The 57,671-nt window shown below is 41.8% G+C and carries 54 protein-coding genes (1 of these 54 running past the window's edge); 24 read left to right on the forward strand and 30 right to left on the reverse strand.

Annotation, left to right across the window (positions count from 1 at the left end):
- Positions 1–158 precede the first annotated feature (158 nt).
- From H6G05_RS15740 to H6G05_RS15770, 7 genes are all read right to left on the reverse strand, one after another.
- Positions 159–998 carry an SWIM zinc finger family protein gene (locus H6G05_RS15740; RefSeq protein WP_190579185.1) on the reverse strand — a complete coding sequence of 280 codons (840 nt, stop codon included), beginning with the start codon at positions 996–998 and terminating at the stop codon, positions 159–161.
- A gap of 60 nt (positions 999–1,058) precedes the next feature.
- Positions 1,059–1,910 (reverse strand): hypothetical protein, encoded by an 852-nt coding sequence (locus H6G05_RS25055; RefSeq protein ID WP_199310587.1) that lies wholly within the window; start codon positions 1,908–1,910, stop codon positions 1,059–1,061.
- Positions 1,911–1,912: 2 nt separating this feature from the next.
- The gene (locus tag H6G05_RS15750) at positions 1,913–3,214 is read right to left on the reverse strand and encodes a DUF3696 domain-containing protein (RefSeq protein WP_190579187.1); all 1,302 of its coding nucleotides are present in this window, start codon (positions 3,212–3,214) and stop codon (positions 1,913–1,915) included.
- Positions 3,211–4,338, reverse strand: coding sequence for a DUF262 domain-containing protein (locus H6G05_RS15755; protein WP_190579189.1), 1,128 nt, complete (start codon positions 4,336–4,338; stop codon positions 3,211–3,213). The genes H6G05_RS15750 and H6G05_RS15755 overlap by 4 nt, the downstream gene beginning before the upstream one ends.
- 64 nt (positions 4,339–4,402) lie before the next feature.
- Positions 4,403–7,759 (reverse strand): DEAD/DEAH box helicase, encoded by a 3,357-nt coding sequence (locus tag H6G05_RS15760; protein WP_190579191.1) that lies wholly within the window; start codon positions 7,757–7,759, stop codon positions 4,403–4,405.
- A 214-nt stretch (positions 7,760–7,973) separates the two neighbouring features.
- Positions 7,974–9,101, reverse strand: a complete 1,128-nt coding sequence (locus H6G05_RS15765; protein ID WP_190579193.1) for a PAS domain S-box protein — start codon at positions 9,099–9,101, stop codon at positions 7,974–7,976.
- A 179-nt stretch (positions 9,102–9,280) separates the two neighbouring features.
- Complete coding sequence (locus tag H6G05_RS15770; RefSeq protein WP_190579195.1) at positions 9,281–9,604, reverse strand: thioredoxin family protein; 324 nt, start codon at positions 9,602–9,604, stop codon at positions 9,281–9,283.
- A 186-nt stretch (positions 9,605–9,790) separates the two neighbouring features.
- On the opposite strand from H6G05_RS15770, the gene H6G05_RS15775 reads away from it, so the two are divergent.
- From H6G05_RS15775 to H6G05_RS15785, 3 genes are all read left to right on the forward strand, one after another.
- Positions 9,791–10,177 (forward strand): recombinase family protein, encoded by a 387-nt coding sequence (locus H6G05_RS15775; protein WP_190579197.1) that lies wholly within the window; start codon positions 9,791–9,793, stop codon positions 10,175–10,177.
- Positions 10,178–10,450: 273 nt separating this feature from the next.
- Positions 10,451–11,734, forward strand: coding sequence for a CBS domain-containing protein (locus H6G05_RS15780; RefSeq protein WP_242025569.1), 1,284 nt, complete (start codon positions 10,451–10,453; stop codon positions 11,732–11,734).
- Between the two features lie 110 nt (positions 11,735–11,844).
- Entirely contained in the window at positions 11,845–12,300 is a 456-nt protein-coding gene (locus H6G05_RS15785; protein ID WP_190579199.1) for a pentapeptide repeat-containing protein, read from the forward strand.
- Here H6G05_RS15785 and H6G05_RS25870 read toward each other — a convergent pair.
- From H6G05_RS25870 to H6G05_RS15795, 3 genes are all read right to left on the reverse strand, one after another.
- Positions 12,297–12,413: a DUF6760 family protein gene (locus H6G05_RS25870; protein ID WP_322096377.1), complete on the reverse strand. Its 117-nt coding sequence runs from the start codon at positions 12,411–12,413 to the stop codon at positions 12,297–12,299. The two genes, H6G05_RS15785 and H6G05_RS25870, sit on opposite strands and share 4 nt — an antisense overlap.
- A 17-nt stretch (positions 12,414–12,430) precedes the next feature.
- The gene (locus H6G05_RS15790; RefSeq protein ID WP_190579202.1) at positions 12,431–12,739 is read right to left on the reverse strand and encodes a hypothetical protein; all 309 of its coding nucleotides are present in this window, start codon (positions 12,737–12,739) and stop codon (positions 12,431–12,433) included.
- A 92-nt stretch (positions 12,740–12,831) separates the two neighbouring features.
- A complete protein-coding gene (locus tag H6G05_RS15795; RefSeq protein ID WP_190579204.1) occupies positions 12,832–15,741 on the reverse strand; it encodes a COG1470 family protein in 2,910 nt (969 codons plus the stop codon).
- A 413-nt stretch (positions 15,742–16,154) separates the two neighbouring features.
- Between H6G05_RS15795 and H6G05_RS15800 the strand changes: the two genes are divergently transcribed.
- The 4 genes from H6G05_RS15800 to H6G05_RS15815 all read left to right on the forward strand — a co-directional run bounded on the left by H6G05_RS15800 (position 16,155) and on the right by H6G05_RS15815 (position 20,803).
- Positions 16,155–16,376: a hypothetical protein gene (locus H6G05_RS15800; protein ID WP_190579206.1), complete on the forward strand. Its 222-nt coding sequence runs from the start codon at positions 16,155–16,157 to the stop codon at positions 16,374–16,376.
- A gap of 5 nt (positions 16,377–16,381) precedes the next feature.
- Positions 16,382–18,382 (forward strand): ATP-binding protein, encoded by a 2,001-nt coding sequence (locus H6G05_RS15805; protein WP_190579208.1) that lies wholly within the window; start codon positions 16,382–16,384, stop codon positions 18,380–18,382.
- Complete coding sequence (locus H6G05_RS15810; RefSeq protein WP_190579210.1) at positions 18,373–19,695, forward strand: pentapeptide repeat-containing protein; 1,323 nt, start codon at positions 18,373–18,375, stop codon at positions 19,693–19,695. The genes H6G05_RS15805 and H6G05_RS15810 overlap by 10 nt, the downstream gene beginning before the upstream one ends.
- A gap of 88 nt (positions 19,696–19,783) precedes the next feature.
- Positions 19,784–20,803, forward strand: coding sequence for a J domain-containing protein (locus H6G05_RS15815; RefSeq protein ID WP_190579212.1), 1,020 nt, complete (start codon positions 19,784–19,786; stop codon positions 20,801–20,803).
- Between the two features lie 121 nt (positions 20,804–20,924).
- Here H6G05_RS15815 and H6G05_RS15820 read toward each other — a convergent pair whose 3' ends face one another.
- Positions 20,925–22,517, reverse strand: a complete 1,593-nt coding sequence (locus H6G05_RS15820) for a DEAD/DEAH box helicase (protein ID WP_190579214.1) — start codon at positions 22,515–22,517, stop codon at positions 20,925–20,927.
- 329 nt (positions 22,518–22,846) lie between these two features.
- On the opposite strand from H6G05_RS15820, the gene H6G05_RS15825 reads away from it, so the two are divergent.
- On the forward strand, positions 22,847–24,136 hold the full coding sequence (locus H6G05_RS15825) for a DNA cytosine methyltransferase (RefSeq protein ID WP_190579216.1): 1,290 nt from the start codon (positions 22,847–22,849) through the stop codon (positions 24,134–24,136).
- 67 nt (positions 24,137–24,203) lie between these two features.
- Here the strand turns inward: H6G05_RS15825 and H6G05_RS15830 are convergent, their stop codons facing one another.
- The 4 genes from H6G05_RS15830 to glpX form a co-directional block, all read right to left on the reverse strand.
- Positions 24,204–26,216: an NAD(P)H-quinone oxidoreductase subunit 5 gene (locus H6G05_RS15830; protein ID WP_190579218.1), complete on the reverse strand. Its 2,013-nt coding sequence runs from the start codon at positions 26,214–26,216 to the stop codon at positions 24,204–24,206.
- A gap of 651 nt (positions 26,217–26,867) precedes the next feature.
- On the reverse strand, positions 26,868–27,311 hold the full coding sequence (locus H6G05_RS15835) for an HHL1-like protein (protein WP_190579220.1): 444 nt from the start codon (positions 27,309–27,311) through the stop codon (positions 26,868–26,870).
- Positions 27,312–27,539: 228 nt separating this feature from the next.
- The gene (locus H6G05_RS15840) at positions 27,540–28,841 is read right to left on the reverse strand and encodes a glutamyl-tRNA reductase (RefSeq protein ID WP_190579221.1); all 1,302 of its coding nucleotides are present in this window, start codon (positions 28,839–28,841) and stop codon (positions 27,540–27,542) included.
- A 234-nt stretch (positions 28,842–29,075) separates the two neighbouring features.
- The gene (glpX, locus tag H6G05_RS15845; protein ID WP_190579223.1) at positions 29,076–30,119 is read right to left on the reverse strand and encodes a class II fructose-bisphosphatase; all 1,044 of its coding nucleotides are present in this window, start codon (positions 30,117–30,119) and stop codon (positions 29,076–29,078) included.
- 341 nt (positions 30,120–30,460) lie between these two features.
- Between glpX and purF the strand changes: the two genes are divergently transcribed.
- Positions 30,461–31,942 carry an amidophosphoribosyltransferase gene (purF, locus tag H6G05_RS15850; protein ID WP_199310589.1) on the forward strand — a complete coding sequence of 494 codons (1,482 nt, stop codon included), beginning with the start codon at positions 30,461–30,463 and terminating at the stop codon, positions 31,940–31,942.
- Positions 31,939–32,400, forward strand: a complete 462-nt coding sequence (locus H6G05_RS15855; RefSeq protein ID WP_190579227.1) for a VOC family protein — start codon at positions 31,939–31,941, stop codon at positions 32,398–32,400. Before purF ends, H6G05_RS15855 begins: the two co-directional genes overlap by 4 nt.
- Here H6G05_RS15855 and H6G05_RS15860 read toward each other — a convergent pair.
- Both H6G05_RS15860 and H6G05_RS15865 read right to left on the reverse strand, forming a co-directional pair.
- The gene (locus H6G05_RS15860) at positions 32,397–32,666 is read right to left on the reverse strand and encodes a hypothetical protein (RefSeq protein ID WP_242025570.1); all 270 of its coding nucleotides are present in this window, start codon (positions 32,664–32,666) and stop codon (positions 32,397–32,399) included. The two genes, H6G05_RS15855 and H6G05_RS15860, sit on opposite strands and share 4 nt — an antisense overlap.
- Positions 32,667–32,785: 119 nt before the next feature.
- Positions 32,786–33,136 (reverse strand): Spx/MgsR family RNA polymerase-binding regulatory protein, encoded by a 351-nt coding sequence (locus tag H6G05_RS15865; protein ID WP_190579229.1) that lies wholly within the window; start codon positions 33,134–33,136, stop codon positions 32,786–32,788.
- Between the two features lie 387 nt (positions 33,137–33,523).
- On the opposite strand from H6G05_RS15865, the gene H6G05_RS15870 reads away from it, so the two are divergent.
- The 3 genes from H6G05_RS15870 (at position 33,524) to hemH (ending at position 36,090) form a co-directional block, all read left to right on the forward strand.
- A complete protein-coding gene (locus H6G05_RS15870; RefSeq protein WP_190579231.1) occupies positions 33,524–34,489 on the forward strand; it encodes a DUF362 domain-containing protein in 966 nt (321 codons plus the stop codon).
- Complete coding sequence (locus H6G05_RS15875) at positions 34,476–34,862, forward strand: response regulator (RefSeq protein WP_190579233.1); 387 nt, start codon at positions 34,476–34,478, stop codon at positions 34,860–34,862. The genes H6G05_RS15870 and H6G05_RS15875 overlap by 14 nt, the downstream gene beginning before the upstream one ends.
- A 214-nt stretch (positions 34,863–35,076) precedes the next feature.
- Positions 35,077–36,090: a ferrochelatase gene (hemH, locus tag H6G05_RS15880; RefSeq protein ID WP_190579235.1), complete on the forward strand. Its 1,014-nt coding sequence runs from the start codon at positions 35,077–35,079 to the stop codon at positions 36,088–36,090.
- A gap of 30 nt (positions 36,091–36,120) precedes the next feature.
- On the opposite strand, the gene H6G05_RS15885 is transcribed toward hemH, so the two are convergent.
- The 10 genes from H6G05_RS15885 to H6G05_RS15930 form a co-directional block, all read right to left on the reverse strand.
- A complete protein-coding gene (locus tag H6G05_RS15885; RefSeq protein WP_190579237.1) occupies positions 36,121–36,882 on the reverse strand; it encodes a molybdopterin-dependent oxidoreductase in 762 nt (253 codons plus the stop codon).
- Between the two features lie 63 nt (positions 36,883–36,945).
- Positions 36,946–37,530 carry a cytochrome b/b6 domain-containing protein gene (locus tag H6G05_RS15890; protein ID WP_190579239.1) on the reverse strand — a complete coding sequence of 195 codons (585 nt, stop codon included), beginning with the start codon at positions 37,528–37,530 and terminating at the stop codon, positions 36,946–36,948.
- A gap of 90 nt (positions 37,531–37,620) precedes the next feature.
- Positions 37,621–38,313 carry a cytochrome c biogenesis CcdA family protein gene (locus H6G05_RS15895; protein WP_190579240.1) on the reverse strand — a complete coding sequence of 231 codons (693 nt, stop codon included), beginning with the start codon at positions 38,311–38,313 and terminating at the stop codon, positions 37,621–37,623.
- A gap of 5 nt (positions 38,314–38,318) precedes the next feature.
- Positions 38,319–38,960, reverse strand: a complete 642-nt coding sequence (locus H6G05_RS15900) for a thioredoxin family protein (protein ID WP_190579242.1) — start codon at positions 38,958–38,960, stop codon at positions 38,319–38,321.
- Between the two features lie 7 nt (positions 38,961–38,967).
- Positions 38,968–39,474: a DM13 domain-containing protein gene (locus tag H6G05_RS15905; RefSeq protein WP_242025572.1), complete on the reverse strand. Its 507-nt coding sequence runs from the start codon at positions 39,472–39,474 to the stop codon at positions 38,968–38,970.
- Positions 39,475–39,583: 109 nt separating this feature from the next.
- A complete protein-coding gene (locus H6G05_RS15910; RefSeq protein WP_190579244.1) occupies positions 39,584–39,985 on the reverse strand; it encodes a pentapeptide MXKDX repeat protein in 402 nt (133 codons plus the stop codon).
- A 437-nt stretch (positions 39,986–40,422) separates the two neighbouring features.
- Positions 40,423–41,241, reverse strand: a complete 819-nt coding sequence (locus H6G05_RS15915) for an anti-sigma factor (RefSeq protein ID WP_190579246.1) — start codon at positions 41,239–41,241, stop codon at positions 40,423–40,425.
- A 2-nt stretch (positions 41,242–41,243) separates the two neighbouring features.
- On the reverse strand, positions 41,244–41,810 hold the full coding sequence (locus H6G05_RS15920) for a sigma-70 family RNA polymerase sigma factor (protein ID WP_190579248.1): 567 nt from the start codon (positions 41,808–41,810) through the stop codon (positions 41,244–41,246).
- Positions 41,811–42,088: 278 nt separating this feature from the next.
- A complete protein-coding gene (locus H6G05_RS15925) occupies positions 42,089–42,664 on the reverse strand; it encodes an Npun_F5749 family FMN-dependent PPOX-type flavoprotein (RefSeq protein WP_190579250.1) in 576 nt (191 codons plus the stop codon).
- Between the two features lie 437 nt (positions 42,665–43,101).
- Positions 43,102–44,340, reverse strand: a complete 1,239-nt coding sequence (locus H6G05_RS15930) for a Zn-dependent hydrolase (RefSeq protein ID WP_190579252.1) — start codon at positions 44,338–44,340, stop codon at positions 43,102–43,104.
- A 486-nt stretch (positions 44,341–44,826) separates the two neighbouring features.
- On the opposite strand from H6G05_RS15930, the gene H6G05_RS15935 reads away from it, so the two are divergent.
- The 11 genes from H6G05_RS15935 to H6G05_RS15985 all read left to right on the forward strand — a co-directional run bounded on the left by H6G05_RS15935 (position 44,827) and on the right by H6G05_RS15985 (position 54,623).
- Complete coding sequence (locus tag H6G05_RS15935; RefSeq protein WP_190579254.1) at positions 44,827–45,525, forward strand: GntR family transcriptional regulator; 699 nt, start codon at positions 44,827–44,829, stop codon at positions 45,523–45,525.
- Positions 45,526–45,542: 17 nt separating this feature from the next.
- Entirely contained in the window at positions 45,543–46,196 is a 654-nt protein-coding gene (locus H6G05_RS15940) for a Uma2 family endonuclease (RefSeq protein ID WP_190579256.1), read from the forward strand.
- Between the two features lie 132 nt (positions 46,197–46,328).
- Positions 46,329–47,156, forward strand: a complete 828-nt coding sequence (locus tag H6G05_RS15945; protein WP_190579259.1) for a YaaW family protein — start codon at positions 46,329–46,331, stop codon at positions 47,154–47,156.
- Between the two features lie 84 nt (positions 47,157–47,240).
- Complete coding sequence (locus H6G05_RS15950; protein ID WP_190579261.1) at positions 47,241–47,885, forward strand: chorismate lyase; 645 nt, start codon at positions 47,241–47,243, stop codon at positions 47,883–47,885.
- Positions 47,886–48,055: 170 nt separating this feature from the next.
- Positions 48,056–48,535 carry a pantetheine-phosphate adenylyltransferase gene (coaD, locus tag H6G05_RS15955; protein ID WP_190579315.1) on the forward strand — a complete coding sequence of 160 codons (480 nt, stop codon included), beginning with the start codon at positions 48,056–48,058 and terminating at the stop codon, positions 48,533–48,535.
- Between the two features lie 85 nt (positions 48,536–48,620).
- Entirely contained in the window at positions 48,621–49,217 is a 597-nt protein-coding gene (locus H6G05_RS15960; RefSeq protein ID WP_190579263.1) for a GerMN domain-containing protein, read from the forward strand.
- A 43-nt stretch (positions 49,218–49,260) separates the two neighbouring features.
- A complete protein-coding gene (locus tag H6G05_RS15965) occupies positions 49,261–50,832 on the forward strand; it encodes a glycoside hydrolase family 3 N-terminal domain-containing protein (protein WP_190579265.1) in 1,572 nt (523 codons plus the stop codon).
- 2 nt (positions 50,833–50,834) lie between these two features.
- Positions 50,835–51,509: a methyltransferase domain-containing protein gene (locus H6G05_RS15970; RefSeq protein ID WP_190579267.1), complete on the forward strand. Its 675-nt coding sequence runs from the start codon at positions 50,835–50,837 to the stop codon at positions 51,507–51,509.
- A 94-nt stretch (positions 51,510–51,603) separates the two neighbouring features.
- Entirely contained in the window at positions 51,604–53,061 is a 1,458-nt protein-coding gene (dacB, locus tag H6G05_RS15975) for a D-alanyl-D-alanine carboxypeptidase/D-alanyl-D-alanine endopeptidase (protein ID WP_190579270.1), read from the forward strand.
- Positions 53,058–53,555, forward strand: a complete 498-nt coding sequence (locus H6G05_RS15980) for a hypothetical protein (RefSeq protein WP_190579272.1) — start codon at positions 53,058–53,060, stop codon at positions 53,553–53,555. The genes dacB and H6G05_RS15980 overlap by 4 nt, the downstream gene beginning before the upstream one ends.
- 288 nt (positions 53,556–53,843) lie before the next feature.
- Entirely contained in the window at positions 53,844–54,623 is a 780-nt protein-coding gene (locus H6G05_RS15985; protein WP_190579274.1) for an MlaE family lipid ABC transporter permease subunit, read from the forward strand.
- A 46-nt stretch (positions 54,624–54,669) separates the two neighbouring features.
- Here the strand turns inward: H6G05_RS15985 and H6G05_RS15990 are convergent, their stop codons facing one another.
- The 3 genes from H6G05_RS15990 to pnp form a co-directional block, all read right to left on the reverse strand.
- A complete protein-coding gene (locus H6G05_RS15990; RefSeq protein ID WP_190579276.1) occupies positions 54,670–55,311 on the reverse strand; it encodes a Uma2 family endonuclease in 642 nt (213 codons plus the stop codon).
- A 5-nt stretch (positions 55,312–55,316) separates the two neighbouring features.
- Complete coding sequence (locus H6G05_RS15995) at positions 55,317–56,399, reverse strand: nuclease-related domain-containing protein (protein ID WP_190579278.1); 1,083 nt, start codon at positions 56,397–56,399, stop codon at positions 55,317–55,319.
- 83 nt (positions 56,400–56,482) lie between these two features.
- Positions 56,483–57,671: the 3' portion of a polyribonucleotide nucleotidyltransferase gene (pnp, locus tag H6G05_RS16000; RefSeq protein ID WP_190579280.1), read on the reverse strand. 956 nt of this gene lie beyond the right edge of the window; only the last 1,189 of its 2,145 coding nucleotides appear in the window; the start codon falls outside the window, past its right edge — the gene reads right to left on this strand; it ends in the stop codon at positions 56,483–56,485.

Genomic DNA, 57,671 nt, shown 5'->3' on the forward strand with positions numbered 1-57,671 from the left:
GAAATAGGTTAATCTCTTTCATAGGGGTTTTATTTGTGATGTGGTTATCTTTTATAAAACCCCTTCCTGCCTACTTTTGCAACTTTTTGTCCTGTACTAAGCCTAGGATGTGATGTTAAGTAGTTAATAAAAAAGTTTAAATTTAAACTTTTTTATTGCTATAACAGTGCTGTGTTCTTATTTTTTACGCGATCATAAAGTGTTTCCATCGTTTCAATAAAAGAGCTATCCTTTTTCCAGAAGGGCGGATTGTCGCCTTGTTTTTTGATGACGATCGCTGACACGCTAGCGGGAGCAGCAAAAGGAATTGATTGTGGTAGGCGCTTTTGTCCCTGCCAAAATTGTTTGAGCGTAGGAGTTTCTTTGATCGCTACAGTTTGCGGCTTCGTGAAATAAGAAGTTGCTAATTCTGGCGCAAGGGTGCGATCGCCTAATTCTGATGCGAGGGCTTTACCGAGGGGCGATTTGATTAGTTCTGTTTGCAAATCTTCTTTAGATATGCCGCGCATCTCGAATAGTAGAAATGGATCTTGATCGAGTTCGCCAGCAAGTCGGTAACATAGCCCTGCGATATGTTTGCAAGGATTGGAATAGTCGGGACAGGAGCATTCGGTATGAAAATCTTTGCGGCTATAGGGTAGTAGATGTTTGCCAACAGCGGTAAAGCTATCTTCAATATTTTCAGGAACTTCATTGAGCAATAGTCGGGCGACTACGCTTGCCTTGGAGGACATATTGGCAATAATTTTTGTCCAGTCTTTAGCTGCGATCGCTGTCATTTTTACTTCAGTCCCATAGAGTGGCTCTTTATAGACTCCAAAGTAAGGATTGACGTTACCGCGAATAGTGGCGGTGGCGAGTCCTTTGGTAATAGTAAAATGGAGAATGCGACTGTCTCCAGAATAGGCTCGTCCACGCTGGAGTCTACCTGAATCGGTGAAAGATTCGATGGCGCTAATAAATTTTTGACCCCACCATGTCCGACTGTGTTTTGCCATTGTTTTAACTCCTAAAGTTTTATTTTGAAGGTTCAGCTTCTATATGCGCTTGACAGCAAACTAAGATAAATCAATCATTTTATTTGAATCTTTTTTTGTCTCATCAATATTGCCATCTAAATCAGATTCACCAATATGGTCTCCTTGGGCATTAAAAACCTCAATATGTGATGCTTGACCATAATGAAAATTGTCCACATACCAGTACCGATCACTTTGCACTTCGCGATAAACACTTCTTCCATCGTAAAGATTTTGTGTTTTTTGAAATCTCTGAGTATCTCTCAATATTGTTTGTTGATCTTTGGGTGGATATCTTGACAAAAAATCGTATTCTATTCTGCTTAAGCTTAATTTTACTTCTAGCCAATTTTGTAGTGCTGAATGGCTATCAATTCCATCTAATTTAATAGGCTGTGTTTCGTCATTATTTTTTATGATTGGAATTGTGCAGCATTCTTTAATATCTGGATGCAATAAGTTAAAAGTTGAACTTTTAAAATTTATGACTAAATAAATTGAGTCTTTATTCCTTAGAGATCTTTCTGAAACTTCTGCTAAAGATGTGTCAGTTACGTTTTTAGATATTTCGTTATTCAAGTAATCAAATAAGTCATCAGGACAATGTAACTGCTCTTTCCGCCATTCTTGAGGATTTTGTTTATTAAAGACTATATCTACAAAATTTTGCTTTACAGATTTGTCTTTGATTAGATTAAGGCTAGCACTAAAATTTGATTCTCTAACAGCTTTATAGTTAACAAGTAACTTACTATCTTTATAAATTTGTTTATTATTTGTCTTTTTACTTAACAGCTTAAATATCTCAATAAAATCTTTGACTGCCCTAACAAACTCCGATTCGCTAGTATATTGTCCTTCCAATGAAACTTCATTAATAAATATTTCCATATTTAAATACCAAAAAGCCTTTCAAAATCTTTGGATGTCTGATCAAAGAAATCATCTGGCCATTCTTCGATACCACCATCAGATTGTACGGTTATTTGCACAACTGGATTATCTAAATCTTTTTGAAAATATAGAATACTTAGATATTCTGAATCAATTATTTTGTCAAGTACTGCTATGCGTAAACCATTTAAAATATGATCACTGTGAGACTCAACTAAAACTTGTACTCCACAACTACTAACTTTAGCAAGGAATTTAGTTAACTCAGATTGCGCTCTTGGATGTAGATGTATTTCGGGGTTTTCAACGATTAATATTTCACCTTCTTTGGCAATTAATCCTGAAACGATAATTGGCAGAACGCTATGGAATCCAAATCCTACGTTTGCTGGCTTAAAGCGATCCTTTGAGGCACTTGTATTAAATAGCAGTTCCAGAATACTACTTTGTGAACTGGGTATTTCAAGTTTAGCGCCACCAAAAATCTTACTTAACCACGCTTCCGTCTGTGTAATTAGGTTTTTAGCATCTTCACCTAAGCAGAGTCTATCATCAACTAATTCGTCCTGTTTCTTATAAAGTAAGTTAGCGGTAAATTCACCTCTTGCACCTACATTTGGGAATTTATCTAGAGTTGATTTAAGATAAAAGTCTTTTGGTCCAATGCGATCGGCAGAAATATAATGAATTCTATCAAGATTTATGGAATTTTCAAAAGGTGAATCATATTCCACAGTACCGATTCCAGCATCATCACATATAAACTTAGCAGGTACTAAATTAATTAAACCAGTCAAAATATTATGACCAGAAATTGAAAAATGATGAAAAATATTGTCTTTTATACTTAACAAGAAATAAATTCTTTCAATATCATGAGTAAGTGAAGGATAAGTACTACTATCAGATTTATAATCGTCTTTATTAAATAATTCATTAAATAAAGTTAGTTGAGTTATTTGAGCAATCATATCGTCTGATTGTTGCTCAGACAGTGAATATTCAATGTATCCTTTAGACATAAAACAATCAAAGTAATATTTAAAGAAAATAGAATCATCTCTTGATGTATCTCTATTATGAATATCATCAAAACTGTTTAAGTTAATACAACTACCATTAAAAAGTATTTGACCTGTCTTCTGATTGTGTTCAATAGATTGTTTCATTAACAGTAAAGATTGCAGTAAAGTTGATTTACCTCTGCCATTAACTCCTGTTAATAAAGTTAAATTTCCTAAAGGAAAAGACACTCTATTTTTAAAGCATTTGAAATTTTCTATCTCTATTTGAGTTATCATTCCACACCTCCTAAAATTTCTTGAGCTAGGTTAAATCTACCAATAACTTTAGCCTTACTACTAGTAGCATTTTTCACAGCATCTAAATAATCTAAATTTATGATAAGCCTTTCAAAATTAGCGATAATTTGGATTTTATTTTGTTTTAAAAATGAATCGTCTTTAATAGAAAAGAAATAAGCCACTGACTCAAGAATTGCAATGCTAATTCTACCTCTAGTTTGATTCGTAGGCAAACGGAAATTTTTCTTGCCAAAGAATTCATAAGTAATATTCATAACTCTTTGAAAATCATCTTTTAAAGATTCAATTTCTGATGACTTCATCGTATTTATCTTTTTCATTGTAGTTTCTAGGAAATTGCTCATATCACCTTGATAATCTTTTGCATAGTCAAAAATCCTAAAAGCTAAATATCTTAAAACTGCTTCCCTATCTTTCATTCTCTTTTGTGAAATACCTTGATTAATCGCAATTTTAAAATAATCTGATTCAGCTAATTCTTTAAGTAACTGTGTGGATTTACCCGAAAATATACAATTTCGTACTTCTTGACGTTGTAGATTCGTTCCACCTGTATTAATCCTATTAAAAATATCATAAACTACCTTTACAGGAACCGACGGTCTAATCACATAAAGGTTAAGCTTTTTATTTTCAATTTTTGTTTGATAGTCACCAGATAAATTTTTGAGGTCAGAGAAATTATAACCATTTAACTTTTCAAGCACCTCTAATCCTTGAAGCTTAAATCCATTGTTTACAAACTCATGTAAAGTACTAGTGCGTTGTAGTCCATCGACAACTATATATTTCCCCTCTCTTGTTTGATTAACATAAAAAGGTGGTATGGGGAAATTTAAAATAACTGACTCAATAAACTTACTTTGTTGAGTTCGTTCCCAAACAAGATTACGCTGGAAATCAGGTTCAATAATTAACTTACCATTATCGTATTTTCGCATCAACTCGAAAACAGTTTGAGGATCTTCACGAATATCAATATCTGCTTCAGTAGGATCGTAAGGATATAGCCCTTCTTCACCTTGATCTTCTTCCAAGGTGTCATCATCTGTTTCTATTATTTCATTTATAAAATCACTTTTTTCTATTGTTGTAATCATATACATCCCAAGATTTTAATCTGTATGGTTTTTGCATTATAGCTTATAGGTTTAGATAAGCCTTTTAATCCATAATTGCGCTCTTATTCAAAGCAATAAGCTGCTTAAACTTATCGTTGTCTAGCTCCGTGAGCCAAGACTCATCCGCACCGACGATCGCACCCGCGAGTTTCTTTTTGTCCTCAATCATTTGATCGATGCGTTCCTCTAGGGAGCCAATGGTGATGAATTTATGGACAAAGACATTTTTCTTCTGCCCAATCCGAAATGCGCGATCAGTGGCTTGGTCTTCAACGGCGGGATTCCACCAGCGATCGAAGTGGAAGACGTGGTTTGCCTTGGTGAGCGTAATGCCGACACCGCCAGCCTTGAGCGAAAGAATGAATACCGAAGGCTCAGTTTCAGGATCTTGGAACTCCGTAATCATCCGTTCGCGTTTATCGCGATTTGTGCCACCGTGAATATAGTAAGTGTTGTAATGCAGCTTTTGACGAACGTATTTTTCTAGAGCATCACCGATTTCTGTGAATTGAGTAAAGATTAAGATGCTTTCTCCTTCGGAAATTACTTCTTCCATCATCTCGGACAAACGGCTAAGCTTATGCGATCGCTCGGTTGTAAAGTCGCTACCATCTTGCAAAAACTGACGGGGATGATTGCAAATTTGCTTAAGCTTCAGCAATGTCGAGAGAATTAATCCCTTACGCTGAATACCTTCTACTTCATTGAGTTGTTTTTCCACATCCCTAACTACTACTTCATAGAGGGAGGCTTGCTCCTTGGTGAGGTTGGTATAGAGCTTTTGTTCGATTTTATCGGGCAGATCTTTAATGATCGATTGATCAGTTTTGACTCGCCGCAAAATAAATGGCTCGACTAGTTTCTTTAATACCCCTGCTTGAATTTGATCATTATTCTTTTGAATTGGCGTTTCAAAAGATTTTTTAAATTGTGCTTCTTTACCCAAGTAGTTGGGATTGAGGAAGTTGAAAATAGACCATAAATCTAATAGGCGATTCTCAACGGGTGTACCTGTGAGGGCAAGGCGATGTTTTGACTCTAACTTGAGGATTGCTTTAGTTTGGGCTGCTTTGGGATTTTTGATATTTTGGGCTTCATCAATCACGATTCGATGCCAGTTGACGGAACTAAATAGAGCTTCATCTTTGCGAATGAGCGTGAAGGAAGTAATGATCAAATCATGGGTTTGATAGATCTCTTGAAAAGCAGCAGTATCTTGCAGGCGATCGCTACCGTGATGGACGATCGCTCGTAAATGTGGCGCAAACTTCTCGATTTCCTTTTGCCAATTACCAACAACGGATGTGGGGGCAATCAGTAACGTGGGCGGGATCTCATTTGCCGATTCAAAGGCAGGAAGAACTTTTTTAGATTTTGTTGTTTTGGTTGATTTTTTAGCTTTAGTCGGTTCAGAGATTTCTGCAATTGCAGCACGTTCATTCACCAATCTAGCGATAATCTGCACTGTTTTACCCAAGCCCATGTCATCTGCTAGGCAACCATTTAAGCCCAGATTTTCTAAATATTGCAGCCATGCTACGCCGCGTTTTTGATATTCGCGCAAAGTTCCCTTTAGTTGTGGTGGATTTTCGATGGGTTCAAATTGCTGCTTGTCTTGCAACTTTTCCAGCATCTCCGCAAGGGTGCTGTTGCGATCAACTTCCCAATCAGGATCAGTGGCAGTTAACTTCATCAGGTCAATCAAACTCATTGCCGATGTGCCTTGTCCCTGTTTTTGCCAGAAGGTGAGCATCTCCTGCATTTTGTCGCGATCGAGTTCGATCCATTCACCACGAAACTTGACTAACGGTGTTTTCGCATTGACTAGCTGTTCCCATTCCTTTGCGGAGATGCTTTCGTCACCGATCGCTAATTCGTATTGATATTCCACTAATTGATCGAAACCAAAGTAACTCTTAGCTTGAGTTTTAGAGCTTGCCGCACTTTTGCCAGAACCTTTGAGTTTGATTTTTGCCTTGCGTCGTCCCGCAGGTGTCCACCAAGCAGGGACAACGACTTTGTATCCAGCATCCTCTAAAACCCAAGCCGATTCCTTCAGAAAATCAAAGGCTTGGTCAAGATTAAGACTTAGACCGATAGGGCGATCGGTTTCTAAGCCTTGCCAAACTGGATTATAGATTCTGGCAGCATAACCAAGGTTTAATAAGAGATTCTGCTCAAACTCTTTACCAAATTGCTTTTCCATTGCTTTCTTTTTCGCCGCCGTCATTGTCCAATAATCGGCTAGTGGCAATTTCAGCGATGGATCTTGTTTAGGTGCAACTTGAAATACCAGTTGCCAAGGCTCTTGCTCTTTTACAGGTGCTTGGAGTTGAAAGCAGAGATAAAAAGCAGTATCCGATTGGGTGCGAACAATTTTTTGTCGCCATGCTTGCCATTGTTGATACTCTTCTAATGCTGCATCACCAGCAATCATCGAATCGCCAAAGCGATCATCAGAAAAATCCAACCCTCTGTGTAATAAAGAATCAAATACTTGCTTATCAAATTGGGCAGTTGATGGAGTATGAGTAACGATATTATGCAGCAATGATTCTGAGAAATGCTGTAACAGGGTGCGGCGATCGCTAAACAATAGATGTCCCACAACTTCACTAAACCCTGCCACACAGGCTAGGGGCATATATTCCACATATTGATCTAGTTCTTCTTCATATTTCTCAGAAACGATCTCCCAAGCTGGATAAATCTCAAATTTTGGTGCTTGACTTACTCCTTTTTTAGACTTTGTAGAAGTTTTAGTTGCTTTAGTAGCTTTAACCTCAAGTTCTCGATACTTAAAGGCAGGAATATATTGATCCTTGAGAATAATCTGCTTAAAGGCTTGGGTGTAGTGATACCAAAATAGTAAATCAGAGCCTAGCTGTACTTCCGCAAGATTATTGATCGCAATGAAATGTAAATCATTCAGCAATTTGACAACATTAATCGCTCGACGATATCTATAACCATCAACTTTGACGGAGGCAGTTACCTGATAACAATCAATTTGCCAATACTGTAACTCAAAATCTTCAGGACTATCGATTTCTAAATATCGTGCTGATTCTAGAGATGGTAATGGTTGATTATCGCTAGTAGGCAATAGGAAATATTTTGGAAAGATAATCTTTTCCTTTTCATATCTTTTATTACTTGGCTCCTCTAGAAGATCATCCTTGATAGCTAGATCTTTATAGAGAAACAACTTTAAGTCTGTTTCACCTAAACTCGCAGGATGTTTGGCGATCGCTTCAGATGCTAGTACCGTTTTGGATGATTTACGCTTGTTTGTGGCGATCGCCTTCGGTTCAGTGGTCTCTACCCAAATATAAAAATTGCCAGTCTGGATAAAGTCATTACCATGATCATCAATCCAAGTGCCATGCAGAATTTTCATATTGCTATCACAAAAACCTAGAATTCTTTAAAAGAGATGCTTTGCGGTGTTTTTAAAGAATATCTTGATTCTGGTTTTAGCGTAAAGTGTTATAGCCAAATGTATAGCAATGTAAGATTTGCTTAGGACATAAAACCCAAAAGATGAGTGGCGGCGCAAAGCGCCGCCACTCATCTTTTGGGTTTTAGCTATCTCTTGTATTGCTATATGACTTCTACAAATATCCAACATCAGCCTTAGAGAAATCTAAAATGTCATTAATTAGTTTCAATAGATGGTTTTCTCCATGTTCAATCGTTTGTAATGCTTTAATCTGTTTTTGATTGAGGGAGCCATATACCTCCTCCTGTAAATTTTCTACTAGTCCTAAAATAACGCTCAGTGAAGTACGAAGTTCATAGCTCATGGTGGCAAGAAACTCATCTTTAGCCCACTGGGACTGAGCTAATTCTTGATGAACATTTGATAAAGTCTTATTAAACTCATGAAGTCTGACCTTGGCAAGTTTGCGGTCTCTAATGGCATAGGCTAAAGCCACGCGATCGCTAATATCCCTCAGCACTCCCTGTATACCAATCACATCTCCGAGTGAATTCCTAGCAGGATTGACGTTAGAGGATACCCAAATACAACTACCATCGCTTTTGTAATGGCGAAACTTGATGGGTAAATCTCTTTTTTTACTGGGATCAAGAACTCGCTCAATACTTTTTTTAAAGCGGAGGCGATCGCCTAAATGAATAAGATCAATCATCGATTTACCAATCCAGTCAGCAGGTTCCCAACCAAATAGTTCTTGAAATTGAGGCGAAAGATAAATAAAGTTACCTTCTAAATTAATTGACCAAATTAAATCATTTGAACACTCTAAAAAATTATAAAATTTCTCGCAACCTTCGGCGATGAGTTCTTCTGCTCTCTTACGTAAACTTAGTGCATCAGAAATTGTATTAATTAAGCGGATTCTCTCAAATAAATGATCAAGGGATTGGACTAATCGTTGCGAAGTCAAGTATTCCTTGATCAAATAGTCTTGAATACCATTTTTGGAGGCTTGAGCCGCAGTATATTCATCAATTTGTTTTGTCAACAAAAGAGTCGGCAATAGAGCTATTTGTCCCTGTTGCTTCATCCAGTTGAGAAAGTCTAGACTACTATCATCGGTTAATGACAAGCCAAGCAAAATCGCATCAGTTCTTTTTTCTGCACATATCTCTTTTGCCTTCTCTAAGTTATCTGTTTCTAATATTAGATAAGTATGAGGACGTTCACTATTGAGATAGCAACAATATTTACGCCGATCTATTTCAGAATCATCAACTATCAAAAGGGTCGTGATCATAGAGATTCGCAAATTTAGTATGGAGACAACTCAGAAAAAAGCACAGATAATGTAAAGGATTTTAGACAAGTGGTAATCCTAAATCATTTGTAAGAAGTGGCAGGACGCTCAATTCTCTTGCTGATGAGCCTTAGCTTCTCACAACTCATTTAGGATTACGATATTGACGGAGAGTCAAATTATAGATATTTATCTAAGGTTTTACTAAACTCATCATAGGTCTTGACTCCAATCATCGTCTCCACCAATTCTCCATTTTTAAAGAATAGGACAGCGGGGATGCTCTTCAGTCCAAATTCCTTAGCTAAGGGTTTATTTCCATCAATGTCTAATTTCATGACTTGCGCGCGATCGCTATAATTCGCAGCAAGTTGATCGATAAATGGAGCAATGACCTTGCAAGGACCACACCAAGTTGCCGTACAGTCCACGACAAGCAGAGAGGTATTTGCACGTAAGGTTTCAAATTCAGTTTGGTCTTGGATAAAAACTGCTGTACTCATAATTTATTTTTATTGCTTTTTATTATTTTTAGAGGAAAGATAGATTAAGACAGGTTAATATTGTGTCAGAAAGTGGGTTAAACTAAGGTCTCAAAGGGGGAATAGAAGCTTTAGATGGCATTATTCAGTATTGTCACATTTTCATGAGTGCAATAAATTTATTTTAATTATTTGATTTTTATAGCCATGACAGAAAACGGGTTAGAAGGACTGTCTGTTTGGGAAAGACTAGAACGTGGTAGACGCGCTAAGGCTGCATCAGGGGGATATGCAGGTTATGGTTCGCCTGCTTTTGGCCAACGATCGCTGGATGGAGAGTTGGTGGAAGATCCTGAAGAGGTTCAAGTAGTTGAACTAATTCGCCGCCACCACAAATCAGGCAAGTCATTACAGAAGATCGCTGACTGGTTAAACCAACAGGGCTACACCACTAAACGAGGACAAACATGGAAGCGGATTTCTGTAAAGCGAGTTTTAGATCGACTTTATGGAAAAACCTCCAGAATTTCTGAAGTCTCAACTCAAACTGATAAACAATCCTGTCAGTCAAACATCGATTTACCACTATCATAGTATAAACTATACGCAGGTGCAAGCTTGCCAGTTTTATTGTAACATCTGTGTATAATATACCGAGACAGGCTTAAATTCAATATAGCGTTTATCAGTCTAATGAAGTAAGGGTTTGTTTTCCCTCCGAAGGCGGGGAAACAAACCTTTGTACCTCTCTTGCTCGAAAAACGCTATATAAACAATGACCTCAGCATGGTTAAAGCCCCCAAACTATCCCTGTGTCAACGTTACACAGAAATCTAGATTTTTTTAGGCGTATACATAGCTACTTATTTGACAGCCGATCCGATCGCAATTAATTTGACCATGCAATTCGACACTCCCCTTGATTGGATTCCTAGTTTAACTAGCGTAATTGAATATTCTCCTTTGATCGTGACACCACAGACACTTCTAGTTGATGCGATCACGATGATTAGTCAAGCACATTATCCTAGTTGTTCTCTACTTAATTCAGATATTTCCGAATCCCAATCTGACCTATTAAATTCATGTTCTCAGTTAACCCAACTTGAGGTCAGAACAAGTTGCGTTTTGGTTAAGCAAGATCAGGATTTAGTTGGCATTTTAACGGCACGAGACGTAGTGAGACTGACTGCCCAAGAAGTTGACTTTCAAAATGCTACGGTTGGGGACTTCATGACCACACCAATAGTCACAATGCCACAACGATCCGTAGGAGATATATTTGCTGCATTATTTTTATTTCGCCGTTACCAAATTCGACATTTGCCTCTAGTAGATGATCAAGGAGATTTGATCGGCGTGATTTCCCATGAGGGCATTCAGCATATTCTTCGTCCTGCCAATCTTCTTCGCTTTCGGCGTGTAGCCGATGTAATGACTACTCAGGTAATCTATACATCTATAGATACTCCAGTTTTAGATCTAGCCTATTTAATGTCAAAGCATCGCGTTAGCTGTGTGGTCATCACTCAGACCGATGAAGAAGATAATCAACGTCCTGTGGGAATTGTTACTGAGCGAGATATTGTCCAGTTCCACGCATTTCAAATTAATCTAGCCACTACACAGGCGCAAACGGTGATGAGTTCGCCACTGTTTTTACTCAGTCCCGAAGATTCATTGTGGACAGCCCATCAAGAAATGAAAAAACGTCGAGTCGGTCGAATGGTCGTCTCATGGAATTGGGGACAAAGCTTAGGAATCGTTACCCAAACGAGTTTATTAAAGATATTTGACCCGATGGAAATGTACGGCGTAATTGAGAATATGCAAAAGACAATTCAACAACTACAGACCGAATCTCCAGAATCTACTGAAACAGTTGCGCCTATCGTTAACAACCAATCAAAATCTCTGTCTAGTACGCCTGTTGTGAGTTCAATGGATCGTACCGATTCAGTAATAGCTCGTGTCTATACAACGATTCAACAGTTGATCAATAATTTTGATTTATCAAATGAAGAAATGCGATCGCAACTTAATGCAGTTCTAGATGATCTCCAACCTTTGAAACCATCATCTTTGACTGCTATCCCCGAAAAAGAAAATGAAAAGAATTTTCCTCCTTTACAATCTAGTATATTGTTTTAGAGACTCCGCCGTAAAACAAGGAACCAAATTTTTGATGGCGCAACAAAGCCGCACTATCAAAAATCCGTTCCCTATTAAATTGCAGAATCCTAGACTATGTAGGAATGCCAATGTATAACTACTTTTTATTGGGCGCGATCGCCTTGCCCCTATATTTTTCATTAGCTCAAGCAGCGATCGCTGATCCTGTTAGCCAATTGCTAAAAACTAGAGCTTGCCCAGAATGTGAGTTAAGTAATGCTAATCTCTCTGAGGCTAAACTTAACGGTGCAAATCTGAGCTTAGCAAAAATGCGGGCTGCCGATTTGCGTAAGGCTAATTTGATTGGCGCAAATTTGATCGGTGCTTATTTAAAGGATGCCAACTTTCAGGACGCAAATCTGCGCTGGGCAAACTTCACTAATGCTGACTTAGAGAATGTGGACTTTCGAGGCGCAGACTTGCGGGGAGCCAAGTTTAATGCGGCTTTATTAAAAGATATTAATTCTCAAAAAAGCATCTTTTGTCGCACGATTATGTCGGACGGTAAGCTGAATAATCGCGATTGTCGATTGTCAGGTGATTAGCGTAGGCGCATAATCTCACTGACCCAACGCAAGCGTTCGGCATGGGTGAGGTTGAGAACGTCATCCCTCGACCAATGGAAGTAAAAAGCAATGAAGGCTACCTCCTCGTACAACCGTTCCGAAGGGTAGCCTATAACTCCCCCGCTGTATTTAAGTTCTGGGGTTGTAAACTTCCAAATAGATTTTGTAAATAGAGAAAGTCTGGCAAAAATAGTTGCTCTAGTTGTTGGGCTGTAACTCTATTTAAAGTACCTAATTTAGCGATCGCTTGCACCAACAATAAAAAGACAAGATCAGTATCGGGATTACGTCTAGACAAATCCTGAACGATCATCTCATCTTTGGCAGTCAACAGTTTCATTTTGCCCTGATTATGCACTTCTCCGTTAGCATCAATTAACCCTTTGGGCAACGTAAAGTCAAATTCTTCAACGATCATAATTAATTTCAGTAGGTTTTCTTCTCCCCTCTCCTTTGCAAGGAGAGGGGGCAGGGGGTGAGGTTTTCTTCCTTTGTAAGGGGGAAGGTATTTTATTTTTGGCTTGGTGGAACCTCCGAAGGGGTGAGGATACCGCCAGATCGCTGATTTGGTGATGTGTTTGGAATTAACGGAGAGTCAATCTCAGGAACATCGGGAGGCAAAGCGATCGGAGGAGTTTCTTCAGGCTTAGGAGCAGGTGGTGGCGCGATCGTTTGGATAATGAAGGAGCGCATAATCATCTGTCCATCAGGATTGGTAACTCTTAAGATATAGGTTACTTCTGCGGACTTGGGACTTAAAGGCAAGGCTAACTGTCCCACAGCAGCAACATTTCCAGGAGCAGGAAGCAGATCGATTTTTGCCGCAGCCGAAGCTTCGATTTTCCAAGATAAAGTGAGAATGGTGGGAATATCGGGATTGAGATTGAAGGAATATTGGGGTAATGCATCCTGTCCATTTACCTTCAGTTCGAGAATCTTGGCGGGATATGGTGCGATTTTGGTAATCTCAGTTTTTTTAGTAACTGGAACTGCCTTAGGATCAACGGGTGGCTTGCTCGGCACGATCGCTAACTCGAAAATGTAATTACCTGAAGCCTTGGCTTCAGTTGGCACATTTTTACAAATCATTTGATCATTGGAAATAGTGCAGTAGGGACGTAGCGATCGCGGTAAGCCCTCAGTGAATACAAAACGCAATGGTGGACTCTTGACTTCACCTTCAGGGGATCTGCCCACAAGGGTTAATTCCCTAACTTGGCTAGTGTTAGATATGCTCCAATTGAGTCGAACTTCGTTATCAAGATCGGGCTTAGGTCTCACTATTCTTGGTTTGGCAGCACCTTGAGCTATCCCCACGGCTGTAAAAAACACCTGTTTTTCCAAAGCGATCGCGATCGAACTTGGCTCTGTAAAATTAGGAGTTTTAGCAACATTTTCAGGTTTAGGCTCGGTTGGGGCAGGAGTTGCAGGAACCGCAGGAACAATTCCCGATGGAGCAGCTTGGACAGGCGCAGGTGCAATGGTTGGTAAAACTGGCTTGGATTCTGTGTAGAGAGGCTTAGTTGAGGCAAACTCCAAAATCTCAGCCTGTGGAACTGGCTCTACTAAAATCTTGGTGGTTTTAACCAAGGGAATAGTGCGTGTTTTCGGATTTTTCGATGATAGATTCATCTGAAAAATATACTCACTAGGCTTACGCGCATCGGTTGGCACGTTTTGACACAATAATTCGCGATCAATCACACAATAGTCTTTTAATTCTGGAGGAATCCCCTTGCTAAAGTTATAAACTACAGGCTGACTGAGGAGTTTCTCATCAGTTGAAAGTCCCTCCACTCTGATTTCTCGTAACAACTCAGGATAGGTGATTCGCCAACGTAAGCGAATTGCTTCATTAGAAACTTCTCTATAGGTGGATGCCTCGGATGTGAACTCAATCGCCTGCGGCACATCGGGTGGTCTGAAGAAGAACCACCAAATCAAAAAGATAATGGTTCCAATTAAACCCAAAATACCAATAATCAGTAAAACAAATTGCCACCAAGGACGGGCTGGCAGCAATAAATTACCAAGATAGCGATCATTAGCCAGTAGTGCGCCTTGCTTATCTTCCACTTCGATGATGAAATTTAGATAGCGATCGCTTAAAAAACGTGGCTTACATTTCTTCGTAGGTTCGACTTCGATGTTGATCCTTGCCGTTCCATAGGGAGAAATTTTAATTTCTTCATTGGACAAGGTATAGAGCAACAATCCATCTTGTTCAGGGTTACTAGTTCTAAGTATTAATTCACGAGCAATGTTGCCATTACTTTTGAAGCGCATTTCATAAAGGGAAGGTCGTTTGGCTACCCTAGTCAGCAATGTCACTAGTTGAATATCTAGTTGATAGGTTGGCAGAATCTCAAAATAAGCAATATCTAATAAGGTTAAGTCAGGATTGTTATCTGAATGAACGCGAATTGTTGGTGCATAAATTCCCGCCCAAACATCTAAGGGCGGCTTGAAAATTATCGTGACTTGTCCTTGGGTATCAGGATTAAGTGGTAAACCTTCTGCGGCTTCGACCACACCCACAAGCGCTAAGCCTTCGGGATAGTAAATTGAGACCCATTTCGGATCGAGATCGGGAACTGTAACCCGAAAGCGATCGACTCGTTCGGAACGATTAGAGACGGAAATGAGAACTTGCCAGATCTCACCCGATCGCATCGGATGGGGATTGTCAGATGAGGTGCGCGGCAGAGTGACAAAAGTAGGATCATTGACTCTTACTACTTCTTGGATTGAAGGGAGAACAATAACCTTACCCTTGTACTGGATTGGGGTATGTTCTGGATAATGCTGAGGCGCATCAATAATTAAGGTGTAGTTATGTTCATCGGGGAAAGTCGTCGGTGGTACTTGAATCAGGAATACGACTTCGCAGCTTTGCCCCACACTCAGAGCCAAGCTCTCTGACGGAAAAGCACACCAAGGATAAATCGAGCTAGAGTCTTGATCAAGCGCCACACTGATTACAGCACTGCGATCGCCTTGATTGGTGACTGTGACACACAACTCAAAACTTTCGCCTGTAGTAATTGATACTGTCCCTGATGGGTTGAGAATAATTGACAACGGTCGGACTGCCGATGAGACCGATGACATTGATTCTAAGGTTTCGTTACTTTGTTGACGACGAAAATCAATTTCGTAGTAGGTAATACCCTGTATCTGGCGTGCTTCAACAAAGCCTTGGCTGATTAAATCTGTAACCTCAGCACGGGTCTCTTCTATTTCCGCTTCAATATAAGCAGCGATCGCTTCCAACGTGGACTGGCGTTGGCGCATAATCCAATTAATAATTTGTTGTTGCCGCGTGGATAGGGTCAATATATCCACCATATTCATTCCTGCGTTCTGCTCGGTGGCGCTGTTATCGGCGTTTGAGGCAAATATGGTTGGTTCACTCCTCATATTGTGCAGGATCTTTTATGAATAGGACAGTGGTTATATTAAGGATACAACCCAATGCATTCTGAAAAGTTTAAGTAATGACAAATTGTCAAATTAGGTCAAATTGATGGGAGGCAGCAATTCTCAGTATGAAACCGATTTTGGCATTTCCAGCGCCGAAGGCGCTGGAAATGCCAAAATCGGTTTTTTGAAAGCCCGCCAACGGCGGGCTCTCAAAAAACCGATTTTTATAATGAGAATTGCTGGATGGGAGGTGATATGCAAAAATGATATAACCATTTACCCTTAAACAAAGCCATAATTTGCCAGAAGATTATGATGTGGAAGATCGTGATTTGCTGACAATCTATGTATAAAAAAGTCTTTTCATTAAATTAAGCAACCAGAAATCTTGCCACTGAGTAGTAACAATCATGAATGAAGATGAAACTAGACAACGCCTAAATCTGGAAATGGAGACGATGAGTGTCAATAAGCTCACAGAATTGGGAAACCTTGCCGTCTCCATGGGCTTAATTGCTGGGCATGGATTTCATGGGGGTAAATATGAGATTTTGCGACAGGGAGAGGCGATTTTGCTACCAGTTAACGAGGCGGAAACCTATCTGGAGCAAATCATCAAAACGGTAACTTAAGAAGTATGATCGTATCGCCCCATACCACTATCACCACCAAGTGGCTCAAGCAAAGTCAACAGGATCTATTTTCAGCGATCGCCAAGATCCGCTCAACTTTAGAGCAGAAAATTGCGATAAAAAAAGGTGAGATTTTAGAAGAACCAGTTGCATCTAATCTTCTAAACCGCCAACTTGATAGTCATCTGCAACGACTATGTGAAAATTTTAGTCTTTCGGATTTTGAAAGAGATGTGCTACTGCTATGTGCAGGTATGGAATTTGATCCAAACTGGGGAATGCTTTGTGCTGAAATTGCCAATGACTCCAAACTAGCCTATCCCACTTTTAGTCTAGCGATGTCGCTCCTAGATCATGCCGATTGGTCAGCCCTCTCTCCAGCCGCCAATTTACGTCGATGGCATTTAGTGGAAATCGGGGCAGGGATTGCGCTGACATCTAGTCCCTTGCGAATTAATGAACGGATTTTGCATTATTTAATGGGAGATCAGCATCTTGATGAACGCTTACTCAAACTGTTAGAACCTGTAGTTGCTAATTCTGTCCAGATTGATTCTCATCAACAAATCATGAAACAGGCGATCGCTACTTGGGTAAATGCTTCTGATGATGACGGATTAGAAGTTCTACCAGTTTTGCAACTCTGTGGCGAAGATGTAGCTAGCAAAATGGCGATCGCGGTTAATGTTTGTCTAGATCTAGGATTAAACCTCTATAAAATACCTGCCAGCCTGCTGCCCCATGATTTAAGTAATCTTCAGCTTATTGCTCAGCTATGCGATCGCGAATATACGCTGAATGAAATGGCGCTACTACTGGACTGCGATCGCGATGAAGCTCCTAATCAAAATCAAGATATGGCGATCGGCTATCTGACCGAAATTCTGCGATGTCCGATGATTATTAGCAGTCAAACCCGTCGCCGCCAACACCAACGGACAATCATCACCTTTGATGTGCAATCTCCTTCCATTAATGAGCAGCAAACACTGTGGGAAGAATCTCTACGCGATCTAGATATCGACACCAAAGATTCACTCAATGGTTCCATTCATGAACTCGTCTCTTATTTCAATCTTTCACCCACGCATATTTACAACGCTTCTCTCAAAGCCAAAAGCTCACACCATCTACAATCCAACCACACCTTCCATCAAACACTTTGGAATGCCTGCCGCGCTCAATCACGTCCCCGACTCAATGAACTTGCTCAAAGCGTGGAAACAACTGCGACTTGGGACGATCTGATTTTGCCATCTAAGGAAAAACTTGTGCTGCATGACATTGCCGCCCATGTACGTCAACGCTTAACGGTCTATGAAAAATGGGGATTTGCTGGCAGAAGTCGGCGCGGATTGGGAATTAGCGCTCTGTTTGCAGGTACAAGCGGCACTGGTAAAACGATGGCGGCGGAAGTTTTGGGCAATGAATTACAGCTTGATGTCTATCGGATTGATCTCAGTTCAGTAATCGATAAGTATATTGGTGAAACCGAGAAAAATCTCAAACGTATTTTTGATGCTGCGGAAGGTGGTGGCGTGATTCTCCTCTTTGATGAAGCGGATGCTCTCTTTGGCAAGCGCACCGAGGTCAAGGACAGTCACGATCGCCATGCTAATGTCGGGGTTAGCTATCTGTTACAAAGGATGGAGGCATATCGCGGCTTAGCCGTACTCACCACTAATTTGAAAAACTCCCTCGATCAAGCGTTTTTGAGACGCTTACGTTTTGTGATTCAGTTTCCCTTTCCCGATGCGGAGCAACGTGCTGAAATTTGGCGTAGAGCTTTTCCTGAGAAAACACCCATACTGGATCTGGATTATGTGAAACTTGGTAAACTCAGTGTTGCGGGTGGTAATATTCGCAATATTGCCCTTAACTCAGCTTTTATTGCGGCGGATCACAATGAAGCTGTACAGATGAAACATATTTTGCAAGCTGCAAAAATTGAGTATATTAAACTCGAAAAACCAATGATGGATGCGGAGATAAAAGGATGGGTATAGGCAAAACGGCGATCGCTATTTCCGCTCTCATCGTCATCACGACAGCGACATCCGTATGGGCTGCTAATCAGAGCCATGTCGAGCAACTGATCAAAACTAAAGAATGCTCAGAATGTGACCTGCCCGATGCCAGACTTGCAGGAGCCGATTTGATCAATGCCAATATTCGGGATGCTGACCTTCGCAAAGCTGATATGCGTGGGGCAAAGTTGGATGGTGCGAAGTTTATGCGAGCGAATATGCTGGGGGCGGATCTACGGTTTGCGCTGTTGTCGGGAGCCGATTTTTTAAATGCTAATTTGCTTGAAGCCAAACTCGAAGGCGCAAATCTATTTAGAGCAAATTTCAAATATGCCAATCTCGAACGCGCTATTCTCAATCAAGCTTCTCTAAAAAATGCGGATTTACAATTTGCGAAACTAATTAGCGCCAAAATCGACGGTGCTAATTTTGAAAATGCCAATTTAGGACTAGCTGATTTGGAAAAGGCTGATCTCACTAATTCGCGTCTCAAACGTGCCAATCTTCGCCGCGCCAACTTTAGTGAAGTGAATTTGACTAGAGCAAATCTAGAAGGAACTAGTTTACAAGGAACAACTTTTGCAGGAGCAAATTTATTCCATACCGATTTGCGATCGAGCAAAATTGATAGTGATACTTTTTTTGATCCAAAGTGGTTTCTGGTTTGGAAAATTGTCAATCAGCGTGTTGATGGTCAAACTCTAGTGGCGGCGGATTTGTCGGGTGGGAATTTTGAGAAGGCGAACCTCGCGGGGGTTAATTTAGAAGATGCAAACTTCACTCAAGCCTATCTATTCATCACGAACCTCAGACGCAGTAATCTAGTGCGTGTCAAGTTTAATGATGCGAATCTCCGCTATGCCGATTTAACCAAGGCAAATCTTACGGAAGCTGACTTTAAAGGAGCGCAACTTTCCGATGCAAAGCTAGAAGGAGCGAATCTCCGACTTGCCAATTTGCGAGAAAGCATTATCAATGAAGAAACAATTCTCGATCGCAAGTGGCGTGTAGTTTGGGAAATCGTCAATCGTGGTGGTGAAGATCGCAATCTTAGGGGCTTTGATCTATCTGGTGCGAATTTGCGTTTAGCAAGGTTGCGAGGAGCGCAGTTAGTGGATGCCGATATCAGTCAATCAGATTTACGTGGCGCAGATTTTGTCGGTGCAAATTTACAAAGAGCCAATTTCTCAGGCGCGAATCTCACGGGTGCGAACTTGCGGGGCGCGGTATTGCAAGGGGCAAATTTTTGTGGAGCGACGATGTCCGACGGAACTGTAGGGAAATGTAAGTAAACGTGAATATCGAGAAGTGAGTGGATCGTGCAACTGATGGTACGATTCTGATGGATGTTAACTTTGACTCTTAGCTCTCCAGATTTCTATGGCTCGAAAAACTAACACCTCTAATCCTGCGACTTTGCCTTCTAAAAGTGATCTTGGACTATCTGACCTACGAGTGCGTCTCAACTTCTTGGAAAAGGAAAATGATAAACTGATCAAACAAATTGAGTCTAGCCGTACTAAATTAAATAAGCTGAACGATAGCATTCAAGACGTGGGGCTTCAAATCGCGCAACGTATCGCTCCATTTCGTCAGAAAATACTGGAACTCGATCGCCAAATTCATGAGGTATTCAAGGAAATCTTTACTGGACGGAAACTAGGTAAGAAATCGCGTAAAGATATTGAGTCGGTTTACTACCATCTCCAAGCAGATGGTCTGATTAGTCCTCAGCAAATTCCCTTGGAGCAAGATGAGATTGAGGTTGATGAGTCTGAGGATGACAATTGGAACAACTATAAAGGACAGTCTCATCATGAAGTTACGGAAGATCTCAACAAGCCTGATCGCGATGAACTAAGAAAGGTTCGTCAGCTTTTTTTACGCTTAGCTGAGAACTTTCATCCTGATAAGGTTACTGATGCAACTGAGAAGGAATACCGCACTGAGATTATGAAAGAAATTAATCTGGCTTATCAAAATGCTGATTTAGCTAGACTTTTGGCGATCGAAAAACAGCAAGAGTTAGAGACAATAATTGATCGCGACAGCTCTGACGATCTGACCCGTCATTGTGCCAAGGTAGAGTCGGAAAATGCTTTTCTCAAAGAGCAACTTGCAACTATTAAACAACAACTAAAACTCACGAAAAAGACTCAGCAAGGTGAAATGACCGCTGTTTTTAAGAAGATCACTAAGTATGGTGGCGATCCTATTGGGGAGGCTTTGCGTGAGGTGGAGGCTCATGTTGATGTCGTTGAACAGCTACATAAGTTTGTGCTTGATTTCCGCGATCGCCGCATTACTATTCAAGAGTTTTTGAGAGGTCCCTCTGCGCTGATGCAGCAACAAATGTCGGAGGAAGAGTTGATGCTAGAATTTCTATCGCAATTTCAGTAATATAGCAAAAAAAGAGTTCGCTAGTACAAACCAAAAACCCAGAATAGAGTGGCGGCGTTTCGTGCTGCCACTCTATTCTGGGTTTTTATATCCTAAGAAAAACTTGTTTTGGTACGCTTTCCTAATGGAAGTTAGGAGGACGTTTGTATTTTTGTGAGACATCTATCTTTTGGCGTTTGGGAGGGAACCACGATCGCCAAACCCAAACTAAAATATTTTCAAGCATTTCGGCTAGCTCGATCGCAGCCTTGCTTACCTTTTGCAAAGGGGATAACTGGCGAGATGGACGGCTACGGTTTGGGGAAGATGCTTTTGAAGGTGGCTTCGTAGCGACTTTGCGAGTTTGAGAGGAACGCCGATCGCGATTTGGTGGGTTTTGGTCGGAGTCTGAAGGCGATCGCTGTAATCTATTTGCAACATTTTTTGGTGGAGGCGATTGGCGGTAGCTTTGTTGTGCTAGATGGGTTTCGAGTTCAGTATGAGTAGGGATGTTGTAGAAATCAGCATCGGTTTCGTAAATCTCGACGCGGCGCTTGGGGAAATTGGGTAAATCTATTGGGGATTTAGGTATATCGAGTATAGGCTGTTCGCTTAATAGTTCCGCAACTGGTTCTTGTTGGGGAACTTCTTCTACTAAGCCCTGCAATGTCCAATTGCGTTCCGCCTTCGCGCCACCAAGTCGTAAGCAATTTCCTGCATGATCGAGAACTAACGCTTTACGTCCACCCTTGGGGCGTAATCCCCGACCGAGCATTTGCAAATGGAGCGCCACGGATTTCGTAGGACGACAGAGTTGAATCACTTCGATTTCGGGAACGTCAAAGCCTTCGGTGAACAAATTGACATTGCAAAGTACTCTGGTTTCACCACCACGAAAGCGCTCGAGGATGGCTTGACGCTCTTTGGGAACAGTCTCGCCATCAATATGTTCAGCAGCAATGCCTGCGCTTCGGTAGCGTTCGGCGATCGCTTTGGAATGGTCTAGATTAATTGCAAATACGACACAACGTTTTTGATGGGCATGGCGCAAATATGCATCGACGGCACAACCAGCCACATAGCGGCGATCAATACGTTCTGCTAAGTCAGCCGAATTAAAATCGCCCCCTGCAATCCGAATCCCTTCTTCTGTGGGTAAAAAGCTTTCAGGTGCAAGCACATCATAATCTGCTAGAAATCCGCGCCAAATCAATTCAGCTACAGAAGGTCCTACTATCAATTCTTCGTAAAGGCGATCAAATCCTCTACCATCTAGTCGAGAAGGTGTAGCTGTCACACCCAAAATTAAGGCTTCAGGAAAGTAGCTCAAAATCTTCAAATAGCTTGGTGCTAAGGAAAGGTGAGCTTCGTCCACAATTACGAGGGCGATCGCAGCTAAATCTATTTCTTGTTTTTCGAGGCGTTTCACTAAGGTTTGCACGGAAGCACATTGCACGGGATGCTCTAGGTGCATGGGCTGATTGGCTTTGATGATGCCCACAGGGGATCGCAGTGTTTTCTCTAGGGTGTTTTTTGCTTGCCAGAGCAATTCTTCGCGATGAACTAATAGGAGAACACGCTGATGGCGATCGTAAAAATGTTTGGCAAGTTCGCTAAAGGTGCGGGTTTTGCCTGAGCCTGTGGGCATTGCTAGCAAGAGTGCCCGCTTGCCTAGCCGCCAAGTCGCATAAATCTCGTCGATGACCCGTTTTTGATAGTCTCGTAACTCAGACATCGCACGCCTCAAAAAAATCTTTAGTATTATGCCAGAAGTTTCTCAAAACACATCAAGGATTTTTTTGCCCTAGCAGTTATACCAATTCACAAAAGTGTGGCAACACTTTTGTGAATTGGTATAACTGCAATGTAAGTTTTGCTTAGGACAAATCAAAACCCAAAAGATGAGTGGCGGCGCGAAGCGCCGCCACTCATCTTTTGGGTTTTGATTTGCATTTTTTTTGTCTTCATGAAATGGACGTTTCCGCACCTGTCTACGATTAGCTGACCACTTCTCATTGCTATACAATATATTTTCTGTGCTGATATTTAAAAGCTTTGTGGATTATGGGAAATCAACGACCGATCGCTGTAGATTTATTTGCGGGTGCGGGCGGTATGACGCTTGGCTTTGAACAAGCGGGATTTGATGTACTTGCATCTGTGGAGATTGATCCCATTCATTGCGCCACCCATGAGTATAATTTCCCAATGTGGACTGCGATTTGTGCCAGTGTTACGGAAATATCAGGTGATGACATTCGGCAAAGATCAAAAATAGGCGATCGCGAGGTTGATGTAGTTTTTGGGGGGCCACCTTGCCAAGGTTTTTCGATGATGGGAAAACGCGCCTTTGACGATCCGCGAAATCAATTGGTTTCACATTTTATGCGTCTAGTTAAAGAACTAAATGCTAAATACTTTGTGATGGAAAATGTGAAAGGTTTAACTTTAGGCAATCACCGACAGTTTTTAGATGAAGTCATCGAGAATTTTGAAGAGAATGGCTATCATATAATTAATCCTTACAAGGTTCTTGACGCTTCTCATTTTGGTGTGCCTCAACATCGCGAACGATTATTTCTAATTGGTTGTCGCCAAGGTTTAAAGCTTCCCAATTATCCTTCACCAATTACTAAGCCAGCTAAAGCAAAACGAATTCCCAAGGAGCTTGTTGGTTTACCTGATAGTCCAACAGTTCGTGATGCGATCGCAGGGTTGCCAGATATTTCTCAATATTCTGAGTTAATGACACAGGATAATTTCCAAGTGGAATTTGGACAATTCAGTGAATATGTAAAGCTGATTAATAATTTTAGTGAATCCAACTTTGGTTATCAAAGAGAATATGACAAAAAATTATTAACTTCTAGCCTGATGTCAAAACATCAGGAAACATCAATACAACGTTTCAGGGATACGATTCAGGGTGAAGTAGAAAGCATTAGTAGATTTTATAAGCTGGCTTTAGATGGAATTAGTAATACCTTGAGAGCAGGAACTCCAAGTAATCGTGGTGCATTTACTGCTCCTCGTCCAATACATCCGATTACTCCAAGATGTATAACTGTTCGAGAAGCTGCAAGATTACATAGCTACCCAGATTGGTTTCGCTTTCATAAGACAATTTGGCATGGTTTTAGACAAGTTGGTAATTCAGTACCGCCGCTTTTAGCGAAAGCTGTAGCTTCCCAAATTATTCAAGTAATAAACCTTTCATGTACTTTAAATGAAGAGTTATACACTTTAGGTGAAGAAAAATTATTGCAATTTAATATGAGGGCAGCATCTCTGCACTATAAAGTTAGTTCAAATACTATTGAACCACGATCAAAAAAGCTCTTTAGTAAACAATAAATAAAAGCGATCGCCTATTAATTAATAGGCGATCGCTTTTTCCAATTATTAATAATTCAGAAAGAAATTAAATCGAACTCACGATTACAAAACCGAGAACACCAATGAAAATGACGAGAGCATAGAATTGCGCTTTGCCATTTTCAAAGTACTTCAAGCCTTCGCCAGTTACCACTGTCACAAAACCAGCAAGGTTAACTACACCATCAACGATTTTGGCATCGACTTCTAGCACTTGACGAGCTAATCGGCGAGAGCCAACCACGAAGATCATGTTGTAAATTTCATCGATGTACCATTTGTTCTTTGAGAGCTTGTAGAGAGGTTCGATAGATTTGGCGATCGCACTGGGATCGATTTTCTTTTGCATATACATCAAGATTGCAAGAGATATCCCAATCAAACCAATGCCAATCGAACTTCCACCCATCAATAAGAATTCAGGGGTGAAGCCTTCAACAGGAACTTCGGTGATTTTTTCCGATGGTGCATGGATAAAGTACTCGAAGTAGTTACCCAAGGGCGTACCAACTAGACCGATCGCCATCGAAGGAATTGCCAAAGCCATCAGAGGGAAAGTCATGGTGATTGGTGATTCATGGGGCTTGCTAGCATGATGATGTCCATGTCCATCATCAGTTTGAGGTTCTTTACCAACGGAGTTTTCAGCTTTGACCATTGCTAAGAGCTTCTTATCAGTACCACGAAAATCACCTTCAAAGGTGGTGAAGTACATGCGGAACATGTAAAAAGCAGTGATCCCCGCCGTAGCAAAGCCGATCGCCCAAAGAGCAGGATTGGCTTTAAAAGTGGAGGCAAGAATTTCGTCCTTTGACCAGAAACCAGCGAATGGGGGAATACCGCTAATCGCCAGAGTCCCGATGAAGAAGGTAATCGCTGTGATCGGCATATATTTGCGTAAGCCGCCCATCACCCGCATATCTTGAGCCACATCGGGATCATGTCCCACCACTTCTTCCATGCCGTGAATAACGGAACCAGAACCGAGGAACATCATCGCTTTGAAATAGGCGTGAGTCATCAGGTGGAATAAACCTGCACTATAAGCACCCACACCCATACCCATGACCATGTACCCCAATTGGGATACGGTGGAATAAGCCAAGCCTTTTTTGATGTCGTTTTGAGTGATGGCGATGCTTGCGCCTAGAAATGCTGTAAAAGCTCCTGTCCAAGCGATCGTATTCATTACCGCAGGAATTTCTTCAAACACAGGGAACATCCGTGCAATTAGGAATACACCAGCCGCAACCATTGTTGCGGCATGGATTAATGCCGAAATTGGTGTAGGACCTTCCATCGCGTCAGGTAACCATACATGGAGGGGGAATTGAGCAGATTTAGCAGCAGGGCCCATGAAAACGAGAATTGCGAATAGCGTAGCAAGTGCAACACTCAAGGCTCCCGACTCTACTAATTCGCTTAAACGTTCTCCCATTTCGGTGAATTCAAACGTACCAGTTGCCCAATATAGACCAAGCAACCCCAGTAACAGCCCAAAGTCACCAACGCGGTTAGTTACAAATGCTTTTTGACAAGCATCAGCCGCACCTTTGCGATCGAACCAAAAGCCAATTAGCAAGTAGGAACACATCCCCACGAGTTCCCAGAAAATATAAATCTGTACCAAGTTGGGGCTAACGACTAAGCCCAACATGGAGGAGGTAAATAAACTTAGATAAGCATAGAATCTGACATAGCTGGGATCATGAGCCATGTAGCCATCGGTGTAGATCTGCACCAAAAAAGCGACGGTGGTGACGATCACTAACATCAATGCAGTCAGGTGATCAATCACAAATCCCATATTCAGATGAAATGCGCCTGCTTGCGCCCACTCAAAGGTGTAGAGGTAGGGTTCATGCCCTTGGATCTGACTCCAGAGTAAGTTAATTGCCATCACCATTGCGCCGCCTGTGGCGGATACGCTGAGGACAGACCAGAGCGATCGCAATTTATTGGTGGATTTGTTAAAGGTAATCAGTCCTGTGCCGATAATCAGTGCTGCGGCAAGTGGCAGCAAGGGAATCAGCCATGCGTATTGATATGCAAAGTCCATAGGTCGCGTTTGAACGCAAAGTTTATTGTAGAGACGCTTTTAATAGGTTAGTTTACTACAGGGCGCTCAAGAGCGATGTGTTAACCATAAGCATTGTTACTTATATTATGTGAAAAACTTGGAAGAGTTCAATTGTTATTTTGGGTATAGCTTCAAATAGTGTTGCTGCCAAAAGCTATGAAAACTAATTTCACCAGTGCTTTAGTTCTAAGTGCGATAACGTACCAAAGTTCTTAGGAAAGTATTGAAAGTTGGATTTAGAGGGGCTCTGACTTGGTAGTATCTCACTAAAGTCCCAAATATAAATATTTTATCGATACATGGATGAGATAAGAAAATTGCCGCAATATTATATTGAAATGTAGAAGCAAAAAATATTGAGCAGTTAGAGACTTTGGAATGGATAGAACTGTCTGCGCCAGAACAAATGTCAGAAAATATCAGCCCAAAAATCATTTTTTGTTGAGACAAGCAGTGTTCCAAAAGCAGGAAGAGAGAGACATCCGAAGATTAGTATTATCTCATCCCCTTAAGGGTTCTACAATTTAACAAAGAACCGATTTTTGATAGCGCAGCAAAGCAGCGCTATCAAAAATCGGTTCTTTATTTTACGGTGCAGCACTAACCGACGATCTATCTCTAAGATGCTATCTACTTAGATTCTTTCTTCTTCGTAACACTATTAAAATATTCCTTAGCCTTAGTAAAAGCATACTGGAACTTATCGCCAATGGTAGGTTCTGGAAGTACAGCAACTGTAATTTCCTCATCAGGAAATTCCTTCAAACGATAGCCATATTCGAGATTCTCTTTGTAATTCCGTAGGATAGGGTAGAGACGAACTGCTCCCTTGAGTAGAGAATCTTCCTGTTGGAAAATGGCGCGACTAATGAGATTACTGCGTTCCACTGCCATCGAACCCGCAGGAACCCAATCTTTTCCCTTGATGCGAATGTAAATATTGAACTCAGGCAAACCTTTCTCTTTCATCTCGTCGTATTTATTAGCAGCGACTTGATGCTTGTTGGGAGCTTTTTTCTTTTTCTTGGACTGTCCCGTACCTTGTGCGAATCCAGTTGGTTTAGTTACAGGCATAGCTTTACCTTTGATTTTTAAAAATAGTTTTGAAAAATTTGATAGGTGATGCTTTACAGCGCCTATCAAACTTTTTGTAATTATTAAGTACATTTACAAAAGTTTACTTTAGTAGAGGATGCAAGCACAATCATTCTTTAGGCAAACAATTTTCGAGATATTCACTATCAGGCAAAAGTGTTGTCACGCTTTCGTTAATAAAAAAGCCGCCCTAGGGCGGCTTTTTTATTAACCTTCTTTCAATTGGCTAGAGGGTGAATCTAGATCAAAGAGAACTTGTAACATTTGCATGGCGCGGCGGCGCGTCTCGATGTCCTGTTGAGCGCGAAGCTGCACCATTGGATCATGCAAAATTTTATTAATGATGCCGCGAGTCATGCTCTCGATCACATCTTGATGCTTATCAGCAAAATCATTGCCGAGCCGAGATAGCACTTTTTCCATCTCCTGCTCACGGATGATTTCCATTTTTTGACGCAGTTTGCTAATCGTGGGCACAGTCTCAAGCGATCGCCACCAGCTATCAAACTCCGCCACACAACCTTCCAGCAAAATCTCGGCTTGCATCGCCATCTGACGACGACTTTCTTGATTCTCGGCAACTACTGCTTGCAAATCATCAACGTTGTAGGCTCTGGTATTCGGCAACTCGTTGACATCAGAACTGATATTGCGCGGTACAGAAATATCAACGAGAGTCAAGCCAGTGTGATTTGAAGCGATCGCTTCAAGATTTTTGCGGCTCAGAATCACCTCTGTAGAAGCAGTACTCGTAAACACAAGATCAGAAATTGCTACACAATCCAGCATTTGATCTAGTGGACGGATATCGAACTCAGCATTGCTAGTTTCAAATTCCTTAAGCATGGCAGCAGCGCGATCGCGCGATCGATTAACGATCGCAATCTTTTGAGCGCCCTTAGAAATTAAATGCTTGACCAACAGGCGGGACATCTTGCCAGCCCCGATGATCGTAGTGTGTTTATCCGATAAATTTTGCAGCTTAATTTGAGCTAGTTCTACAGCCGCCGAACTAATTGATACTGCACCCGTACCAATTTCAGTTTCAGTACGAACTCGTTTACCTGCTGAAAGCGCCTGTTTAAAAAGTTGGTTGAGAATCCGACCTGCGCCATTGTATTGTTGGGCGAGGCGATGGGTATTTTTGACCTGAGCGAGAATTTGACCTTCACCAAGTACTAGACTATCTAAGCCAGACGCAACTCGCATCAGGTGAGTTACGGCATCTTGGCGGAGCAGAATAAACAGATAACGACGTAGGTACTGTAGAGGTAGTTGGCTAAATTCCGCTAGAAACTGCATAATTTCACGAATACCACCTTCGGCTTCGCTAGTAACTACATACAACTCTAAGCGGTTACAAGTGCTTAAAATTGCAGCTTCTTCAATATTCGGATAGCTCATCAGTTGAGCGATCGCTGCTTCCATGCGATCTTCGGGAATACTCAACTTTTCCCGTACTTCCACAGTCGCCGTTTTATGACTCAAGCCAACAACTGCAATATTCATATCGTAAATGCGTTTCTTATTTAGGACTGGAAATAAATTATCTTATTGGATGAGCTTATCAGGAGATAGCTACCAGTGTAGTAGGTACTTATTACTCCTTAACGTTCTGTAATATAGCTACCACCATTCTTTAAAAACCCCAAAAAAGTAAAGGAAAGCGCGAAGCGCTTTCCTTTACTTTTTTGGGGTTTAGAATTACTAGCACCATAGGTACTAGTAATTCTAACTAAGTTATTAACGCAAATTAATAGTCTTAGGAGCATCACCAGTCAAGTGAATGGTGTCAACAAAGCGAGCAGTCTTCGATTGAGTTGAGATAACCAAAGACTGAGTACGGCAACCACCACCAAAGAAGCGGACACCTTCCATCAATGTACCTGGTGTAATGCCACAGCCAGCAAACAATACATCTTTACCACAAGCTAATTCATTGGCATCATAGACCTTATCGCCATCTTCGATACCCATTTCCTTGAGGCGAGCCAAGTTACCTTCACGAGTCCACTTTTCGCTTTCAGGGGTATTGACTTCAGCAGGGTCATAAACTAGACGACCTTGGAAATGTCCACCCAAGCAACGCATTGCGGCTGCCGAAATAACACCTTCAGGAGCAGCACCAATACCCATCAGAGCATGGATGTTTGTCCCAGCGAAACCACAGCAAATTGCAGCGGATACGTCACCATCACTGATCAAACGGACACGAGCGCCTGCGGCACGGATTTCAGAAATCAAACCCTTGTGACGAGGACGATCCATAACTACGACGACCAATTCTTCGATCGAACGATTTAGACATTCCGAAAGAATTTTCAGATTTTGGGTAGGTGTTTTGCGGATATCGACGTGACCCTTTGCAGCAGGAGGTGCAGCTAGTTTGTCCATATAAAAGTCAGGAGCGCGGAACAAGCCATTGCGTTCAGAAATTGCCAAAACTGCCATCGAACCATTTTGACCATAGGCGACAAGGTTTGTCCCTTCGCAAGGGTCAACAGCGATATCAATTTCTTGTAATTCTTCGATGGTGCAGAACTCAGCAGCATTGGGCTGTGTGCAAATACCTACTTCTTCGCCGATATAAAGCATGGGTGCTTCGTCACGCTCACCTTCACCAATGACGATACGACCACGCATATGAATTTTGTTCATGCGTTCGCGCATTGCTTCAACTGCTGCTTCGTCGGCTTCGTCTTTTTTACCCAAGCCCATCCACCGAGAAGATGCGATCGCAGCCTGTTCAACGACCTCAATAATCTCAAGGCTGATTGTATTATCCATGCGTAGGAATCCTTACTTATCTAAATTTTATAACTATTAAGCCTTTGTTATGCTCTAGAAAATTTCTAGAAACAGAAAACAAAATTAAGTTTAGTTGTGTCTTACTACACAACCTCGTAATTAAGTTTACAGGGCAGAAGGACAAATTAAAACCCAGAAGGAGGAGGGCAACGCAGAGTGTCTTCCTCCTCCTTCTGGGTTTGCTTTGCTAATTTTGGTTAAGAAACGCTTAACACTGGTACGATCTATTGAGTGGGCTTTTCTCTTCTACCCAAACTAATGTATTGCGTATAACTGCTATGTTGCCAGACCATTCTGACCATTCTGTTTTTGCTGATGAGATGCCTAAAAACCTTATAAATCATACCGATTTTGATGATCTAGATCTTAACAATGACATTGAGACGGACAAACCACAGGAAGCTTGTGGTGTTTTCGGGGTACTAGCAGCAGAAGGGGATGTTGCTAAACTTGTATACTTTGGACTATATGCCCTACAGCATCGTGGTCAGGAATCAGCAGGGATTACTGTCTACGATGATCATGGCACGACCCATACTCACAAGGCTATGGGACTAGTTGCTCAAGTATTTAATGAAACGATCCTCTCAGAAATGAAGGGATCTTTAGGGATTGGGCATAACCGCTATTCGACCACAGGCTCGAGTAAAGTTTGTAACGCTCAACCAATTGTCATAAATACGAGACTGGGCGATTTTTCGCTTGCTCACAATGGCAACTTAGTCAATGCCACTGAGTTGCGCGGCGAACTGTCGGCTCAAGGTCATGCGCTCGAATCAACTACAGATTCTGAAGGAATTGCCTTTGCAGTGGGCGAGGCTGTAGAAGAGGGTAAAAATTGGCAAGGGGCGATCATTACAGCTCTGAAGCGATGCCATGGAGCGTTCAGCTTAGTGATGGCAACTCCTAATGCGCTTATTGGTGCTAGGGATGCCTATGGTGTACGTCCTTTGGTGATTGGCAAAACCCCTGATGGTTCCTATGTCTTGTCTTCAGAAACTTGTGGCTTAGATATTATTGGGGCAGAATATGTACGCGAGGTCGAAGCTGGAGAACTCGTGATCATTACCCTAGAAAAAGGTATTGAGTCTTGGCATTGGGAAGAGTCACAACCGAAGCTCTGTGTTTTTGAGATGATTTATTTTGCAAGACCCGATAGTGTCATGCATGATGAAAGTCTCTATACATATAGATTGAGAATTGGGCGAGAACTAGCTAAAGAAAGTTGCGTGGAAGCCGATATTGTAATTGGCGTGCCAGATTCGGGTATTCCCGCGGCGATCGGATTTTCACGAGAGTCAGGGATTCCCTACGGTGAGGCATTGATCAAAAATCGCTATGTGGGACGGACTTTTATTCAGCCCACCCAAGCAATGCGGGAGTCTGGCATCCGTATGAAGTTGAATACGCTTAAGGATGTTTTGCAAGGTAAACGGGTAATTGTGATCGATGATTCGATCGTAAGGGGAACGACGAGTCGTAAAATAGTAAGAGCATTGCGTGAGGCTGGTGCAATTGAGGTACATATGCGTATTTCTTCACCTCCTGTTACTCACCCTTGTTTTTATGGTATTGATACGGACTCGCAAGATCATTTGATCGCAGCGCAAAAATCCGTCGATGCGATCGCCAAACAGATTGAGGTTGATACGCTTGCGTATCTCAGTCACGACGCAATGTTAAAGGCGACACAAATTGATACCACGCATTTTTGCACGGCTTGTTTTACAGGAAAATATCCGATTGAAGTTCCTGATAAACTCAAGCGCACCAAACTTATGCTAGAAAATACGGCAACATGACCAAGATCCTCTTTCATCTCGCATTTCCAGTCAAAGATATTGCAAGCACCAAAGCTTTTTATATTGATGGTTTGGGTTGTTTGGCAGGACGCGAGTCAAGTGACTCGCTGATCATGAGTTTGTATGGTCACCAGTTGGTAGCGCACGTTGTTCATGAATCTCTTGAATCGCAACGTGGTATTTATCCGCGCCATTTCGGGTTAGTATTTTACTCCGAAAATAACTGGATGGCTTTATTAGAAAAAGTCCATGATAAGCGTCTTAAGTTTTATCAAAAGCCAAAAGTTCGCTTTGTGGATACACCATTGGAACATCGAACCTTTTTCTTGGCCGATCATTCAGGCAATATTTTAGAGTTCAAGCATTACAAGTTTGAAACTGCAATTTTTGGTGAGACTGATTTTCACGAAGTTGGTGATGCAGACTTTGCTCAACAGGTTCCTGTAATTACGCATTAGCTGAGAGAAAGTTGCATCGCAACTTTCTCTGAAAACCAAAAAGAGATGGCGCTAGCGCCATCTCTTTTTGGTTGGGGATTAATACCTTCTTTTAATTTTTTACGAAGCATTTGCAATTGTTTTTTCTTTTGGCGTTGGCGTGCTGAGCCACCTTTACCTTTATCGTTTCTACCTTCTTTGCGTGGTGATTCCCATCGCTTTAGTCTTTGGCTCATTACTGTTTTTACCCATGTGATTGAATTTTTTGGAGATAACTTAGCAGTCATTAAACTACGAATTATGAATTGATAATTCATAATTTAATATACTTTAGCTCACATAGGAATTACTATCACTCTTTAGAATGAGCATATATCATAACAAGACGCTTCATTTAGGCTAAATTTCAAGCTAATTTTTGTTTGATTTCTTCAGGATTTCTAAATCCGATCGCGATCGCCTTACCGTCTTTAACAAATAAAGGTCGCTTGAGCAGCATCGAATCCTTGGCATAGGCTTCAATCCATTGAATATGTGACCATGTTTCTTTTTCAGCTCCAAGCGATCGATATGACTGTCCAGAGGTATTTCGCATTACTCTTTCTCCTAATGCATTTACCCATTCAGCGATCACTGTTCGAGTTGGAGGATAGTCTTTAGTGTTAATAAATTCGTAGGCAATTCCTTGATTGTCTAACCAAGCGATCGCTTTTTTGCAAGTCCCACAATTGGGTATGCCATAGACTTGAATAGACATAAATTTACTCAGATTATGACTTTTTAAAAAACACAGAAGTATGAAAGCCCACTCCTTCAGTGGTTTTGGCTATCTATAGCTATTGTATGGCAATAACTTAATAAAGCCCAAATAAAAGGAGGCAAAGCGAAGCACTGCCTCCTTTTATTTGGGCTTAGAGATCGAGGATTGCGATGATCGCACTGAAAAAAGCTTTTAGTCTTAACTATTGCCTTCCACCCAAGAATTATTGGTGCGGCGCGAAGCGCCGCACCAATAATTCTTTGATTTTAAGACTGGGTTTTAAAAACAGAAAATGGCATAGCCATTTTCTGTTTTTGTATAAGACATAGTTACTAGGTTATATTTTTAAATAGTTTGCTGACCCACCACCTTCTAGACATATTCATGAAACCAATCGTCAGTCTTCTACATACCTCTAGCTACGAAACTGCATCACTGATGACAGCACTAGAGGCAGTACTTGCACCCCTAGGAGGTATGTCCAGCATCGTCAAAGCAGGCGATCGCGTTCTCCTCAAGCCCAACTTACTCACAGGCTCACGACCAACCAAAGAATGCACCACTCGTCCCGAATTGGTGTACTGTGTCGCCAAAATGGTACAGGACGCTGGTGGGAAGCCATTTTTAGGGGATAGCCCCGCCTTCGGTAGTGCCAAAGGAATTGCCAAGGCGAATGGCTTGTTACCCCTTGCCGAAGAATTAGGCTTACCAATTATCGAGTTTCATGGCAAACGCTACGCAACCGAGGGCGAAGGTGAACTGCAACATTTGCGTCTCAGTAAAGAAGCGATGGATGCAGATGTGGTGATTAATTTGCCTAAGGTCAAGTCACATATGCAACTGACCCTAACCCTTGGTGTCAAAAATCTATTTGGCTGCGTTCCAGGCAAGATGAAAGCATGGTGGCATATGGAAGCTGGCAAAGATGTCGAACGATTTGCCCAAATGTTGATCGAGACGGCAAGAGCAATTAATCCTGAACTAACAATCCTTGATGGTATTGTCGGACATGAAGGGAATGGTCCTAGCGCTGGTGAACCAAAAGAATTAGGAGTTTTAGCGGCTTCCTGTGATGTTTTTGCACTCGATCGCGTTATGGTGGAGATCCTTGGAGTTAAACCTCTCGATGTGCCGACAGTTGCAGCCGCTATCCGTACAGGACTTTGTAGCGATCTTGATGCTATTGACATCATCGGCGATCCGATCACTCAATTGCAAAGCAGCGATTGGAAACTACCAGAAACGATGATGGCGATCGACTTTGGAATGCCCAGAGTCTTGAAATCGACCTTTAAACATCTCTATATCAAGTTCATCAAAGAACCGCTCAGCACCTATGCCCGCACTTAACAGCCCACCGCTAATCTTAGTGGTCGAAGATGCCCCTGACAACCAAGTTTTGGTGGAACAGGTGTTTCAAGATTCAGGCTATCGCGTCACTTGCATCCAAGATGGTCAATCAGCACTAGATTGGCTAGAAACTAATCATCCTGATCTGATTTTGCTAGATTTATCTTTGCCAGAAATTGATGGATGGGAAGTAGCCCGACAACTCAAAGCGAGCGATCGCACTGCCAATATCCCCATAATTGCGGTCACGGCTCATGCAATGAAAGGAGATAAAGAATCGGCGATCGCCTCTGGTTGTGATGATTATCTGACAAAGCCTTTAGACATTGATTTGTTAGAAGCCTGTGTCAAGCAATGGCTAGATAAGCAATAGGGTTAGGATGTTGCGCTGTAACACTCTACTTTATGCCTAAGCAGCCCAAGACAAAAGACTATACTTATCTATAACTTAGACTAAGATTTAGAAAGAGTTTTAAAATTTCACTTAATAAAATAATCCATTTATTCATCATTATGAGCGATGCTTTGCGTCACTCATATTCATTATTCATCAAATTATCAACTTATTAAATTTAGGAAATTGCTTTATGTCTGGTCGCGTTGGAGTAATGCTATTAAACTTGGGAGGTCCTGAAAAGTTAGAAGATGTCTATCTTTTCTTGTATAACCTATTCGCTGATCCAGAAATCATTCGCCTCCCCTTTCCTTTTTTACAAAAGCCGATCGCCTCACTGATCGCTGCTAGCCGCGCTCCCATCAGTCAAGAAAATTACCGCATGATTGGCGGCGGCTCACCATTACGTCAGATTACTGAGGAGCAAGGTGAAAATATTGAGAACGTTTTGCAGCGTCATGGAGTCGATGCCAAAGTATATGTTGCCATGCGCTACTGGCGTCCCTACACTGAAGAGGCGATCGCCCAAATCAAACAGGATGGCATTACACGCCTTGTGGTGTTGCCTTTATATCCACAATACTCCATCAGCACCAGTGGTTCGAGCATTAAGCAACTCGATGTACTTTGGGAAAATGACCCTGAACTCCAAGCGATCGAGAAAATTACGATTAAGTCTTGGTATGAGCGCACTGGCTATATTCGTGCCATGAATCAACTGATCGATGCGAAATTGCAAGATTTTGCCGAGCCTGAGAATGTGCATATTTTCTTCAGCGCTCACGGTGTACCTGTCAAATATGTGACCAAATACGGCGATCCCTATCAATCGGAAATGGAAAACTGTGTTGACGGGATTATGAAGGCTTTGCGCCGAGACTATCAACGCTATAACGCGCATACCCTCGCTTATCAGAGTCGTGTTGGTCCCGTCGAATGGCTCCAACCCTATACTGAGGAAGCAATTAAGAATTTAGCAAAGCGTGGAGTTAACGATCTTTTAGTTGTGCCGATTAGTTTTGTGTCGGAGCATATTGAGACATTGCAGGAAATCGATATTGAGTATCGTGAAGTTGCAGAAGAAGCGGGGATTCACAACTTTGATCGCGTTCCTGCTCTAAATAGTCATCCAATTTTTATCAATGATCTTGCGGAATTGGTAATGGAATCACTCGGTACAACTAAAGCTGCTGCGATCGCGGCTTAAAAGAGAAAGGGCGCAAAGCGCCCTTTCTCTTTACAATCCTGCAAACCATTCATATCCCTCATCTACCCAGTACCCTCGCCGTTGTTGAACAAGATCATTGGTAAAGGTCACGCGAATTACCCATTTTGATTGCTTGTAACCAAGCTTAATCGGAGAAGCTAAGCGCAAAGGTGCGCCATTCTCAATTGGAATATCTTGACCATTCTTTTGATAAGCAAGTAAAGTTTGCGGATGTAAAGCTGAAGCAATATCCCAACTCTCATAATAATTATCGGCAGATTCAAAATAGACGTAACGCGCTCCTGCTTTGGGTTGGACTAACTTCGCTAAATCGTATAAACGCACCCCTCCCCATTGCACGATCGCTGCCCAACCTTCCACACATACATGGCGAATTACCATTGATATTAAAGGCAGCGATCGCACATCGTTCATGCTCAATTGCATAGGATTATTTACCGCTCCATCTACTATCAATTTAAAAGAACTGGGATTGATTACAGGTGTGGTATCAAAAGAATTAATCAATAAAGCATTAGGCTCAATTGCACTAGTGGGATATTCTGGGGCAGGAGTCTTCGCTTGAAAAATCAACTCTTCAATGCTTTGATTGAGCGGTTCAAATAAAGAGCGAACTTTGTCTGATTGTTGATTGAGTGGCTTAAAAATCGGACTAACTCTAGAACTAGAATCACCACAACTACATAATAGTAAGCCCATGCCCGATAAACTCGCATATTGCACTAACTGACGACGAGAAAATCGATGATGCTGATATTTATCAAATTGCATTTTTGTCATCCTAATCAATTTCTTGCGTAATTCTTTCAAAAGCTAAAAACTAAAAGCTATTAGCTAAATAAACATTGAGCGAATCATTTTTAAACCACCCACTTTAAAGGATAGAAAGATATGAGCGATCGCAAAAATCAGCACAATTGGAATTGTTAGAAAATGAGCAACACGGAGATTTTGCCAACTACCAAATAATCCTGAAATCCATGCAAACTGTACAGGTTTGTACATGCATAACCCAGAGAGAATAGCTAACAGCAGAATGGGAATGATTGCAGTATAAGCAAGACGATGCCAAGCATAATTTTTGCGCTTAGGATTTTTGGCTTGGAGCGCTTGAATATCTTTGTCAGAAGCAAAACGATGCTTCCATCGGCGCGTGATAAAAATATAAATGCCATAGATGAGTAAACTCATGGAGAAAAGCCACATGGAAGCAAAATGCCAATTGCGACCTGCACCTAGCCATCCACCCAAGAGTAACTCTTTAGGAAAACGCCATCCTGCACGGCCTCCAAATACAGGATTAGCATTATAAATTTGCAACCCACTGGCTGTCATTAGTATTAGCGCAATCAGATTAATGAAATGGAATGACTTCACAAATATGGCTTGTTTGGGAGCGGGAGCAGTTTTTGGACTCATAACAAGAACCTTGATTTAGTGGATTTTGGTTGCTAATTGTCGTAGGAAGCTATTTTTTGGTGAGGCGAAGCCGCACCAAAAAATAGCTTCCTACAGATCAAATAATGGTGGGAAGAAAGGCGCTAACCAAAGTTGAATTTTGACATCCCAGCCCAGAATAATGGCGATCGCAGTCATGGAGATCAGCAAGCCACCGATTTTCTGTAAAAGCTGACTGTGAGAACGTAACCGCAAAAAAGACTTACTAAAATATCGGCTAGCATAAGCGATGATCAACATCGGAATACCTGCGCCAAGTCCGTAGAATAATAATAGAATGAAAGCACTAAAAACCTGCTGCTCGGCAACAGCTAAGACGAGAATACTACCTAACACTGAACCCGCACAGGGAGTCCATAACAAACCTAGTTGAGAACCTAAAAGGAATTCCCCAATTAGGTTTACTCTATTTGTATGCTTAAACTTAGGCAGTGGCAACTTGGATAGCAACAGATAATTTAACTTCGGGAAAATTGAGAGAATACCTAAAATCAATAGGAATGCGATCGCCATAATCCGTATGAAATTTGCTAAATCTGTCAGCCAGATGCTAGCAACGCCAAGCAAACTGCCTGCGATCGCAAATCCACTCATAGTTCCTGCGACCAAGGCAACGGGGCCATAGCGATGGGTTTGGAGCGATCGCCCAATCAGGATGGGTAAAATGGGCAAAATACAGGGCGAAAAAGCCGTCAATAAACCACCCAAAATCGCTAAGGCGATCGCTAAAGGAGTGAGTCCCATCGCGGTTATCCCAATAATTGTTTGATTGTTTGTTCTGTTTGCGTATAAGCGCCTTCGCCGATGTGATCATATCGTAATTTGCCTTCGCGATCGGCTAAATAAAGATGCGGCCAATATTCATTCCCATAGGCTTTCCAAGTCTTGAACTCGTTATCCAGAGCCACTGTGTAGTTAATACCATGTTTCTGCATGGCATTTTTGATGTTATTGACATCACGTTCAAAGGCAAACTCTGGTGTATGCACACCGATTATCTTTAAGCCCTTAGCAGCATACTGTTTATGCCATCGCGTCACATAGGGCAATGTGCGTTGACAGTTGATACAGCCAAAAGTCCAAAACTGAATCATCACAACACTTCCCTTTAAATCTTGAATTGACAGAGGATTGGAATTTAGCCATTGGGAAATCCCTTGGAATTCTGGTAGTTGTTGACTACTCGAATTAGCAGAAGCGATCGCCTCATCAGGATTATTGGATTTAGGAAGATCAGACACAGGAACTATTTCTATGGAGATTTTAGGATTAATTGGGTTAGAGATTTTTGAAGAACCAATTTGAGTGGCGATCGCTGTACTTCCTAATCCCAAAACCCCTAAACCTGCATAGGTTAACAATCGACGACGACGCAATAAACTCTTGTCCATACTAGCCTCAAGACAAAGGAGCAAACCCGAAAGTAGCATTAAACTTACGACACCAAACCGCTATGGATTGGTAATTGTCGATCTGAATATCCTTAGGAATTTCATAGCGTTGCTTCCCATTGAAACTCTTGAGGGGAGCAATCAATGCATAGTCTCCTTCAGCGATCGCATAGTCAGGTGGCTTGGACACGTTCAGAATATTTGGCGATCGATGCAAAACCACAAATAGGTCTGGACCATTCTCTGAAGTCTTAAAAGTTTGGTCAAGTTCAATAAAATAGTTTCCATTTTCTTGAATAATACTTGCCTTGCCATTAGTGGTATGCTCACCACTGATAAAACTGCCAGATCGCAATTTGGTATTGGCTTTTGTATTGGTTTCTTTAGAAGCAGAGGCAATTGGTGTAGAACTTGCCTCTGCTTGAGAGCTTTTTGGGGCGTTGGTTGGGATAGAAGCACATCCCAACATCAAAACTACAGCCGCAGTAGCTAGACTCAAATTTTTAGTAATCATAAATAGATAGGTTTTTTGTTTGTAATTTACATTAGGAGCAATTCATCAATTGCTCCCCAAATTTTGTAATTAATCTGTAATTCTTAACTCAGTAAAGATGAAAACTAGACTATGGCTTAGGAGATTCAGCAGGTCTTCCATCCTTCATAGCATCGCTTTTCATCGCGTCATTCTTCATTGCATCACTCTTCATCGTGTCACTTTTCATGGCATCATTCTTCATGGCATCGCCAGACTTATCCTTCATGGCATCATTCTTCATGGTATCGCTTTTCATCGCGTCACTTTTCATGGCATCGTTCTTCATGGCATCATTCTTCATCGCATCGCCAGACTTATCCTTCATCGCGTCGCCTTTCATGGCATCATTTTTCATCGCGTCAGCAGGTTTGGTCTCGGGAGTAGATTGAGTGGCGGGAGTTGCTTCAGGTGTGGTGGATGTAGCGGAACATGAAACAATTCCAGCAGTCAAAGCCAAACCAGCAATAAGTCCAATAAATCTATAGTTCATTGTTGTAAGCTCTCTTCCAAAAAGTGATGTGAAGTAATCCTTTCGAGGTTTACTTATTGGATATACGGATGAGTTAGCTAATTGGATGAAGTAATTTTAAAGTTAGCTCTGCACTCAAGTGCGAGCTATAGCTGTCGCCAAGTGTATGAGGACATAAAACCCAAGAAGAGAATGGCGGCGCGAAGCGCCGCCATTCTCTTCTTGGGTTTTGCTTTTTTCCTAACACAATCGACGGCAGCTATAAAAGCTAAAACCCGTTGAAACGGATTGACTTGTTTTACAGCCATTACTGATCAAACGAACCACCAGAATTTTTGTAAGGGTTTTGCGAAGCTAAACCTTTACAAAAATTCTGCTGGTTTGGGTTTTATTTACCTAGTCATCTTTAGCTGACTTTAGCTTTTAGCCAAGAACTTGAGTTCTTGGCTAATTCAGTGCTAAACTTCTCCTTTCATTACCATTTCCCCTGTGGGTTCGGGCATATCTTGGTTTGGCTCAATCGTAATAATTAATGTTGTAGACTGCTTAAGAGCGCTAGCTAATGGAACCTTCATAAAGACTTTGCCTTGCTCATCAGGACGGAACTGAGCGCAATCAACCTTTTTACCATCAACGATCGCCCAAAGTCGATAACTATTTTCTTGGGGAATTTGCCTCAGATTCTGAATGCTGATCATCGCAGTTTTTTCAGTGGGCGCTATCATCACACTTCCAGAAGCCGCAGGAATTGCACCCATCCCTTTGAGCGAGATCATGCGATTGTCGGAACCTTGCAACATCGCAATTGTTGCGCTATGTTTTTGTAATTCGATTTGATTGGAGGCAATTTGTTGACGCATTTGATAATTGTCAAAACCAAGAGCAATTAGCGCGATCGCACCAATACTACTTAAACCAATCGCGGCTAATTTCCAGAGATTTCTACGGCGAGGCGATTGATTAATAATTGGTGTTAAGGGATTGCTTAAGGAGTCTATCGATGGATCTAAGGGATCTGTTAACAGATTCTCAACGGTTATCGGGATAGCTTGCGACGCAATGCGATCGCGTAGATTTTTATCTGGATAAGTTTCGCTCAAGCCCAGAGGCAGCATTGCTAACGTTTCTTGAAAGTGATCAATTTTTGTGACTATTTCTGGATGCTCTAGGATAATTTTATGCATCTCGATAACTTCTTCAGGATCAAGATCTCCCAATACATATCCTGCTAATAGTTCTTCCCATTCATGGGGATATTTATTTTGTGGTGTAGTCATAATCACTCCAACGTATCCTGCAAACATTCTCTCAGTCGAATCAATCCATTTCGCGCCCAAGACTTGACTGTCCCCAATGGAGTACCTAGCATTTTAGCAATTTCAGATTGGCTAAGTCCATCAAAATATGCCATTTCTAATACTTGACGATGTTTGTCAGGTAACTTGGCTAGGGCTAATTTTACTTTTTCTGAACGTTCGGCTAGTGACGCATTTTCCATGAGAGATGAGGTTCTGATGTCGAGTTCTGAAGCAATTCCCTGTTCCCATTTTTGGAGATGTTGCTGTTGCGATCGCGTTTTACGAATGCGGTCAATCGCTCGCGATCGGGTCAAGACTGTCAAAAAAGTGGCGATCGAACCTCGCTTATTGTCGTAAGTACTATTGCGACTGAGCAAAATGAAGATCTCTTGGGTGAGGTCTTCCGCTTCTTGGGGACTGCCTAAGATCCTTAATGATAGGCGGTAAACCAACTCACCGTAGCGATCATAGAAGATGCCAAAAGCTTGACTGCTTCCCGATCGCCAAGCTTGCAGTATTTCTACATCGGGTTGCTCGGAGAGTTTCATAGCGAGAGTAAATACGCATCATTACTATACATACGCATCTTAAGCTGGAACGGATGAGTTATCAACCTTAGCTCTGCACTCAAGTGCGGGCTAAAAGCTCAAGTCTGCTGAAGCAGACTAAGGAATATTTCTACGCAACCCGTTAAAACGGGTTGATTTTGTTCAGTCATTTTCAGGCATCTTTAGATGACTTTAGCTTTTAGCCAAGAATTTGAGTTCTTGGTGACTTGTGTGTACACGGTAGCACTTGAGTGCGGGGCTAATCATACAAACTACAGTTATGGATTAACTTCTCGCTCTTGCCAATTTCCTTGCTCATCCCGTAGATAGATCCAGCGATTTTGGGGAGATCCGCGTAATTCGAGGCGATCGCATTCGGTGGGATTGAGCAAGAGTAAACAAAAAGTATCTAGTGGTTGGGAGGGATCGGGTGGTGCTATTTCTAGAAAATCAACTCTCGGCTCTCTGGGATGCGCCCATGTAAACTGGATTCTGGCGGCTTCTGAGAGAGATTGCCATGTCGATGTTCTCGCCTGTTGTAATTCTAAGTCTGGATATTTACTATCAATTAATAGCAGTTTGCCAAGTATCCGAAATTGGGATCGCGTTTTCGTGAAATACCAACTGACCTCCGCCCAAGGGTTAGCTTTAATTTGCTCAATCTTTTGACTGCGGGAGTCGGTAATGATTTTTAGACAATCTTGAAAGCGATCGCTATTTTCGAGAAACCCACGAAATACGACTGTCCGATTGCGAGGGCGCTGATCCAAATCAATCGTGGCAAGTTGCAAAAATCTTGCTTCGGGTTGGTTGCGGTGCTGATGTAAACTTCGAGCTAGATGCGATCGCCACATAAAACCATTTGGATGACTAATGAGAGGGTTAAGCTTGCCAAGCCACTTGTTATAGTCCGATGACTAAAACTGAGCCTTAACTTTAGCAGATGCGGCAAAAATCATAAAAATCACCCTACTAATATCGACTACGCTATAGCAAAAAAAGAGTTAACTACTACAAACCAAAACCCCAGAATCGAGTGGCGGCGCTTCGCGCCGCCACTCGATTCTGGGGTTTTATACCAATTCACGAAAATGTAGCAACACTTTTGTGAATTGAAAACCAAACCCAGTAAGGGTTTTAAAAACACAAAATGGCGTAGCCATTTTGTGTTTTGGTATTATGTCCCAAGTAAAACTTGCTTTGCTATATGAACCGATTTTGTGTAGTGTGGAGCCACACTACACAAAATCGGTTCTCTTTTAATTTTTTAAAAAGAGAAAAATGATGTAATTTACACCAATTTATCGATCGCTAAAAGTGTATGCAACAGAACATTCGCTCCTTGAGCGCATTGTTCAGGAGAAGTATATTCATCTTGAGAATGGCTAATACCATCACGACTTGGTACAAAAATCATCGCCATATCCGTAAAGCGACCAATCTCTTGTGCGTCATGTCCTGCACGACTGGGTAGATAGTCATAACTAAGTTTGAGTTCTTGGCAAACATTGGCGATCGCCTCCATCAGCTCAGGTTTAGCTGGAGTTGGTAGTACATGAAGTTTCTGCTCAATGCTAATTTCTGTACCTGTGATTCGAGCGATCGCATCACATTCTTTTTCAATCTGATCGATTAAATATAGGAGATTTTCTTCGGAGAGGTCACGCAAATCAATACTCATATCCACTCGCGCAGGCACAACATTAGTAGCATTAGGTGACACTGTCATATGTCCCACTGTTGCAACTTGTTCACCTTCTGTTTCAACACCGAGACGATTGATGGCGAGGACGAGTTGAGAAGCCGCCACAAGAGCATCTTTTCGCATATGCATCGGTGTTGTCCCTGCATGATTTGGGCGACCGATAATTGTCACCATGAAGCGATATTGACCGACAATCCCTGTCACCACACCGATTTGTTTATCCAATGCTTCCAGTACACCACCTTGCTCCACATGGAGTTCGATAAAAGCGGCGATCTCATGGCGATCGCGTTTGGCGGTATGCAGCTTTTCCCAATCACCACCAACATTTTTTAAGCAATCTTGAATTGACGTGCCATCTTTGCGGCGGTAACGCTCAGGATCAGTAGGTGCATTGCCTGCGATCGCTTTACAGCCAATCACACTATTTTCTTCGTCAGAAAAAACTATTACCTCAAAGGGATGACGCAACCGCACCTGATTTTCCTGCAACACTCGCGCCACTTCGACTCCCGCCAAAACGCCCAAGCAACCGTCGTAGCGTCCTGCAACGGGTACGGTATCGATGTGAGAGCCTGTCGCCAAAGCTGCTTCTGATTCTGTTCCAGCATAAGTACCAATAATGTTTCCAACTGCGTCACTACGCACTGACATTCCAGCTTCTTGCATCCAAGATGTCACTAATGCGCGTGCTTGAATGTCTTCTTTTGAAAAAGCGAGCCGACATACCCCACCATTGGGCAACCTGCCAATTTCTGCAAGCTCAGCAAGACTGCGAGCAAGCCGATCGCAATTGATCGCGAGTTTGGGGAGTAGCGCTATCATGTCTCAGATTATTCCTTGAAGATATATTAAGTACTAGCTTATGAATACAATATACTGTATACACATACTTATGATTAATATACGTTTTATTTCTCGCCACTGCCGTTTTTAATTCACAAAAGTGTTGTCACATTTTTGTGAATTAAAAACTAGACACCGTAAGGCTTTTAAAAATACGAAATGGCGTTGCCATTTTGTATTTTGATATAACGTACATTTGTAGCCAAAAAACTAGAAAAGTGTAGCGGTGTAGGGTATTGCAACGACCTTTTGGGTTTTGAAGCTTCAATAAAATAGCGATCGCTATATTTTAAAAATCTCGGAACAATGGTTTTAAGTCCTTTGTCTGTAGAGACATTGATCGTCACAGTCATTGCTGTAAGGCAAACTTTAATCCAAATTAAATAAAATTCTCATAATTTAGGCTGATATGTTTATGGTCAAAATCGTAGAGAATTATTCATACAGATTTTAGGAGATTTCTGATTGTTGCTCTCTTCACCTCGTCCCATCCAACGCTCTCAATCGTTACGTGAGCAAACCTATCAGGTTTTGCGCTCAGCTATATTGTCAGGGGAATTTTTAGCTGGTTCACGTTTAGTAGAGACCCAAATTGCAGAAAAATTACAAGTTAGCCGTACTCCAATCCGTGAAGCACTACAACAGTTGCAGCAAGAACAACTTGTAGTTGCTGATGAAAATGGCAACCTGCGTGTGGTTAGTTTTTCAACGGCTGATGCCAAACATCTCTACCGTTGTCGCTTGGTACTGGAGCAAGAATCAGTACTAGAGGCTTGCAAAAATGCCACTAGTGAGCAATTGGCTAAAATCGATTTGGCAGTTCAACAGGCCGAAAAAGCGATCGCCCAGCAACCAAATCAACTCACTAGTTACCAATTACTACATATCGATTATCAATTTCATCGGGCGATCGCGGAATGTTCTGGTAATCCTTGGTTAGCACTTTTGCTGGATCAGCTATTTGACAAGATGGCTCTATTGCGGATGCAGACTGTGCAGCAAAATCTCAAGGTTTTAGAGATCCGCTCAGAGCATCGTCAAATTTATGATGCGATCGTGCAGCGTGATCATAAAAAAGCTTTGGAAGCGCTCACCAATCATTTAATGTCCAGTCAAGCCAGAGTTATTCTCGAAATCGAGCAATTACGAAATCAACAGAGCTAATCAACAAAGCTAAAGCTATGACCCAAACTTTATCGCCAAGAACTATCCTTCCAGTGACGACCTTCGAGGCTTTTATTGATTGGCTTCCTGAAAATTCTGGAGTACGGTACGAATTACATAATGGAAATATTACGGAAATGCCGCAACCCGTAGGAGAACATGAAGAAGCTAAAGGCTTTTTAAATGTAGAAGTTGCCTTTGAAATTAAACGACTAGGTTTGTCTTACGTTATTCCCAGTCAAACTTTGGTCAGACCTGAAGGCAAAGATTCGGGCTACTTGCCAGATGTATTAGTGCTGAATCGCGACAATTTGGTTAATGAAAAATTATGGAAAAAAGAGTCTGTTATCGGTAATGGTGCGTCCATACCTTTGGTAATTGAAATTGTTTCAACCAATTGGCGAGATGATTACTATTTAAAATTTGCTGATTATGAGGAAATGGGAATTCCTGAGTATTGGATTGTTGACTATGCAGCTTTAGGTGGACGTAAATTTATTGGTAATCCCAAATTACCGACTATCTCTGTTTGTAATTTAGTGGATGGCGAATATCAGGTTAGTCAGTTTCGTGATGCCGAGCGTATTGTTTCTCAAGCCTTCCCCGAATTAACGCTCACCGCTAACCAAATTTTTCAAGCTTCAAGCTCAACTGTATTGGATATCCTTTGAATTTGTAACTAAAACAAAATGACACAAACAAATGCACCAAGCCTAATTTTGTGATTTGAGTAATTAGTACTAGAATCTTTTAAGCTTAAGTAAGCTTGAGATACTGTTCGTTACAAATCAATGGATGGGGCAATGGACGAGTTAAGCAATGTTCTGGAACTGGCGACCGATGAGGAGTTATACCAAATAGCGGATATCCTCTTTCGGCGCAAGTTCAATCCCCTTGACTATTTTGCTACTCCGCCAGTTAAGGAATTACAAAGCTGGGATCGTGATGAACTAATTGAAGCGATCGCTAAGCGTTTTCGATTTCTAGCTGCCGATGGATTGACGGTTTTACGACGCAAAACTAGCAATGTCAGCTATCGCGAAGTCCTAGAGCGCGTATGTCAGCATCTGAATATTAAATATTCCAAAAATCAAACTATTGAAGAGATCGAATCAGAATTATTCCTGAATTTAATTAGCAACTCGTGGAAAAAACTTTCGCCTCAAGAGCGATCGACCATTGATGATTCGATGCAAGCCGCGCTCACAGAGTCAGATTTGCAAAAGTCTTTGCCCCTTGACGCTCAGCGTAACCCGATGAGTTTGCTAGTCAAAGGTGGCAGCGCGATCGCCGTTAGTACGGTGATTCGTTCGGCGGTACTCACAGCGATCGCTCGACAAATGGCATGGCATTTTGCGTCTTACCAAGTTGGTTACGAGGTGCTTAAGGCTGGTGGTACAGCGATCGCTACAAGATTAAACGCCTATGTATCAACATATTTAGCAAAACGCGGTATGGCAGTTGCGGCAACGCAATACACGGCAGCGCGGACTGTATTTTCGGTGATTACACCTGCGCTGTGGGGTTTGTTTTTTGCAGATCTAGGCTGGCGGGCGATCGCCACTAATTACGGACGGATTATTCCTGCCATCTTCATCGTTGCTCAAATAAGATTACTAAGAATGTCTTAAACAAAAAGAAACGCGCTACGCGCGTTTCTTTTTGTTTAAGACTACAATAGAGAATATGTTACGGATTGTTAAGAGAAATCCTGTATGACTATCTCATCTGCTCAAAGCATTCAAATTCCTGACTCTCAATCTCTCAACGGGGAAAGTATTTCCGCGTGGAATCGTATCGAAGAACCAATGTGGCAGGGCAGCGAAGCTGATATTCGTAAAGGTTTGCCCTTTAATTTACTGTCTCCCACTTGGCAAATGTTCTTGATGGGCGATGGAGCGCCGACCAGACATTTACAACTACTAACTCAATCGGATATCTCGGTTGAAGTGCTTGCGATGACGAATATTGGGGACGATGATGATAATGCGCCTTCGGATATTTCATTGATTGCTTCGCCACGGATTCGCCGCCAAATCTTTTTGCGATCGCAACAAACGGGGGAAATCTTCTCCCATGCGACATCTTGGTGGTCAGAGGCGGCAATGCAAAAATATTTAAAAGATCCGTCTCTACCGATCTGGGTCAGCCTCAACCAAAAATATACCGAGCTTTATCGCGATCTCAAGGGTATTTATAAGGGGGCTTGTCCTAATTTGGCGAAAGCATTTGGCTATCCTGAGGTTGATACCTATTGGGCTAGACATTATTTGTTATGGCATGGTGGCGAACCGATCACCATGCTCTATGAAATTTATTCACCAGCGATCGGTAAATATCTCGGCTCCAGTAGCCTTTAAGAATAAACCAAGCTTTGCGAGTGGTTTATTCTTAAAGCAATTACTCATCAAACGAACCACAAGAAAATTTTTAAAAGCGTTGCGAAGCAACGCTTTTAAAAATTTTCTTGGTTTGGATTTGAGCGCAAAGCGCTGTTATAATCGCAGTCTGTAGCGACTCGGTGACTGCATTGATTGCCATTTATCCAGGTAGTTTCGATCCGATTACCTTTGGGCATCTTGATATTATTAAACGCGGCAGTCATCTGTTTGATCGCGTGATTGTTGCCGTTTTACGCAATCCTAATAAAAATCCTCTATTTACTATGGAGGAGCGGATGCTTCAGATCCGTGAAGCGACGCAGCACTTAAATAATGTGGATGTTGATACCTTTACGGGATTAACTGTTACCTATGCTCATCTCAAGCAAGCACAGGTTTTAATTAGAGGATTACGCGCAGTTTCTGATTTTGAGTTGGAATTGCAAATGGCGCATACCAATAAGACTTTGGCAAATGATATCGAGACAGTTTTTTTATCTACTTCTAACGAATATAGTTTTTTGAGTAGTAGCGTAGTGCGTGAAATTGCCCGTTTTGGCGGTGAAATTGGACATTTAGTCACGCCAGAAGTAGCGATCGCCTTAAGACACAAATTTCAGCAGAGCTAACTGCTATAAAATAGATTAAGGAGCTAATTCGCATTATTTTGCGTCAAGAATCATGCAAACTTAATCAGCGTTGAAGAGCAAAATTATGAAAATTCCAAGTTTAAGCAAAAGTACTTGGTTTGGGTTGGTGGCATCGGCAGTTATCGGTGGTTCTGGGGCGGCGGTGTTAGTACATGGCACTTTTAATAATCAGCCTAATCCCCAATCATCAGCCCCAGCTTCGGTCAACCAAGTAACCCAATCGCCCTCTGCAACTAGAGCCGTTGATGGGCAATTAGCAGTGTACTGGATTGAGTCTAGTAAAAATAAACTGATCGCTGTACCGATCGCCGTTAAAGCTAAAAGCAATGACGAGGCGATCTCTTCAGTAATTAACATGTTGATTACCGAAAAACCACCTGAAACCGAACTTTACAGTGCTATTCCTGAAAGCACGAAAGTCTTAAGTTCAACATCAAAAAACAAGGAAATTCGCATTAATTTATCCCAAGATTTCACTAAAGGTGGTGGCTCAGCTTCGATGCAGGGAAGGATCATTCAGGTTTTATACACTGCCACGACTTTAGAACCTGATGCGAAAGTTTATTTGTCCGTTGAAGGTAAACCATTAAAATATATCGGCGGTGAAGGTTTAGAAGTACCTCAGCCAATGACCCGCAAAGATTTCGCCCTAGAGTTTTAGTAATGCTTCGCATCTCCGTGCTTAGTCCTAATTTTAGTTAATTATGTTGCCAATCAACTTGCCTGATATTGACAGCCTTAGCCTCATTGAGCAAGTTTCTCAAATGGTGGTAGTTCGCACCTGTGGAATGCTTTACGATCATCAGATCCAGTATCCGCAGTGGGAGTTGAACAACACAAAATTACAAACTCTGATTAGTGAATATGGAGTTGGCGGTGTAATTTTACTCGGAGGTAGTGCGCCAGAAATTGCCCTTAGAACCCAGCAGATGCAGTCGTGGGCTAAGATTCCGTTGTTGATTGCTGCTGATATTGAGGAGGGTGTAGGACAACGCTTTAGTGGTGCAACATGGTTCCCACCACCGATGGCTTTGCAATCAGTTTCGATGAAATATGCGGAGGCGATGGGCAAAATTACTGCCGAGGAAGCCTTGGCGATTGGACTCAATTGGGTGCTTGCACCGATTGTTGATGTCAATAACAATCCTGACAATCCTGTTATTAATGTGCGAGCTTTTGGGATTACTGTCGGCGAAGTGATGGGAGCAACGCGAGGATTCATCGCAGGAGCCAAGCAATATCCTGTGTTGACAACTGCCAAGCATTTTCCAGGACATGGCGATACATCGGTAGATTCGCATTTACAAACACCAATGATCCCCCACGATCGCCAGAGATTTGAGAATGTGGAGTTTCCGCCATTTATCAATGCGATCGCGGCGGGAGTGGATGCAATTATGAGCGCACATATTTTAGTGCCAGCCTTTGATCGTCATAATATCGCCACCTTGTCACACCATATTATTACGGGAATTTTGCGGAACGAGTTAGGCTTTGAGGGACTAATTACCACCGATGCGCTAATTATGTCAGGTGTGGCGAATTTGGGTAGCCCTGAAGCGATCGCTGTCCAAGCTGTAAAGGCTGGCGTGGATATTTTGCTAATGCCTATCGACCCGATCGCCACAATTCATGCAATCTGCGAAGCTGTGGAATCAAAGGAAATAGATCGCGATCAAATTCGAGCCTCAGTTCAAAGGATATGGAAAGCGAAACAAAAAGTTTGTGGTATTTCTCCTAACCTCAAAAAATTAGGTAATCCGCTGAATCTAGGAATTGCCAAATCGATCGCCACAAAATCAATAAATGTTTATTCCTCCATCCCAAATTTGCAATCTAGTACTGTCAAAGAACGCATCGAAGCAAATTATCTGAACTTAATTATTGTTGATGATCCGTTAACTTGTGAAGAATTTCTCAACTCGCGATCGCCTGCGGTGTTACTGCCAAAGAACAAAGGCTATCAGCGTATAGTGGCGGATGGATTGACCTTGGCAAATCTAAAATATGACCAATTCTCTCAAATATTTATCCAAATCTTTAGTCGGGGTAATCCATTTCGTGGCAACACCAATCTGCATGAAAAAATTCAAATTTTAGTGACAGAGCTGACATTAGAACATAAATTGCAAGCAGTAGTTCTCTATGGCAGTCCCTACTCACTAGATCGATTGTTGCCTCTATTACCAATCCAAATGCCTTGGGGTTTCGCCTATAGTCAACAGCCAGAGTCACAGGAAGCTGTTTTACAAAAATTGGGTTTTGAACAAAGCTAAATATGGCAACTTTATTGAGATTGATCTTGAGGTTTGTGTTGATTGCTGCCCTCACTTCATCAACATTATTGGCTTGCAATTCTTTGATGTTTAATAATTTGTCATCGACAAGTGATCCCTTAGCAAGTCAAACAGACAAAAAAACATTGCCACCGATTTCTCCCATAGCGACTAAAGATAGTGAGCCAGAGCGTATTCCTGATGCTCCTTATGTACAAACGCCGCCAGAAGTAGTGCTAAAAATGCTGGAAATGGCAAAGGTTAATAAGAATGATGTTGTTTATGATCTGGGAAGTGGTGATGGTCGAATTGTGATTACTGCGGCCCAGAAATTTGGAGCAAAGGCGATCGGTATTGAGATTGATCCTGAGTTAATTAGGGAATCAGATCGAGAATCAAAAGCCGTGATCGCCCAAACACCAGAAATTCGTGATCGCATTAAATTTATTAAACAAGATCTTTTTAAAGCTGATTTAAGTGACGCTACTGTAATTACACTTTATCTTCTACCACAGGCAAATCTACGAGTACGCTCTGAAATTTTGCCTAGATTAAAGAGAGGAACAAGAGTAGTTTCCCATGAATATGAATTAGGAGATTTACCTCCTGATCAAATTGAGAAAGTTAAGGTAGGCAATTACGAACATAGAATTTATCTATGGATTTTAGATAATTAGATTATCCTAAATATTTTCTGGATAAAGCCTTGTAATGTTTTTTATTGTTTTTTGTGTTAATCTTTTGTCACTCTTGTTCTAGCCAGTTTGTCCATTGAGAAATACAATATTTACCAAGATTACTCTAGTTGTAATTTCTCTAATTACGGCTGTTCCTGCTCAGGCTAATAGTAATCGTGTTTGTTCTGCCCAACTACAAAAAGAAGTAGAAAAAGTTGCTCAATCGCCTAAATTAAAACCAGCTCGAGTTGGTGTATATGTCCAAACTAATTCACCTAATCCCCAAACATTAGCTAATCTTGATGGCGATCGCTACTTCATCCCCGCCTCAAATGCCAAACTATTTGTAACGGCGATCGCTTTAAAAACATTGGGAGCTAACTATCAATTTGCGACACGTTTGATGTCAAATGATCTGCCAAACGCCAAAGGAGAACTAGAAAACGGACTATGGCTAATAGGATCAGGAGATCCTAGTTTTAACTCAGGGACTAACTTAAAATCATTAGTCAGCCAACTCAAGAAGAAAGGAGTAAAGCGGATCAATGGTGGCATTTGGACATTGACATCCCGTAGAGGCGCGGAATTTGCGGATAGCTGGGAATGGTCAGATCTACAACATTACTATGCGGCGATCGCCTCTCCTTTCACAATCAATGAAAACTCTCTCTATTGGACAGTTAGTCCCGATACTGCTGGAAAACCTGCCATCTTTACATGGGACAATCCTGAAATGGCTAGAGATTGGCGCGTCCAAAATCAAGCAACCACAGCTAGTGCAGATTCTCCCTATAGTTTAAAAGTTGAACGTCCCTATGGTCAGAATCTATTGATCATTACGGGGCAAATTCCTGAAGACTCAAGACCCGAACTCGGCGGGGTTGCTATTCCTGATCCTGAGGCTAATTTTCTAGATTTATTACGCCAAGAATTAACTGCTCAAGGTATTGAAGTCTCCTCAAATATCACTACTGTAGAAAAGCTTCCGCCCATCAAAGATCTAGCGATTAATCTTTCTCCACCAATCTCGCAATTAATTATTACCACCAACAAAGATAGTAATAATCTTTACGCTGAGTTGTTACTAAGAGCTTTAGGCGATCGCCTTCATGAAATTAGTCCCGATGACAGCGTTAGGGGCGGGATGATCGCTATTAACAAGTATCTACAGTCAATGAATATTTCAGCTACTCAAGTTTCTCTAGCTGATGGCTCTGGACTATCACGTCATAATTTAACTACACCAAAAGCGATCGTCCAACTTCTACAAACTGTTGCTGGCGATCGCAATTTCCGTCAATCCTTAGCGATCGCCAATGTTGATGGGACATTGACCAATCGATTTAAAAATACTTCAGCGCAAAGTCTACTTCAAGCCAAGACTGGAACACTATCAGGCGCAATTGTGTTGTCAGGCTACGCTAATCCTCAAAATTATCGCGAAGTTATTTTCAGTATCATCATTAATAACAGTAATCTTTCATCAAAAGAGTTACAAAAGTATGTCGATGAGATTGCCTTACTATTAACGCGCCTTGAAACCTGTGAATGAAAAACTGGTCTACTCAAAACAAATTCTTATTCATTGCTGCTTCATCTTTAACCATAGGAACTATTCTTGCAGTGATTATTTGGTCGATACAAGCCCCTTCGTCAACACCTTCATTTGAGACCAATCCTGCTCTATGTCCAACAATGACAGATAACTCAAGTAATTCTAGTAGTTTAATATTTCACCCGATCAAAGTTGTTGCCGAACCTTGGCGCGGTGAACATCATGTTTACTCTATCTTTGCTTTGCCTTTGCAATACAAAGACATCGACCTCTATTATCGTTCTCAGCTATTGGTTAAGGATAGTGATACGCCTTGGAAGGTTAAACTCACTGACGGACTTAGATATGGTGCAACCACTCCAGACAAGCATTTTCTCGTAATTGGATTTTTTCCTACTCGACTCACGCTCTGGTATTGGGTAAGTGGTCGATTTGGTGATCTCCAGCAACCCTGCAATTGGACGCTCCATCTTTTTCCCAACAAAAGCTAACATATATTGCATTCAAATCGGCACTTCTTATAGCTATAGCCACCTGTATGAGGACAAATCAAAAGCCAAATAGTGTGAGGCGGTGCGAAGCGCCGCCTCACACTATTTGGCTTTTAGAATAGCGACAGCTATAAGAAGAGAATGGCGGCGCTTCGCGCCGCCATTCTCTTCTTGGGTGACAACTATATCTTTCATAATGCAAGTAGCTATGGCTATAATTGCGAAGGCTACGATAAAAAAATAACAATTGTTTATCGCTTGTCAGTGGTGATATAGGAAATTGAAAACATGGGAAATTTTGGCAGTTGGCTAATTAAGCTTGGACAAAGTTGTTTACTGATCGGACAAATCATCACCCATGTTTTGATCTATCGCCGCTTCCATTGGCGTAACACGATCGAGCAAATGTCGATAGTTGGTACAGAGTCACTGCTGATCACCTTGATTACGGCTTCCTTTGTTGGTGCTGTCTTTACAATTCAAGTGGCGCGAGAATTTATTAACTTCGGCGCACAACAAGCGATTGGTGGGATTTTGGCGATCGCCTTAGCCCGTGAGTTAATCCCTGTACTTACAGCCGTAATTATTGCGGGACGTGTGGGTTCAGCTTTTGCTGCGGAAATTGGCACAATGCAAGTAACTGAGCAAATTGATGCACTCTACATTTTACGCACAAATCCTGTTGATTATCTGGCAACACCTCGCGCGATCGCTTGTTTGCTCATGCTACCTGTGCTCACAATTCTGGGATTCTTAACAGGTATGGCAGGTGGCTTATTTTTATCTCAAGCCATGTACGCAATTCCTTACAATATGTTTTTAAATTCTGTGCAGAATTTACTCAAACCTTGGGATTTAATTGCTGCGCTAATCAAATCCAGTATTTTTGGAGTTTTAATTGCGGCGATCGGTACGACTTGGGGCTTAACCACCACAGGTGGCGCAAAAGGAGTGGGTGAGTCCACTACTACCGCAGTTGTTACTGCTTTACTGGCGATCTTTATCAGTAATTTCTTTTTATCGTGGGCGTTCTTTCAAGGTATTAGCTCAAGTCTAACGGGTTCATAGTGAATCTATCAAAAAAGCCACGCTTTGCGTGGTTTTTTGATATAAGTCATTGCTTGGATCTTAATTGGGCTTTTAGGACGCGGAGCATTCTACTGGTTCCGAGTTTGATTGCTTGCTCTACTAGAGGAGGAATCAACTCAGTTATAGATAAATCTGGAAACACTAGGCTGTTATCTGTTGCAACATAGCGATCGCTTTGCAGAATGTGAATGGTTAACTTGCAATTGCTATAAATCCAGACTTCAGGCACAAGGATCGATTCGTAAGCTTTGAGAGCAGTTTTTGAGGTGACATCTGACTCAATTGCTAAATCTGGCGGTGGATAAATGGATAAGTCCATATTGGTACAATCGCGCACAAGGTCAGCATTTTGAATATAAAAGCAAGTATCTGGCTCAACTCCAGCGATGTCTGGACGTTTGAAGGTAGTAGAGCCGAAGTCTTCCCAATCACGCTCCTGCATTTCTAAAATGGCTTTCACAATATCGGCAATAATCCGATGGGGACGTTCATGCAAAGCGAGGGGCGACATAATTTCTAGAGTTCCTCTGTAGTAAGTCATGCGGGTGTTGCGCTTTTCGCCTGCATCTACAAGAATTTGCTCAAAGTCTTGCCATGTTAGGTTGGGGATGCTAATTCGACTACCAGCACTAAGGGCGATCGCCTTTATAGGAGTTGTTATGCTCATTTTGATCACCTATTTGTCGAGGGATTAGTATGAAATAACTGGGAATTGCCACATTTTTCGCATTCACTAAAGAACTGCAAACCACTTTTTCTAATCTTGGCGCGATCGCCACAGGATGTACAGATATTTTTAATTGCCGTATTTTTACCGCAATCGTTACATTTAAAAAAGTAACTGTGAACATAGGCGATCAATAGATTTGGACTTTGGCAATGGGAACAAGTGTTTGTTGAAGTCGGCTTCGCGGTTTTGATTATTGGCTTATGGCTAATGTCTGATTGCTGATGTTTGTTTGGAGTGATAGGAATAATCTTTTTCGGCTGTGATACTGGTTTGTCTGTGGTGATCGGTTTAGAAATTGAAGGATTTTTAACTGGCGAACTGATGGGAGTAGAAGTTATTGGCGTATTACTCACATCATTCAACTTAGCCTTAACCTTTAATGGCGTATGATTTGCCAACAAAAAAACACTAATTCTTGGAACTTCATCCATGTCAAATAGATAGGCGGATTTTAAACTAAAGGTTAATAAGCTATCAATTTTGCGATATTCAGACACGATTTCTCTGACTTTATCAGGGATTTGATCGGCTTTGCACACATTATTTAACTTGTCATTTTTGGGACGATTAATGATGCCAGAGTCGGAAATGGCAACTAATACGTCGATAGGCATCTTTGTAAAATGAGATTGCATCGTAAAAAGTACCTTATTTAGTAGCGTCTCAACATTAGACTCTAAATAATCCTTGATAAACTTTCCCTGTCTTTGAGCTTGCAAAATGGGTGAAGGCATTCCTTGCCAAGCATTATTAAACCAACGCTTCCACTCGCCGAGTTCATTCACCTCAACACGAGTTGTCACACTTTTACTCTCGATGATGATCATTCCATATCGATGCAGAACTAAATGATCAATTTGGCAAGCATCCCCCGCTTTTTCAAAACGTAAATTATTAAAAATTAGAAACAGCGGATCGTCCTTAAACTCACGTTTGAGATAAAAAGCTAACTGAGATTCGGCACGAAATCCCGCTTGTAGCAACGGATCATTTGTTTCAATAGGATCTAGCTCTTTAATAATCATAATTTTCTGAAACCCCCAAAACACTTTTAAACTTTTAACAAAAAAGGGTGGATGCGCTTCGCGCATCCACCCTTTTTTGAAATTTATTCAGCAGATGCGGCGGCAGCACGAGCAGCAGCAGCTTCATCAGGATGAATACCCAAACGAGTCAGGTTAAAGCGTCCGCGATTGTCAACTTCACGGATTTTAATCAAGACTTCATCACCAACGGCAACTTCATCTTCGACTTTGCCCACACGACCTTCCGCCAATTGAGAAATATGCACCATTCCTTCCTTACCAGGGAGGAACTCCACAAATGCACCAATCGGAATAATGCGGGTGACCTTACCGAGATAGACATCGCCTGAACCAACGCGACGAGTCATGTTTTCGATGATCCGCTTGGCTTTGAGAGCACCTTCGCCACTCATCGACGAAATCATGACAGTGCCATCATCTTCAATGTCGATCTTGGCTCCAGTCTCTTCGGTAATGCCCTTGATGTTCTTCCCACCAGGACCAATGATCATGCCGATTTGTTCAGGATCGATGCGAATCGTGAGTAAGCGTGGTGCATAGGGAGAGAGTTGCGGTCTTGGTGCAGAGAGCAATTCCAACATCTTGCCCATGATGTGAGCGCGACCAGTCTTAGCTTGCATCACGGCTGCACGCACTGTATCCATAGAGATGCTAGTGATCTTCATGTCCATTTGCAGGGCGGTGATACCTGTATCCGTACCCGCAACCTTGAAGTCCATGTCGCCAAGGAAATCTTCAATACCTTGAATATCGGTGAGAATGCGAACTTCATCGCCTTCTTTGATCAAGCCCATCGCCACACCACTTACAGGTTTGGAGATCGGTACACCTGCATCCATCAGTGCAAGGGTAGAACCACAGACTGAACCCATCAAGGTCGAGCCGTTAGAAGATAAGACTTCCGATACTAGGCGCAGAACATAGGGGAATTCAGCTTTGGAGGGTAGGACGGGCAAAAGAGCGCGTTCAGCTAATGCACCGTGTCCTATTTCGCGACGACCAGCCGATCGCATTGGTCGTGCCTCACCAACTGAGTAGGGTGGGAAGTTGTAGTGGTGCATATAGCGCTTCTTCGCATCAGGATGCAAATCGTCCATTTCCTGTGCATCACCAGGTGTACCAAGGGTGGCGATCGTCAATACTTGGGTCAATCCACGATTGAATAAACCGCTACCATGGACGCGAGGAATGACACTTACTTCTGTCCAGATCGGGCGCACTTCATCGAGTTTGCGTCCGTCAATCCGCACG

The sequence above is a fragment of the Phormidium tenue FACHB-1050 genome, assembly GCF_014696925.1.
Taxonomy (GTDB): domain Bacteria; phylum Cyanobacteriota; class Cyanobacteriia; order Pseudanabaenales; family Pseudanabaenaceae; genus Pseudanabaena.

What these genes read in the sequence shown, in the direction of transcription:
- H6G05_RS15740 (WP_190579185.1), bottom strand. Translation starts at nt 998, where the DNA reads ATGGCAAAACACAGTCGGACATGGTGGGGTCAAAAATTTATTAGCGCC.
- H6G05_RS25055 (WP_199310587.1), bottom strand. Translation starts at nt 1,910, where the DNA reads ATGGAAATATTTATTAATGAAGTTTCATTGGAAGGACAATATACTAGC.
- H6G05_RS15750 (WP_190579187.1), bottom strand. Translation starts at nt 3,214, where the DNA reads ATGATAACTCAAATAGAGATAGAAAATTTCAAATGCTTTAAAAATAGA.
- H6G05_RS15755 (WP_190579189.1), bottom strand. Translation starts at nt 4,338, where the DNA reads ATGATTACAACAATAGAAAAAAGTGATTTTATAAATGAAATAATAGAA.
- H6G05_RS15760 (WP_190579191.1), bottom strand. Translation starts at nt 7,759, where the DNA reads ATGAAAATTCTGCATGGCACTTGGATTGATGATCATGGTAATGACTTT.
- H6G05_RS15765 (WP_190579193.1), bottom strand. Translation starts at nt 9,101, where the DNA reads ATGATCACGACCCTTTTGATAGTTGATGATTCTGAAATAGATCGGCGT.
- H6G05_RS15770 (WP_190579195.1), bottom strand. Translation starts at nt 9,604, where the DNA reads ATGAGTACAGCAGTTTTTATCCAAGACCAAACTGAATTTGAAACCTTA.
- H6G05_RS15775 (WP_190579197.1), top strand. Translation starts at nt 9,791, where the DNA reads ATGACAGAAAACGGGTTAGAAGGACTGTCTGTTTGGGAAAGACTAGAA.
- H6G05_RS15785 (WP_190579199.1), top strand. Translation starts at nt 11,845, where the DNA reads ATGTATAACTACTTTTTATTGGGCGCGATCGCCTTGCCCCTATATTTT.
- H6G05_RS15790 (WP_190579202.1), bottom strand. Translation starts at nt 12,739, where the DNA reads ATGATCGTTGAAGAATTTGACTTTACGTTGCCCAAAGGGTTAATTGAT.
- H6G05_RS15795 (WP_190579204.1), bottom strand. Translation starts at nt 15,741, where the DNA reads ATGAGGAGTGAACCAACCATATTTGCCTCAAACGCCGATAACAGCGCC.
- H6G05_RS15800 (WP_190579206.1), top strand. Translation starts at nt 16,155, where the DNA reads ATGAATGAAGATGAAACTAGACAACGCCTAAATCTGGAAATGGAGACG.
- H6G05_RS15805 (WP_190579208.1), top strand. Translation starts at nt 16,382, where the DNA reads ATGATCGTATCGCCCCATACCACTATCACCACCAAGTGGCTCAAGCAA.
- H6G05_RS15810 (WP_190579210.1), top strand. Translation starts at nt 18,373, where the DNA reads ATGGGTATAGGCAAAACGGCGATCGCTATTTCCGCTCTCATCGTCATC.
- H6G05_RS15815 (WP_190579212.1), top strand. Translation starts at nt 19,784, where the DNA reads ATGGCTCGAAAAACTAACACCTCTAATCCTGCGACTTTGCCTTCTAAA.
- H6G05_RS15820 (WP_190579214.1), bottom strand. Translation starts at nt 22,517, where the DNA reads ATGTCTGAGTTACGAGACTATCAAAAACGGGTCATCGACGAGATTTAT.
- H6G05_RS15825 (WP_190579216.1), top strand. Translation starts at nt 22,847, where the DNA reads ATGGGAAATCAACGACCGATCGCTGTAGATTTATTTGCGGGTGCGGGC.
- H6G05_RS15830 (WP_190579218.1), bottom strand. Translation starts at nt 26,216, where the DNA reads ATGGACTTTGCATATCAATACGCATGGCTGATTCCCTTGCTGCCACTT.
- H6G05_RS15835 (WP_190579220.1), bottom strand. Translation starts at nt 27,311, where the DNA reads ATGCCTGTAACTAAACCAACTGGATTCGCACAAGGTACGGGACAGTCC.
- H6G05_RS15840 (WP_190579221.1), bottom strand. Translation starts at nt 28,841, where the DNA reads ATGAATATTGCAGTTGTTGGCTTGAGTCATAAAACGGCGACTGTGGAA.
- glpX (WP_190579223.1), bottom strand. Translation starts at nt 30,119, where the DNA reads ATGGATAATACAATCAGCCTTGAGATTATTGAGGTCGTTGAACAGGCT.
- purF (WP_199310589.1), top strand. Translation starts at nt 30,461, where the DNA reads ATGCCTAAAAACCTTATAAATCATACCGATTTTGATGATCTAGATCTT.
- H6G05_RS15855 (WP_190579227.1), top strand. Translation starts at nt 31,939, where the DNA reads ATGACCAAGATCCTCTTTCATCTCGCATTTCCAGTCAAAGATATTGCA.
- H6G05_RS15860 (WP_242025570.1), bottom strand. Translation starts at nt 32,666, where the DNA reads ATGACTGCTAAGTTATCTCCAAAAAATTCAATCACATGGGTAAAAACA.
- H6G05_RS15865 (WP_190579229.1), bottom strand. Translation starts at nt 33,136, where the DNA reads ATGTCTATTCAAGTCTATGGCATACCCAATTGTGGGACTTGCAAAAAA.
- H6G05_RS15870 (WP_190579231.1), top strand. Translation starts at nt 33,524, where the DNA reads ATGAAACCAATCGTCAGTCTTCTACATACCTCTAGCTACGAAACTGCA.
- H6G05_RS15875 (WP_190579233.1), top strand. Translation starts at nt 34,476, where the DNA reads ATGCCCGCACTTAACAGCCCACCGCTAATCTTAGTGGTCGAAGATGCC.
- hemH (WP_190579235.1), top strand. Translation starts at nt 35,077, where the DNA reads ATGTCTGGTCGCGTTGGAGTAATGCTATTAAACTTGGGAGGTCCTGAA.
- H6G05_RS15885 (WP_190579237.1), bottom strand. Translation starts at nt 36,882, where the DNA reads ATGCAATTTGATAAATATCAGCATCATCGATTTTCTCGTCGTCAGTTA.
- H6G05_RS15890 (WP_190579239.1), bottom strand. Translation starts at nt 37,530, where the DNA reads ATGAGTCCAAAAACTGCTCCCGCTCCCAAACAAGCCATATTTGTGAAG.
- H6G05_RS15895 (WP_190579240.1), bottom strand. Translation starts at nt 38,313, where the DNA reads ATGGGACTCACTCCTTTAGCGATCGCCTTAGCGATTTTGGGTGGTTTA.
- H6G05_RS15900 (WP_190579242.1), bottom strand. Translation starts at nt 38,960, where the DNA reads ATGGACAAGAGTTTATTGCGTCGTCGTCGATTGTTAACCTATGCAGGT.
- H6G05_RS15905 (WP_242025572.1), bottom strand. Translation starts at nt 39,474, where the DNA reads ATGATTACTAAAAATTTGAGTCTAGCTACTGCGGCTGTAGTTTTGATG.
- H6G05_RS15910 (WP_190579244.1), bottom strand. Translation starts at nt 39,985, where the DNA reads ATGAACTATAGATTTATTGGACTTATTGCTGGTTTGGCTTTGACTGCT.
- H6G05_RS15915 (WP_190579246.1), bottom strand. Translation starts at nt 41,241, where the DNA reads ATGACTACACCACAAAATAAATATCCCCATGAATGGGAAGAACTATTA.
- H6G05_RS15920 (WP_190579248.1), bottom strand. Translation starts at nt 41,810, where the DNA reads ATGAAACTCTCCGAGCAACCCGATGTAGAAATACTGCAAGCTTGGCGA.
- H6G05_RS15925 (WP_190579250.1), bottom strand. Translation starts at nt 42,664, where the DNA reads ATGTGGCGATCGCATCTAGCTCGAAGTTTACATCAGCACCGCAACCAA.
- H6G05_RS15930 (WP_190579252.1), bottom strand. Translation starts at nt 44,340, where the DNA reads ATGATAGCGCTACTCCCCAAACTCGCGATCAATTGCGATCGGCTTGCT.
- H6G05_RS15940 (WP_190579256.1), top strand. Translation starts at nt 45,543, where the DNA reads ATGACCCAAACTTTATCGCCAAGAACTATCCTTCCAGTGACGACCTTC.
- H6G05_RS15945 (WP_190579259.1), top strand. Translation starts at nt 46,329, where the DNA reads ATGGACGAGTTAAGCAATGTTCTGGAACTGGCGACCGATGAGGAGTTA.
- H6G05_RS15950 (WP_190579261.1), top strand. Translation starts at nt 47,241, where the DNA reads ATGACTATCTCATCTGCTCAAAGCATTCAAATTCCTGACTCTCAATCT.
- H6G05_RS15960 (WP_190579263.1), top strand. Translation starts at nt 48,621, where the DNA reads ATGAAAATTCCAAGTTTAAGCAAAAGTACTTGGTTTGGGTTGGTGGCA.
- H6G05_RS15965 (WP_190579265.1), top strand. Translation starts at nt 49,261, where the DNA reads ATGTTGCCAATCAACTTGCCTGATATTGACAGCCTTAGCCTCATTGAG.
- H6G05_RS15970 (WP_190579267.1), top strand. Translation starts at nt 50,835, where the DNA reads ATGGCAACTTTATTGAGATTGATCTTGAGGTTTGTGTTGATTGCTGCC.
- H6G05_RS15980 (WP_190579272.1), top strand. Translation starts at nt 53,058, where the DNA reads ATGAAAAACTGGTCTACTCAAAACAAATTCTTATTCATTGCTGCTTCA.
- H6G05_RS15985 (WP_190579274.1), top strand. Translation starts at nt 53,844, where the DNA reads ATGGGAAATTTTGGCAGTTGGCTAATTAAGCTTGGACAAAGTTGTTTA.
- H6G05_RS15990 (WP_190579276.1), bottom strand. Translation starts at nt 55,311, where the DNA reads ATGAGCATAACAACTCCTATAAAGGCGATCGCCCTTAGTGCTGGTAGT.
- H6G05_RS15995 (WP_190579278.1), bottom strand. Translation starts at nt 56,399, where the DNA reads ATGATTATTAAAGAGCTAGATCCTATTGAAACAAATGATCCGTTGCTA.